Annotated in this window: 54 protein-coding genes and 2 pseudogenes (1 of these 56 only partly in view); 19 read left to right on the top strand and 37 right to left on the bottom strand. The window is 51.5% G+C overall.

The window, feature by feature from the left end:
• Positions 1-67: 67 nt before the first annotated feature.
• Positions 68-1,012 (top strand): ArdC family protein, encoded by a 945-nt coding sequence (locus H0S68_RS15930; protein ID WP_064793693.1) that lies wholly within the window; start codon positions 68-70, stop codon positions 1,010-1,012.
• A gap of 163 nt (positions 1,013-1,175) precedes the next feature.
• On the opposite strand, the gene H0S68_RS15925 is transcribed toward H0S68_RS15930, so the two are convergent.
• From H0S68_RS15925 to H0S68_RS15830, 20 genes are all read right to left on the bottom strand, one after another.
• Positions 1,176-1,463, bottom strand: a complete 288-nt coding sequence (locus H0S68_RS15925) for a hypothetical protein (RefSeq protein WP_064793694.1) — start codon at positions 1,461-1,463, stop codon at positions 1,176-1,178.
• 107 nt (positions 1,464-1,570) lie between these two features.
• On the bottom strand, positions 1,571-2,317 hold the full coding sequence (gene mobC / locus H0S68_RS15920) for a MobC family replication-relaxation protein (protein ID WP_064793695.1): 747 nt from the start codon (positions 2,315-2,317) through the stop codon (positions 1,571-1,573).
• An 11-nt stretch (positions 2,318-2,328) separates the two neighbouring features.
• Positions 2,329-4,200, bottom strand: coding sequence for a type IV secretory system conjugative DNA transfer family protein (locus tag H0S68_RS15915; protein ID WP_064793696.1), 1,872 nt, complete (start codon positions 4,198-4,200; stop codon positions 2,329-2,331).
• Positions 4,201-4,898: 698 nt separating this feature from the next.
• Complete coding sequence (locus H0S68_RS15910; RefSeq protein WP_072032071.1) at positions 4,899-5,201, bottom strand: TrbM/KikA/MpfK family conjugal transfer protein; 303 nt, start codon at positions 5,199-5,201, stop codon at positions 4,899-4,901.
• 60 nt (positions 5,202-5,261) lie between these two features.
• Positions 5,262-6,281, bottom strand: a complete 1,020-nt coding sequence (gene virB11 / locus H0S68_RS15905) for a P-type DNA transfer ATPase VirB11 (RefSeq protein ID WP_048762574.1) — start codon at positions 6,279-6,281, stop codon at positions 5,262-5,264.
• On the bottom strand, positions 6,271-7,578 hold the full coding sequence (virB10, locus tag H0S68_RS15900) for a VirB10/TraB/TrbI family type IV secretion system protein (protein WP_048762575.1): 1,308 nt from the start codon (positions 7,576-7,578) through the stop codon (positions 6,271-6,273). The genes virB11 and virB10 overlap by 11 nt, the downstream gene beginning before the upstream one ends.
• Positions 7,575-8,465, bottom strand: coding sequence for a P-type conjugative transfer protein VirB9 (gene virB9, locus H0S68_RS15895; protein ID WP_410528834.1), 891 nt, complete (start codon positions 8,463-8,465; stop codon positions 7,575-7,577). The genes virB10 and virB9 overlap by 4 nt, the downstream gene beginning before the upstream one ends.
• Positions 8,462-9,145 (bottom strand): virB8 family protein, encoded by a 684-nt coding sequence (locus H0S68_RS15890; RefSeq protein WP_040206884.1) that lies wholly within the window; start codon positions 9,143-9,145, stop codon positions 8,462-8,464. The genes virB9 and H0S68_RS15890 overlap by 4 nt, the downstream gene beginning before the upstream one ends.
• A complete protein-coding gene (locus H0S68_RS15885) occupies positions 9,138-9,278 on the bottom strand; it encodes a hypothetical protein (protein ID WP_040206882.1) in 141 nt (46 codons plus the stop codon). Before H0S68_RS15885 ends, H0S68_RS15890 begins: the two co-directional genes overlap by 8 nt.
• An 89-nt stretch (positions 9,279-9,367) precedes the next feature.
• On the bottom strand, positions 9,368-10,399 hold the full coding sequence (locus tag H0S68_RS15880) for a type IV secretion system protein (RefSeq protein WP_410528833.1): 1,032 nt from the start codon (positions 10,397-10,399) through the stop codon (positions 9,368-9,370).
• A 71-nt stretch (positions 10,400-10,470) separates the two neighbouring features.
• On the bottom strand, positions 10,471-10,746 hold the full coding sequence (locus H0S68_RS15875; protein WP_040206878.1) for an EexN family lipoprotein: 276 nt from the start codon (positions 10,744-10,746) through the stop codon (positions 10,471-10,473).
• 11 nt (positions 10,747-10,757) lie between these two features.
• Positions 10,758-11,486 (bottom strand): type IV secretion system protein, encoded by a 729-nt coding sequence (locus tag H0S68_RS15870; RefSeq protein WP_040206876.1) that lies wholly within the window; start codon positions 11,484-11,486, stop codon positions 10,758-10,760.
• Between the two features lie 22 nt (positions 11,487-11,508).
• Positions 11,509-14,256 (bottom strand): VirB3 family type IV secretion system protein, encoded by a 2,748-nt coding sequence (locus H0S68_RS15865; RefSeq protein WP_087051070.1) that lies wholly within the window; start codon positions 14,254-14,256, stop codon positions 11,509-11,511.
• Positions 14,257-14,267: 11 nt separating this feature from the next.
• On the bottom strand, positions 14,268-14,546 hold the full coding sequence (locus H0S68_RS15860) for a TrbC/VirB2 family protein (protein WP_032754832.1): 279 nt from the start codon (positions 14,544-14,546) through the stop codon (positions 14,268-14,270).
• Complete coding sequence (locus H0S68_RS15855) at positions 14,543-15,187, bottom strand: lytic transglycosylase domain-containing protein (protein WP_032754830.1); 645 nt, start codon at positions 15,185-15,187, stop codon at positions 14,543-14,545. Before H0S68_RS15855 ends, H0S68_RS15860 begins: the two co-directional genes overlap by 4 nt.
• A gap of 72 nt (positions 15,188-15,259) precedes the next feature.
• A complete protein-coding gene (locus H0S68_RS15850) occupies positions 15,260-15,481 on the bottom strand; it encodes a hypothetical protein (RefSeq protein WP_048762577.1) in 222 nt (73 codons plus the stop codon).
• A gap of 394 nt (positions 15,482-15,875) precedes the next feature.
• A complete protein-coding gene (locus H0S68_RS15845; protein WP_022065314.1) occupies positions 15,876-16,085 on the bottom strand; it encodes a TraR/DksA family transcriptional regulator in 210 nt (69 codons plus the stop codon).
• A complete protein-coding gene (locus tag H0S68_RS15840) occupies positions 16,075-16,662 on the bottom strand; it encodes a DUF2857 domain-containing protein (protein WP_032754824.1) in 588 nt (195 codons plus the stop codon). The genes H0S68_RS15845 and H0S68_RS15840 overlap by 11 nt, the downstream gene beginning before the upstream one ends.
• Positions 16,663-16,714: 52 nt before the next feature.
• A complete protein-coding gene (locus H0S68_RS15835) occupies positions 16,715-16,909 on the bottom strand; it encodes an AlpA family transcriptional regulator (RefSeq protein WP_032754823.1) in 195 nt (64 codons plus the stop codon).
• A 600-nt stretch (positions 16,910-17,509) separates the two neighbouring features.
• Positions 17,510-18,316, bottom strand: coding sequence for an AraC family transcriptional regulator (locus H0S68_RS15830; protein ID WP_032754820.1), 807 nt, complete (start codon positions 18,314-18,316; stop codon positions 17,510-17,512).
• A 76-nt stretch (positions 18,317-18,392) separates the two neighbouring features.
• On the opposite strand from H0S68_RS15830, the gene H0S68_RS15825 reads away from it, so the two are divergent.
• From H0S68_RS15825 to H0S68_RS15810, 4 genes are all read left to right on the top strand, one after another.
• A complete protein-coding gene (locus H0S68_RS15825; RefSeq protein WP_032754817.1) occupies positions 18,393-20,429 on the top strand; it encodes an FUSC family protein in 2,037 nt (678 codons plus the stop codon).
• Positions 20,419-20,634, top strand: coding sequence for a DUF1656 domain-containing protein (locus H0S68_RS15820; protein ID WP_032754814.1), 216 nt, complete (start codon positions 20,419-20,421; stop codon positions 20,632-20,634). The genes H0S68_RS15825 and H0S68_RS15820 overlap by 11 nt, the downstream gene beginning before the upstream one ends.
• Positions 20,631-21,494 (top strand): HlyD family secretion protein, encoded by an 864-nt coding sequence (locus H0S68_RS15815; protein WP_032754812.1) that lies wholly within the window; start codon positions 20,631-20,633, stop codon positions 21,492-21,494. Before H0S68_RS15820 ends, H0S68_RS15815 begins: the two co-directional genes overlap by 4 nt.
• Positions 21,495-21,606: 112 nt before the next feature.
• Entirely contained in the window at positions 21,607-21,963 is a 357-nt protein-coding gene (locus H0S68_RS15810; protein ID WP_197826471.1) for a helix-turn-helix domain-containing protein, read from the top strand.
• Between the two features lie 571 nt (positions 21,964-22,534).
• Here the strand turns inward: H0S68_RS15810 and H0S68_RS15805 are convergent.
• Positions 22,535-23,453: pseudogene (locus H0S68_RS15805) on the bottom strand (hypothetical protein).
• 235 nt (positions 23,454-23,688) lie between these two features.
• Positions 23,689-24,495, bottom strand: coding sequence for an SDR family NAD(P)-dependent oxidoreductase (locus H0S68_RS15800; protein ID WP_016530710.1), 807 nt, complete (start codon positions 24,493-24,495; stop codon positions 23,689-23,691).
• A gap of 172 nt (positions 24,496-24,667) precedes the next feature.
• Between H0S68_RS15800 and H0S68_RS15795 the strand changes: the two genes are divergently transcribed.
• Positions 24,668-25,363 (top strand): MFS transporter, encoded by a 696-nt coding sequence (locus H0S68_RS15795; RefSeq protein WP_244995237.1) that lies wholly within the window; start codon positions 24,668-24,670, stop codon positions 25,361-25,363.
• Between the two features lie 3 nt (positions 25,364-25,366).
• Complete coding sequence (locus H0S68_RS15790; RefSeq protein ID WP_332069942.1) at positions 25,367-25,855, top strand: MFS transporter; 489 nt, start codon at positions 25,367-25,369, stop codon at positions 25,853-25,855.
• Here H0S68_RS15790 and H0S68_RS15785 read toward each other — a convergent pair.
• From H0S68_RS15785 to H0S68_RS15775, 3 genes are all read right to left on the bottom strand, one after another.
• Positions 25,832-28,606: a winged helix-turn-helix domain-containing protein gene (locus H0S68_RS15785; protein WP_048762579.1), complete on the bottom strand. Its 2,775-nt coding sequence runs from the start codon at positions 28,604-28,606 to the stop codon at positions 25,832-25,834. The two genes, H0S68_RS15790 and H0S68_RS15785, sit on opposite strands and share 24 nt — an antisense overlap.
• A gap of 235 nt (positions 28,607-28,841) precedes the next feature.
• The gene (locus tag H0S68_RS15780; protein WP_032754802.1) at positions 28,842-29,699 is read right to left on the bottom strand and encodes a DMT family transporter; all 858 of its coding nucleotides are present in this window, start codon (positions 29,697-29,699) and stop codon (positions 28,842-28,844) included.
• The gene (locus H0S68_RS15775) at positions 29,699-30,583 is read right to left on the bottom strand and encodes a MurR/RpiR family transcriptional regulator (protein ID WP_004899254.1); all 885 of its coding nucleotides are present in this window, start codon (positions 30,581-30,583) and stop codon (positions 29,699-29,701) included. The genes H0S68_RS15780 and H0S68_RS15775 overlap by 1 nt, the downstream gene beginning before the upstream one ends.
• Before the next feature lie 76 nt (positions 30,584-30,659).
• Here H0S68_RS15775 and H0S68_RS15770 point away from each other — a divergent pair, with 76 nt between their 5' ends.
• Positions 30,660-31,556: an oxidoreductase gene (locus H0S68_RS15770; RefSeq protein ID WP_032936819.1), complete on the top strand. Its 897-nt coding sequence runs from the start codon at positions 30,660-30,662 to the stop codon at positions 31,554-31,556.
• An 11-nt stretch (positions 31,557-31,567) separates the two neighbouring features.
• A complete protein-coding gene (locus H0S68_RS15765) occupies positions 31,568-32,290 on the top strand; it encodes a sulfite exporter TauE/SafE family protein (protein ID WP_040206044.1) in 723 nt (240 codons plus the stop codon).
• Positions 32,291-32,439: 149 nt separating this feature from the next.
• Here H0S68_RS15765 and H0S68_RS15760 read toward each other — a convergent pair whose 3' ends face one another.
• Positions 32,440-33,708: a tyrosine-type recombinase/integrase gene (locus tag H0S68_RS15760; RefSeq protein WP_048762580.1), complete on the bottom strand. Its 1,269-nt coding sequence runs from the start codon at positions 33,706-33,708 to the stop codon at positions 32,440-32,442.
• 645 nt (positions 33,709-34,353) lie between these two features.
• Between H0S68_RS15760 and H0S68_RS15755 the strand changes: the two genes are divergently transcribed.
• A complete protein-coding gene (locus H0S68_RS15755; RefSeq protein ID WP_040206036.1) occupies positions 34,354-35,274 on the top strand; it encodes a LysR substrate-binding domain-containing protein in 921 nt (306 codons plus the stop codon).
• 44 nt (positions 35,275-35,318) lie between these two features.
• Here H0S68_RS15755 and H0S68_RS15750 read toward each other — a convergent pair whose 3' ends face one another.
• Genes H0S68_RS15750 through H0S68_RS15740 form a run of 3 tightly spaced genes read right to left on the bottom strand, consistent with a single transcriptional unit; the run spans position 35,319 to position 39,866 of the window.
• A complete protein-coding gene (locus H0S68_RS15750) occupies positions 35,319-36,809 on the bottom strand; it encodes an aldehyde dehydrogenase (RefSeq protein ID WP_048762581.1) in 1,491 nt (496 codons plus the stop codon).
• Positions 36,802-38,448, bottom strand: coding sequence for a GMC family oxidoreductase (locus tag H0S68_RS15745; protein ID WP_082144862.1), 1,647 nt, complete (start codon positions 38,446-38,448; stop codon positions 36,802-36,804). The genes H0S68_RS15750 and H0S68_RS15745 overlap by 8 nt, the downstream gene beginning before the upstream one ends.
• 14 nt (positions 38,449-38,462) lie before the next feature.
• Positions 38,463-39,866: a purine-cytosine permease family protein gene (locus H0S68_RS15740; RefSeq protein WP_410528832.1), complete on the bottom strand. Its 1,404-nt coding sequence runs from the start codon at positions 39,864-39,866 to the stop codon at positions 38,463-38,465.
• A 608-nt stretch (positions 39,867-40,474) separates the two neighbouring features.
• Between H0S68_RS15740 and H0S68_RS15735 the strand changes: the two genes are divergently transcribed.
• From H0S68_RS15735 to H0S68_RS15710, 6 genes and pseudogenes are all read left to right on the top strand, one after another.
• On the top strand, positions 40,475-41,743 hold the full coding sequence (locus H0S68_RS15735) for a flavin-containing monooxygenase (RefSeq protein WP_012541189.1): 1,269 nt from the start codon (positions 40,475-40,477) through the stop codon (positions 41,741-41,743).
• 9 nt (positions 41,744-41,752) lie between these two features.
• On the top strand, positions 41,753-42,178 hold the full coding sequence (locus tag H0S68_RS15730) for a RidA family protein (protein WP_012541190.1): 426 nt from the start codon (positions 41,753-41,755) through the stop codon (positions 42,176-42,178).
• Positions 42,175-42,849, top strand: coding sequence for a DUF1028 domain-containing protein (locus H0S68_RS15725; RefSeq protein WP_012541191.1), 675 nt, complete (start codon positions 42,175-42,177; stop codon positions 42,847-42,849). Before H0S68_RS15730 ends, H0S68_RS15725 begins: the two co-directional genes overlap by 4 nt.
• Complete coding sequence (argE, locus tag H0S68_RS15720; RefSeq protein ID WP_012541192.1) at positions 42,842-44,002, top strand: acetylornithine deacetylase; 1,161 nt, start codon at positions 42,842-42,844, stop codon at positions 44,000-44,002. The genes H0S68_RS15725 and argE overlap by 8 nt, the downstream gene beginning before the upstream one ends.
• A gap of 12 nt (positions 44,003-44,014) precedes the next feature.
• A pseudogene (locus H0S68_RS15715) lies at positions 44,015-44,668 on the top strand (IS256 family transposase); the annotation flags it as partial.
• A gap of 100 nt (positions 44,669-44,768) precedes the next feature.
• Positions 44,769-45,904 (top strand): IS3 family transposase gene (locus H0S68_RS15710; protein ID WP_201794086.1). Its coding sequence is split into 2 segments (ribosomal slippage): positions 44,769-45,015 and positions 45,015-45,904, totalling 1,137 coding nucleotides; the frame shifts between segments, so codons are not numbered across the junction.
• 517 nt (positions 45,905-46,421) lie between these two features.
• On the opposite strand, the gene H0S68_RS15705 is transcribed toward H0S68_RS15710, so the two are convergent.
• Genes H0S68_RS15705 through H0S68_RS15695 form a run of 3 tightly spaced genes read right to left on the bottom strand, consistent with a single transcriptional unit; the run spans position 46,422 to position 49,249 of the window.
• On the bottom strand, positions 46,422-47,402 hold the full coding sequence (locus H0S68_RS15705; RefSeq protein WP_048762588.1) for an NAD(P)H-quinone oxidoreductase: 981 nt from the start codon (positions 47,400-47,402) through the stop codon (positions 46,422-46,424).
• Between the two features lie 39 nt (positions 47,403-47,441).
• Entirely contained in the window at positions 47,442-47,768 is a 327-nt protein-coding gene (locus H0S68_RS15700) for a carboxymuconolactone decarboxylase family protein (protein WP_014229939.1), read from the bottom strand.
• Between the two features lie 41 nt (positions 47,769-47,809).
• Positions 47,810-49,249, bottom strand: coding sequence for an NAD-dependent succinate-semialdehyde dehydrogenase (locus H0S68_RS15695; RefSeq protein ID WP_014229938.1), 1,440 nt, complete (start codon positions 49,247-49,249; stop codon positions 47,810-47,812).
• Between the two features lie 121 nt (positions 49,250-49,370).
• On the opposite strand from H0S68_RS15695, the gene H0S68_RS15690 reads away from it, so the two are divergent.
• A complete protein-coding gene (locus H0S68_RS15690) occupies positions 49,371-50,303 on the top strand; it encodes a LysR family transcriptional regulator (RefSeq protein WP_048762590.1) in 933 nt (310 codons plus the stop codon).
• Between the two features lie 517 nt (positions 50,304-50,820).
• On the opposite strand, the gene H0S68_RS15685 is transcribed toward H0S68_RS15690, so the two are convergent.
• On the bottom strand, positions 50,821-51,777 hold the full coding sequence (locus H0S68_RS15685) for an alpha/beta hydrolase (protein ID WP_048762591.1): 957 nt from the start codon (positions 51,775-51,777) through the stop codon (positions 50,821-50,823).
• Positions 51,778-52,107: 330 nt separating this feature from the next.
• Positions 52,108-52,542: a winged helix-turn-helix transcriptional regulator gene (locus H0S68_RS15680; RefSeq protein WP_196781243.1), complete on the bottom strand. Its 435-nt coding sequence runs from the start codon at positions 52,540-52,542 to the stop codon at positions 52,108-52,110.
• A gap of 69 nt (positions 52,543-52,611) precedes the next feature.
• Between H0S68_RS15680 and H0S68_RS15675 the strand changes: the two genes are divergently transcribed.
• Complete coding sequence (locus H0S68_RS15675; RefSeq protein WP_014229934.1) at positions 52,612-53,565, top strand: aromatic alcohol reductase; 954 nt, start codon at positions 52,612-52,614, stop codon at positions 53,563-53,565.
• 105 nt (positions 53,566-53,670) lie between these two features.
• Here H0S68_RS15675 and H0S68_RS15670 read toward each other — a convergent pair whose 3' ends face one another.
• The 3 genes from H0S68_RS15670 to H0S68_RS15660 all read right to left on the bottom strand — a co-directional run bounded on the left by H0S68_RS15670 (position 53,671) and on the right by H0S68_RS15660 (position 56,517).
• Positions 53,671-54,531: an SMP-30/gluconolactonase/LRE family protein gene (locus tag H0S68_RS15670; RefSeq protein ID WP_410528831.1), complete on the bottom strand. Its 861-nt coding sequence runs from the start codon at positions 54,529-54,531 to the stop codon at positions 53,671-53,673.
• A gap of 100 nt (positions 54,532-54,631) precedes the next feature.
• The gene (locus H0S68_RS15665; protein WP_012539997.1) at positions 54,632-55,105 is read right to left on the bottom strand and encodes a DMT family transporter; all 474 of its coding nucleotides are present in this window, start codon (positions 55,103-55,105) and stop codon (positions 54,632-54,634) included.
• Between the two features lie 14 nt (positions 55,106-55,119).
• Positions 55,120-56,517: an amidohydrolase family protein gene (locus tag H0S68_RS15660; RefSeq protein ID WP_087051067.1), complete on the bottom strand. Its 1,398-nt coding sequence runs from the start codon at positions 56,515-56,517 to the stop codon at positions 55,120-55,122.
• Positions 56,518-56,659: 142 nt separating this feature from the next.
• On the opposite strand from H0S68_RS15660, the gene H0S68_RS15655 reads away from it, so the two are divergent.
• Positions 56,660-57,179, top strand: partial view of a LysR family transcriptional regulator gene (locus H0S68_RS15655; RefSeq protein ID WP_048762594.1) — the 5' portion only. The gene runs 368 nt beyond the window's last position; 520 of the gene's 888 nt are visible here — the first part of the coding sequence; the start codon lies at positions 56,660-56,662; its stop codon lies beyond the right edge, outside the window.

Here is a 57,179-nt window from a genome sequence, read left to right as displayed (position 1 = left end):
GATGTCGGGAAAGCGAACCGTCAGGCGATTCGAAGACGAAAATCACACCACTGACGGAGAAAAAATCATGACTATTTCCCTGCATACCCAGGCTAGCGCCCCTAACACCGCAGCAGCGACCAGCGTATCCCCGCTGGACCCGTCAGGCTCCTCAAAAACGAAATTTTCCAAAACCAAAACTGATATTTATCAGACCGTCACTGACAGCATCATTGCGGCACTGGAAACTGGTGTTAAACCCTGGGCGTGTCCGTGGCAGCGTACCCCTGGTATGTCGGGTTTACCGTCCAATTACGCAACTGGTATGGGTTACAGTGGAATGAATATCATGTTGTTGTGGTGCAGTGCGTCAGAACAGGGATTCAATGATTCGCGTTGGATGACCTACAAACAGGCAAAAACGGAAGGCGGGCAGGTACGTAAGGGAGAACACGGCACAACAGCTATTTTCTATACCATGTTGGAAAGGGAAAATAACGAAGGAGAAACTGACTATATCCCGATGCTGAAAACTTTTACCGTGTTTAATGTTGGGCAAATTGACGGTTTGCCTCTGAGTGACAAAGCAGTTTGCCCGGCAGAGACCTTTGAGTCGTTACCGCGTGCGGAAGCGCTTTTCCGTAACAGTGGTGCAACCATCATTGAGAAGGGACAAAACGCCTTTTTCGCACCGTCAACCGATGAAATCCATTTACCGGAACGTCGTCTTTTTAGCGATGCTGCCAATTTCTACGCTACGGGCCTGCATGAGCTGGTTCACTGGAGCGGGGCCAAAAGTCGGCTGAACCGAGAAATGAGAGGGAAGTTTGGCAGTGAGGATTATGCTTTTGAGGAGTTGATCGCCGAACTGGGAAGCGCGTTCCTGATGGCGGACCTGGGGATTGTCGGAGAGGTTCAGCATGAAAGTTATATTGCTTCCTGGCTGAAAGCACTGAAGAACGACAAACGCTATATTTTCAAGGCCGCCAGCGCGGCATCGAAAGCGCATCGTTATTTAATTGATAAAATCTGAGCAGGAAGTGGCCGCAAAGGAATGCGGCTTTGTGTGCAGGGATAGGCTTGACCAGTAACGCTGTAGAGACATGAGTGAGGCGGAGCGCAGCCAGGCGAGCACCGAACAGTCATGTCACTACAGTGGAATAAAGCAAGCCACACGGATAGGACTGAACGGGCAGCTATTCTCTGTTATCAGTAACTGCCTGGAGCGTCTGCAGCCGCTGCTCCAGGCAATCTAGTCTTTCTTCGAGGCCATGACTTTGCTGCTCAATATCTTCCAGCGTTTCTGACAGAAGATCACGTAGCAGCACAAAATTTGCGTGCAGGGCATATACAAAATCGTTGCCGCGTTCCAATAATGCTTCGCGCGGTATGTCCCGCAATGCGGAATGCGTCATCCATGTGACCAGCGCTTTTGCGCTCATTTCGGTTAGTACGTCCGAAAGTCGGTCAGTTTCTCTGTTCATTCTGGACTCCTGTCTATTCTGATGATGGGGGAGTATTTCGGTAGGGCATTACTTCTGGTCGTTGCACTGCTGGTGGGCTGGTTGGGGCAGTTGGTGAAACAGAACAACTATATGAAGTTGCCTAAATCCAGCCGTTGCAACTCGTCGAGCGTGTAGATGCGGAAGACATTTCGGTGGCGGGTTTCCAGCGGGATGTGCTGGTGGTTAACGATGACGTGCCGGATGCTGTCAAACAACCGTTCAAGACCGCGCTTTTTCTGCGGATCCGGCACGATATAGAAAACGTAAATCCAGTCTTTACGGGTCCGGGCCAGTAAATGGCTGGCGATGATCGACTGATAACGGGCTTTAGTTTTTAGGCGGCGCTCGGTCTCTATGGCGATCACGGTGCCGCCGGGAAAGGTGATCAGCCCATCCGGCCGGTGACTGACCTGGTAACGACTGAGGAAGGTTGTGCGATCGCCGTTGATCCACCCGGATGCGCCTTTTTGCTCAAGGGTGATCCGGGCGACCTGATTATCGAGGTGATGCTCCAGCGTCCAGCCGGTAACTTTTGACGGCTCAAACCGCGCCGGGAAAAGTGCATCGTCGGGTGTTAACACAACGGCTATCCCGTCACTGGTAATGCCCCACAATGAAATTTTCATCGTGCGTGATACCAGGACGTGCTTTTGTATTAACCCCATGCCCTCGACTTTTGAAAGCAGGGAATACAGCGATTTATGATCCCTGAAGCCGAAGAGAAGCATCAGTGTTTTAAAGTCACTGTACGTCTCTTCTTTCAGGAAATTCAGCAGTTTTTGTATTTTTTCGCGGTGTCGCGTCTGGCGTTCGCGGTATGCGGTGATCAGCATCATTCCCCCCTTTAAAAATCCAGCAATGACGGGTTATCCTCTTTATCGGCAATCGGTGTTGTTGTATCTTTTTCGTCCGTATCAAAAAAAAGATCAGGCCGAGTTTTGGTGATATCCGGCGTTGATGACGGTCGGGGGGAGGTTTCCTCCTCGTTAAAATCCAGGGTGATGTTTACCGTTGCGGCGCTGGCGGCAATCGCGGGCGACACTGCACTGATCTCCAGTTCGCGTTTTTTCACCCTGATGGGCGAAATCAGCGAAGCAGCCGGGAGTGCTTTTGTCGTAAAGATGAAGCTGACAAAATCGGGTAGGTTCAAGATCATATTGCTGTCGGTAAAGAAACGCTCGGCCTGCCTGATGGTGCGTTCATCGTCGATAGTCTCTGTCAGCACGGCATCGGTTTTCGCTTTGCGGACCTCATCATCGACTAATATGGTGCCTGACATCCTGGCTACCCATTCCGCGGTGTCCGGGTCCATGACACGGTAAACCAGTTTGAATTTGGCGTTCTCAACCACCGCACCGACAACGGCGTCACCTTTCAAATCTGCCGGACAATCTTTTAAATCGGCAATCGACTGATGGTCCATAATAATATGCACGCCTTTATCGCGTGCCGCGCCTAAACCTTCCAGCGCGGGCCTGGATAAATGGTATTTCAGTTCCGAAAGATAAATAGCAATGGGGCGGGGCACGTCTTTCACTCGCTCACGCCTTTCTGCCAGCTGGTACAGGCGAACCAGCAGCATGCGCTGCGCGGTAATGATTTTGCTGTTGCGCATTGAACCAATCACATAACAGCAACCACCTTCCTCAAATATCGTATTAAGCGAAAATCCGGTGGGGGCATTAATGGCATTGAGTAAGGCCAGCTCTTCAATTTTCCCGAAAAAGGCTTTTATCTTATCTGCAATGCCCTGAACGTAGTCTCCGTTATACACATCCCGAATGGTTGAGGCAGTATTACGGGTGACAAACTGCGCGGCTATCCGGGCCGCTTTCCGGTCATCAATGCGATAAAAGTCCGACTCCTGACCTTTCTCTGCCAGACTGAAACCAGCAACAAAAAGCTCTTCCAGTTCATCGGCGGTGATCTCTTCAATCAGGTTTAACTGGTATGCCTGTTTCCTCAGGTCAATTAAGGCAAAGGGCTTCCCTGCATCTTCACAGGCTTTTCGGTAAAGGTGTGGTGCCCATTCATCATCCTTGGGGTCCATAACAAATACGCCTTCACCGGCCAGAATACTTTGGTAAAGTAATATCCCGGTGGCAACGCCTTTACCGGCGCCGGTGGTGCCGATGATATCCGCGTGTTGTTTTTGCCAGTCTTTTAACGGCAGGTACATCGGCTGAATATCGCGGTCCATGCCAATAAATAACCCTTTGTTCAGGTCGATATAATCCAGCGGGTCATAATGCAATGTTTCCGGCAGCAGGGATTTCACAGTACGGACATCGGTGCGTAATTCCCGTTCAAGCGTGGTTTTCCTGACGAGGCGTTTCTTTATTTTATCTAATTCAGGGGTTAATACCCTGCGCAGCAGAATATGGAAAATAAAACCTGTTACGGTAAAGGTAATCAGCACCGGCCATGCCAGAACGGGAATGCTGGCGATAACACGGCCCCGATAAAGCCACTGGAAAATCCAGATAAGTACCGGCCCCATCGTACCGCAAAGAAAACAGACTATGGAGAAAGCAATAATCAGCTTTTGCCACAACGGGGCTTTTTGCCGTTCATCGCTTTTCATCGACGCGAAAAACGGCATCGTCAGCCCCGATAACAGCGCTAGCATCAGCTGATGCTGTTGCATAAAAGCAATGAAGCTCAGCGCGCCATTCACTATCGGCGACAGTGAAACGGCCAGCTTATTCAAAATCACGATGCCTCCTTCGTCAGCAGTTCGCCCCATGACATCGCCCCATCAGTTCGCCCCACGGTGTTGGGCGAAAAGGCGGGGCGAGCGTATGGGGTAAAGAAGGTGGCCGCGTTGCGGCCATGTGCAGGGAAGCATGCTTTCCTGCACGAAACGGCGTGCACCAGTACATGCGGGCTGGACGCCCTTATGGCCTGTCACATGGGGGTAATGTCGCGGCTGGACGCCGTGCCAAAACCCCCAACGTCAACGGCGGCACACCGTCGCCCGCTACGCGCGACCACCCCCTTTAAGACGGTCGCTTTCGCCTTTTTCTTCCCTTTACTCGTTCCTCGTAGCGGGAATAAAAGGGAAGCTGACCTTTAAAGAGGGTGGTCGCGCCACGCTACCGGCTTTTGGCCGGAGACTTATCTGCGACGGTGTGCGGGGCGATGCCCCCCAAATAAACCGCTGTCGTGGGCGACAGCTTTTCGCTCGCTGGGGCGGCGAAATTTATCCGGCTCCCCCGGCCTGCAAAATCCGCGTGGGCGCGGCTGTTTGCAGGTGAGGCGCGGTGCCTGAATTATTTTCGCTCCTTAACCCGCGAAAATATTTCTGTCCGCTGCCTCATTTTTACGGCCCCTGTTTCTTCGCTCCTTAATCCGCGAAAAACAGAAGCCATAAAAACCTGAAAACCGTCACGCTCTCCGCCCGTCTCGCCAGTATTAACCACGAACGCGGCCATATTTACTGATGACCTGACTGATAGCCGCCGGGTCTGCCGAAACACATTCAAGTAAAAACGATTTTCTGGCATCGGCCGTATGGTCAGGAAGAAAACCGTGTTTATTCTCTTTCACGATATTAAAGAATGCCCGTTCAGCGGAATGACATTCACTGCTGCCGCTGTTTCCCGTTGTTTTACCGTACATGCATAAAACCACTTCGCAGGCTTCAGCGGTCGTTGCGGATGTTGAACATGACGCCATAACGCCGAGAAATAATAAGGAGAGTATGACTTTCTTCATTTCAGTCACCGGTATGATTAATGAAAGGTTGCGTATTTAGGGTAATGTTATTTGCCAGAGTTATTGTCTGAATGCCTCTTTCATGCTTTTTAAATGAACTGGCTTAAAGTAAATATCACTCATCCGGCGCACATCGCCGTGTATGTCAATACTGACGATGACATCAATGCTTTTAAGTACCTTGCGTAACAGCACATCAAAAGGAATATTCCGGCAGTCGGGGTTTTCATAGCAGCGGTCAATGATCCCTTCAATACATTCTTCCGGGCTGCCTGCATGCAGGGAGGTGATTAATCCCTCATGCCCGGAACCAATAATTTTAAGCGCGTCCCATGCCTCCCGCCCACGAATTTCCGCCAGTAATATCCGGTCAGGGTTCATCCGATAATTAGCACGGATCAGCCTGCCGGGGGTGACAATGGCATTATCCCCGCCATCCGCCGGGTAAAAAAGATGCACATAATTGGCGTGGTGATAAAAATGGATTTCGGGATTATCTTCGATTGTGGTCAGCCGAAGATGCAGTGGAATATAATGCAGCAGCGTTTTCATATAGGTGGTTTTACCGGAGCCGGTTTCACCCACAATAAAAATCGTTTTGCCATATTCCACGGCCTTTTCCATAAAACGGGGGATATTCCCGCTGTGATATAACTGAACCAGTGCATCATCCTGGCTTTCCGTTCTCTCCTGACCAGCCACACGCTGATAAAATCCTGCATCAATCCATGACTGATGTGTTTTCTGCTCAAACGAAGGCTTGCGCAGCGTAATGGATACCGTATTACGCTCACAGGCCGGGGGAATAATCGCCTGAATACGTTCGCCGGATCTTAATGTTGCAGAAAGGATGGGTGATGTATCGTCAATATTGTCGTCTTGCCAGGATGCCAGCGCCCTGGCAAAGGCATGACACTGACGCAGCGTGATCGGGGATGCCTGTTTATGCCAATTCCCCCGGATTTTCGTATGCAGTTCGCCCGGTCGGTTAACGGCAATTTCTGTCAGGCCATCCTGCGCAAGAAAATCACCAAAGAGCCGGTTTTTCATAAAGTCCAGTGACAGGTTTTCAGCGTTCATACCATTTCTTTTTCAGCCGTAGTTGATAAACAGAGGAAAAATCAATATCCGTGCCGGTCATGATGCCGATCACATCGCCCTGGTTCAGGTACATCGTGGGCGGGATACTGATGCTGTTTTCCAGCGTCGTTTTCGCCATTTCCGCCGTGGCGGCGCGGGTATTTTCGGTATAGTCGGTATTGCGGTCTTTACCCGGCGCGGCATCTGATGCCGCTGCTGCCACGTCCTGTACGGTACTCAGCATCAGGGCGTTGCCGAAACGCTCCCAGAAATGGCTGTCGATCCAGCCCGTGATCCCCGCCTCGCCAAGCGGGCCGGTGGCCTGCGTATCGGTGAGCGGGATTTGCAGGCTGCCGGGCTCCGGCGTGCGCAACTCCGTCCACAGTACAAACATCCGGCTGCGCCCGTGTTGCAGTGCCCCGGTGCGGTAGATACCACGGGCAACTGTTCCCGCCGGGATCAGCATTACATGGTTACTGGAGCTCCAGACATTCTCACCGATCAGGCAGGAGATATGACCGCCAACATCGGACACGAAGCGCCGCATCATCGAACACGGAATATAGCGATCCACCGGGATATAGAGATCGGGATCAAGGCCCAGCCGCCTGACACCGGTGACGCGTGCGACGCCCGGATTGTCGTTGTTATTGCTGCCTGCCGGTGCTGTTGTATCCGGGCAGCGCAGGCGTCCATCTTCGCCACTGACCAGTACCGACTGACAGGATGTGTACGCCGTGGAGGCTGACGGGCTGCCCGACGTTCCCGCATTGCTGCGCGATCCGCTTCGGGACGTGCGTATATCGTCGCCTGACCCTGTACTGCCGCTGTTCAGCCCGTCTGCCAGCGCTGCCGCCTTGTTCAGGGCGGGTGGCCCGGGCGGCAGGGCTGGAGTGGCAGGGGGGCTCTGACTGGCAGGGGCTACGCTTTCCTGCCTCCCTGGCCCGAAGAGGCCAAACGGATTACTGTCCATGCCCAGATTTTTACGCTCCTGCTGCACCGCCCCGGAGGAGGGCGGCGACGCGGTGTCAGATTCTTTCTCATCACCCCTTTTCAGGGCGCTGAGAAGACGATCGCCACCGGATGCCAGCGCGATGACCAGGACCAGACTCAGCAGGCTGACGATCAGCGTGCGGTGACCGGAAGCTTTACGGAAACGGGTCACTTCCGGCTTACCGGGCGGCGTTTTCTGCTCCGGCTCCTGATATGCCATTGCCGCGCGGGCGCGTTCACGGGCTTCCGCTTCCCGTTCGGCGGTGGTTTTTTCCGGTTCGTCCGGGAAAGATTTGTCGGTCATTTTGCCTCCAGCGTAACGGACGGCGAAACGGTGTCACTGTTGGTCAGCGGGATACGCCCGAATCCGTCGTTTTCGATCCCCACCACTGAGCTCCCGTAGCGCAGAACCAGCTGCGGAGATGCCGGAACCACCATCACGGTGTAGTTGCCCCGTTTAACCGTTCCGGGCGTGACCGCCTGCTCCTGACCGTTAACCACCCGGAAAACGGAAGGCAGGGTTTTCGCGGGAGAAAAACCGATATAAGCAAAACGACCGTCATCCCAGGCAAAGTCCGGGGCAATGGAGGCTGAACCGGCGGCTACACGCCTGGTGTAGCGCCAGTTGCGCGGCGTGGCCGGATGCCGGAATGCCGACGCTATCCGCTGTCGGTCCAGCGCTTCCTGCTGTTGTTGCTGGCGGGTGGCACTGGCGGCGGCTGACTTTTTCCGCAGTTCGTCAGGATAGTGGTAGCGGATAATGAATGCCTGGGCGGGAGAGTCTTTATCCAGTACGTTCAGCTCCAGGCTGTAGTCGCGTTTCGATGTCACCACGAACAGGTTGGTTTTCCAGTCTTTTGCCGTCGGCAGAAAGACCTGGCTGATGTTGTTGCCGCTGGCATCCGTGACTGGCTGGGCGATGGGATTCGGGCTGACACCCACCCGGTTATCGCTTTTCGTCACGGTCCAGCCTCTGAGAAAACCCGCCTGCGCATCGATGACTGTTTCATCGTCATCAAATACCAGCATGGTGACGTAGCCGGGTCGGGTACTGACGACCGTGACGTTCTGGCTGTTGTACGTGACGTTCTGCATCCGGCTGTCATACGCGCTGCCGCGCGGTGTCGCCGAGCTCCATGCCACGCATGACGCCAGTAAACCCGTGAGGAGCAGAATGTGTTTCAGCATCATTCCCCCCTCAGCTCTTTGTCGCGCTGGTAGCTGGTGACGATAAAGCCCAGCGGGTTCACTTCGCGCTGGCTGTCGGTCAGTTGCCGGTGCGGGACGTAGCGGTATGTGAGGCGGATATTCCAGACATCCGTTTTCACGGAATTATCAGCAATACGGCGGATAGTGCGCTTGATACGCAGGGTTGCCAGATTATCCGGCCCGGTGGCAGGCGCATGCACATTGGAAATAATGTCGATATCAACAATATATTCCGCCTTGTTAAAAATCACGTCCGGTGCCTGGTCGCCGTTAAACCCGTCCAGATAGTCCCGGTTCACGCTGTCGCTGTTAAATAACTGCACGTCGTCATAATCACGCTGGAGGGAGAAATAATTATATCCTTCGCGGAGCCTGACATAGTGTGCTGCCAGTGAATGCGCCAGTGCCTTTTCAGACGAAATATCCCGCTCCTTTACGCGCGTCATATATTCATAGCGCCCGGTTTGTTTATCCACTGACCATAATTCAGTGTCGGTGGTTTTCAGCGGCAGCAGAATAATAATGGTCGCAATCGCCATTGCGGCCAGAATCAGTCCGGCAGCGGCCACCCGCCAGGCGGTTCTTCGGGAACGCTCTTCCTTTTCCAGCAGGATGGATTCAAAAGAGCGGGAAACATTAACAATGTTCTGAATATCAGACATGGTGAGTGAGCTCCTGAATGATGGCGGGGGAATTTACCGGCTCGGGTTCGCCGGATACCGGCGGAAGGTCGCCCTGATACTGTACGCAGCCCGTGAGCGCGCACAGCATCAGAAGGAAGATGCTGAATTTCATGGAAGTTCCTTATTACAGGGATGCAGAAATGCCGCACCGGTGGCGCAGGCCACGGCGTGACGGGGAAAGGAAATTAAGGGTCGGGAGGATTAACGGTGACGCTGCCGGTTCAGGCGTTTCATGCTTTCGATGGCGGCGGCGCGTTTCTGCCAGGCGCTCACGGTTTTACCCGCGCCTGCGCCAGTGAGTCTGCCGGTCGCCGCGGCGACGGCCATGTCGCCTTTCGCAGCCAGGCGGGCACCGCCCTTTATCCCCGGCCCGGCCAGGTCAGCGGATTTGTTCGCCAGTCCGGTCAGACCACTCATGGCCGCCCCCTGTAACACCGCCTGTACAGCGGCTCCGCTGAGGGCGCTGGCGAGCTTCGCCGAGAACCAGACCACCACACCCGCTGCAATCCCGGCCAGCAGGCACTGTGCCGCCAGCGTCACCATGTTGCTGACATTGGATGTCCGGGTCGCTGCATCAAGGATTTTATTCAGGTAATTGATGGCGATACGGATGGATAAGGCGGAAAACATGATCGTTAATATTGCCGCGAAAATCGTTTTCAGCCAGTTATCAAACATCGGCTTAAGAAAACCGTACAGCAGGCAGAAAATAAAGAGCGGCGCGGTGGTCGTCATTAACAGGATGATAATTTCAGCGAGCAGGTTGACAAAGGTGGCAGCCAGTAACAGAACGATCGCGCCGCCCCATACCAGCACTTCGGCAAAGCCACCATTCAGTTTGACGTAAGTCGAGGTGTCCATACTGAACAGTGTCTGCCCCAGTGTCTGTGCCTTTTCCCAGACGGTATCAAGCAGCGCCCAGACGTTATCATTGCCGCTGACACCGTCTTTGAGTCCCTGGATAGCCGCTACCGCCATATCCAGCCAGCCATCCCGGTTTAACGCAAAGGTGGTGATCAGCAACATTCGCCCCACATCCCAGACGACATCTTCAACCGGGGCCCGGAGTTTGCCAGCCAGCGTCTGATAACCGCGATACAGTATAAATAAGGTAAAAGAGCTGACGATGATAACGCTGATCATCGTACCGTAAGTGGAAGACTGACCTTCCAGTACGGCATTCAGTCCATCCATGATGTTTTTGTCCATACCCACAAAAATACCACCGGACATGGTGCCTCACCTGATAGATAAAGAAAGGAAATAAAAAACAGGGAGAATTCTCTGTTTTGCTGGAGGAGATATTATTGTGTGACGGATTTTCTCTTTTCGGCTTCTTGCTGAAAGAATGTCTCAAATTTTTCTTTTATTCCGGGTTTGCCAATTTGAGCGAACATAATGGCAGCCCGTTGAGCAAACTCGCAGTTATCGCTTGCCTCGCCATCCTTCAGGCATTGCGTGTAAACCGCATATGTTTCGTCAGGATGCTGCTTATACCAGGTTTCGGATTTGGTTTCCTTGCAGCCGGAAAGTAATATCACGCCTGAGAGTGTGCATAAGGTGAATAAGGATCTGACCACGGATAACCTCCTTATAAATTATTAAGGTCAGCAACAGGTGCCGATAGCTGCTGCTGTTCAAAGGCTTTCTGTCTTTGCTGTTCCAGCAATGTCGTTCGCTGTTCAGCCTGTCTGACAGACATCTCCCACTGATTTGTCAGCGCATTTAACTGTACGCTTTTCGCCGCGATGGCGTTAGCCAGATCCTGAGACTCTTTCGAATCCTGTGCATTCGATATACGGTCAGATAAGTCTGATATATCGCTGAGTGTGCTGTTGATCCTGTTTTCAACGTCAGTGGTATTCTCAATCGCCATTGCCTGATTGAGGATTATCTGTTTACAACTGTCGGCCAGGGCCTGAGACTTTATCCCTTCCTGTTCCTCGCTGCATACGCTGAATGATTTGTATTTACTGTAAAGGTTTTGCAGTTCAGAAGAATATGAACTGTTTTGCGTGGTCAGCAGATCATCCAGTGAAATACTGCTCTTACGGAGATTATCAATATCGGTTTTCAGGCTTCGGGCATCGCTGAGAAAACCCTGAATATCCCGCACGCCGGTTGCAGTAGCTAACTGTTTTTTATACGCATCAAGTTCACTTTTATAATGGGTAACCGTATCCTCCCATTGCTGTAATTTCTGCATCCACTGGTTAATGGATTCGGTATTCTGCACGGCGTCGAAAACCGGTATTCCGGCGCTGAACGTCTGCGTCGGGAAAAATAACGATAATGCCAGAAAGGTATATCTGGTACGCATATCAACGACCTCCGTATTAATATCAGATTGCCCGCTCAAGGAAGGTTTCTTTCCATTCATCAGGTCGCATACCGTCCTGATAGATGGCATCGAATATTTTCAGGTTGTCCTCACTGCCGCTGAGGAGCCGGGTGAGTTTACCCAGCCCGGACAGATCCATTTTTGCCAACGCCACAAACGGGCGGGTTTCCCCGGCCCGCAACGGTGTTTTCAGGATGACCATATAATGCTCGCCCGGATCAAGGTTCCTGACAGTCTCATAAACGCTGTCCGGCACTTTCATTTTCTCCACGTAATCCGCATGACTGGCCTTCGGGTTGGCGAGGAAAATCTGGGTGCCGCACTGTTCAATAATCGCCGGGGCGATGGGATGTCTGACGATTTCATCCGGTGACTGTGTTGCGGGGACGAATATGCCGTTCAGCTTGCGGATAACTTTCAGCATATTGAGCGAGAAACGGGAAAATTCGACATCGGACAGCCAGCGCCAGAACTCATCCATAAACATCACCAGGCGGCGACCGTCCAGCAGGCTGGTCACGCGATACAGCAGGTAAAAGGTCACGGGGCCGCGAATATCGTCATCATCCAGAAATTCGGTGCCGTCGATACCAACGTTATCGACATCGCTGATGGTGAAAGTATCAGCCTCGTTATCAAACACCCAGCCGAACTCGCCCCCCTGTGCCCACTGTTTCAGGCGGATACGCAGCCCGTTGGTGCGGGCGTCTGTGGTCGGCGGCTCCGGCAGCACTTCCAGCAGCCGGGTGATTCCGAACCGGCGGTACTCCGGCGGATAGTCCAGCATGATGGTGTCAACGGCGGCACTGATCCGCTCCTCATCGCGCGGATCGAGCGGCTTACCGTTGCGGCGGCACAGCATGCGCACCAGCCGTTTGATGAAACTGATGTTCCGGCGGGTTGGCTCCAGCGCAAACGGGTTGAAGCCGGTGGGCTCGCCGGTACGGATGCGGAAATAACGCCCGCCCGCCTGGCGGATCGCCATCTCCGCCGCCCGGTCCTTATCGAAATACACCGTGGTCAGCCGTTTGAGGGTGGCAGAAGGCGCAAACGACGCCGGGTTACGGTACTTCTGCATCAGTTGTTGCAGGATGGTCATCAGCAGGGTTTTGCCGGAGCCGGTTTTCCCGATAATCGCCGTATTTCCCGGCGTTTTCTCACCGGTGTCATCCCGTCCGGCCTGGCTGTCGTGAAGGTTCAGGTAATACCCGCCACCGCCGGGCGATGTGAGGATGGCGATGGCTTCCCCCCACGGATTGCCGCTGCGTTTGTGGGGATGGAAGTTATGCAGGCAGGCCATATCGGCAAAATTCTGGCTGCTGACGGCCACCAGTCGGGGACGCAGCGTATAGACGCCCGGCAGTTGCGCCAGATATGCGGCGGGCAGTGACAGGGTGGAGAGCGTCGTCATAATACCCAGATCGGCGAAGGGCTGGGCCAGAACGTTAGTGTCCTTCACCACCTGCCCGGCACTGTCTGAGGAGATCAGCAGGGAAAAGTGGAATTTACCGCACGACACATGCCCGGACTGGAGCAGGTCGCGCAGGACAATCAGCTCTTCGCGCTGGGAAATCGCGTCGTCGTCCGCTGAGTTCAGCCGTTTTTCCGCCAGCCGGATATGATCCTGCGCTTCATCCCGCGCCATGCAGGTAAAGGACTGCGTCAGAACATACTCGCTTTCGGCGTACAGCAGTGCGTCCAGCATACCGGTATGGGTTTCCGGGGAATAATCCTTAATCTCGAGGCTGCGGAAGAAGCGGGAACCGCTGACCGTCTGGCATTCACCGGTGTCGGTGGTGAAAAAGACGTCTGGCGTACTGAGCGTTTCATAAAATGGTGAGCGCGTTACGGCCACTTTCTGCCACTGGCCGGTAAGCAGACGATGAAAGAACGCCAGTTGTGAGGAATACACCCGCTCGTTTTCTTCATATATCCCCAGCGGCATTGCCATATAGCGGGATAACGCAGACTCCAGCGCGTCGCGGTATTCCAGCATGATTTTGAGCGCGTCCTCCAGTGCTGGCTGGCGTTTACCGGGCGGCTGCGCTTTCATGGTTTTTTTCTCAATCGCAGAGAACGGCGCGTAGCAGACGGTAAAAAACAGCCGGTGCCGCCAGAACGGTTTTTCTTTTACCGGCTGGTAATACCGCCGTGTTACCTCATCGGAAAAGGGAATACCCGAACGGGCTTCAAAAGTATCATGGTATTTTTCACGGAGCCGGTGAATATAGAATGTTACCGGCAGCCCCTCATACGAACGAATAACGTTATTCAGGTGCGTGGCCATCAGGGTCAGGTGATGTTCGTCTTCACATTCAAAGACTGTGCCGCCCAGCTCCCAGGTGGCAACAAAATCACGGTGACGATTTCTGATGACGTAGGGGTGAATATGGGAGGAATACGGAATATATTTATCCAGCGTAATACGCTCGTTTAATTTCATTTTCTGAATAAACTCCGAGACATCAACATTATCGTACTGGTTTGCCAGAAGGGCATTCGCGCCAAAATGGGTATTGGTGAAAAGCCGTCCACGGGTTTTAAACGCCAGCCAGAGCAGGCTGAAATAATGAATATCCTTTCGGGCTTTATTTTTCATTTCCGCCCAGGCAGGAATGAGCAGAACCGCCAGGTAATAGCTGACATAGACCGCCAGCAGGACGATGGCCCCGCTGACAAGAACGAACGGCACAAGAGGAATACCCATAATGGCGGCAGGCCGCGTAAGCGCTTTATTCAGCGTAGCCATCGTTGCCTCCCTTATGACGCCCAGTAGGCACCGAAGCCGGATGCACCGACAATCAGGATCGCGCCGATGATGACGTTACGCATGTCGTGCAGGCTCTTGCCGTCGAACAGCACCTTGTAGCCCACCCACATGGTCGCCAGCGTGATGGTGACGGCGGCCAGTCCCAGCAGGCCGGTCGAGGTATTGCTCAGTGTTTCATTGGCCTTGTTAAAACCACTGTCCGCCGCCAGCACCGGGGAAGACAGCAGCACGGAAACAACAGCGGAGTAACGGCGTTTACGCATGATCATTTCTCCTCATCAGGGATAACAGGGATAGCGCCGCGAATGACGGAACCGGGATAATGCAGGGAAGTCAGGATCGGCGCAGTGGCACCGGCAGGCTCGCCGCGCAGCACAACGGCGGGATAACGGACAGACGGCTGTGCGTTCCGGTCAGGGGCACGCTGCCGGTCTTTCCGCGTGGACGGGACGACATAGCCAATGCGCTGCACGTAGCTGGTCTGGTTAAAGGCGGATTCCGGCCGCTGGCCGGTTTCAAAGTTGCCGGAGTAGTAACAACTGAGCGCCCGTTTCAGTGTTCCGCCGCGCCGGTAACAGTCGGCGAGAATGCGCTCAAATACCGACAGATTGATGCAAGGGTTAAGCAGGTCGCTGGCCGTGACGCCGTAATGGCGGAAATTGATGCTGGTGATTTGCATCAGGCCGACCGAATAGCGTCGGCCCTGTGCAGCCAGCTGTCTGGTAAGGAGGATCGCCTCCGGCAGGCTCGAGGGGAAATGTGAAATCACGCCCCGGCTGTCTGGCAGGATTTCAGCAATGGCGTAGGGGTGGAAGCCGGATTCGACCCGTGCGACATCAAGTGACGTGGACGGGTGAATACTGGCGGCGCACTGCACCGCCAGTGCCAGAAAGGCAGTGGTGGAAAGCATGCTGGCCTCGCAACAGAGAGACCGGCGGCTTACAGAAAAGTACGCCGCCGGGTGAGAAGAAGAGAAAATGGATTAAGTGGCAGCGGCATCCTGTGAAATGTCGCTTTCTTCTCTCGGTTCGAGCAGTACCAGCCTGCCGGAAACCGCAATACCGGGTATCAGCACGATATTCAGACCGGGCTTGCCGTTATGCGCGAAGGCCACGCCAACTTTTGTCCAGTACGTGTTTGTTTCGCCCTGCACATCGGGCTGGCTTTCCTGGGTAACAAAGACGTGATAAGCGGGTTTTCTCATGGAATTTCCTTTGATCAAAAACAGTAAATGAAATAAACCAGTCACATCCCGGTTCTGCATTCCGGTTTTAACGGGTCAGCGAGAACATTCAGCGGCACCCTGAATTGTGGTTACGTGACAGCCCGATCCATTTTGTTAAAGAGCAATACCCTGTCAGGACGAATTAATGTCCATAGGGGCGACTAATGCTGTAATGGCGTTCTCAGATTCGAATATCTGGTGAGGGATATAAATGAGAAACTCAAAACAAAAAGAAGAGAGAAAAATAGTGGAGTATTTAAGATGCAGTGAGAATAATGAGGATTTAAAAAACACGAGAGAGTGGTATTAACATTCACCGTGAATAATAAAGACATGCAGAGATATAACATCTCTACACGTCCTTTTTATCCTGTCAGCGGCTACTACGTTCAAGTTTTTCCTGACATTCCGTACAGGTGGTTACACCCGGCAGTGCTTGCCGTCGCTTTTCTGGAATGGGTTTACCACATACACGACAGTGAAATAATGATGGTGTCGACCCCGGCTTAAAACGACTCTGTTCAATCATCTCCTCCAGGCGCTGCTCATTAAATTCCTGATCGCGATCGATCTCATCCGGCATGTGGTGCCCTCCTGTTAGCGGCAACTTCCTTTTCACAAAGCGTGATACGTCTCCATACCATGGTGAGTGATAGTCCCAGGGAACTTGGTAGCAGGAGTTCAGTAACCTGCATCATGGCCATCAGCGCGTCGGGGGATTCAAGGCTTTCCACCCGGCACTTCTGCCATTGCCGCCAGATCTCGGCATCTGTCTCTTCATCCGGCTCAGGTGTACGTCCATATGGCACGCTGACACCAAGCAGCCGTCGGCGAAGGCAGACATCATTAGACGTCAAGCCAAAGTAGTGGTTGAGCAACGCGATAGAACCGCCCAGCCGGATAGCCCGGTTAATCTGCTGCTGTTGTCGGTATTCCTGTCGGGCCTGCGCCAGTAAATGATGCAGGACATCATGGCGGACACTGACCGAAACAAAGGGAGCCGTCGCCCGGCTGACAGCAAACAGTTCATCGAGTGATAACTGATTAAGAGCATTCATTTCGTCGAAAGTGAATCCGAGGGACTCGCAGTGACGAATATCCCCAACTTTCAGAGCGTGCAACGCATCAGTTAAGATGGTGTAATTAATTAATGGAATCATTCTGTTATCTCCTCAATCTATATGGAAAAGTTGAGCAAATAAACGGACATTTTTAACTGTTTGAACGTCCGGCCAATTTAAGGCTGATCCATTCATCAATTTCCGATTCGAGCCAGGCCACACTGGCCGGGCCAATTTTTATTGAACGTGGAAAGGTTCCATTTTTCATATACAGGTAAATTTGAGAGCGTTTCAAACCGGTTTTTTCTTCGACCTGTTTTAAACGTAATAACTGATGTGATGTCATTGTATTCTCCTATTGTGGAATGACTGGTGCATGTCCAGAGAAAATAAAAGAACACAGCAGTAAGCTTAGGAAAAGCCGATAGCACCTTATTACTGATGGGAAGATCCTTAGTACGGTTTTGTAGTGAATAAATAATAAGTTATTAGTTGTATAAGGATGTGGAGAAGGATAGTTGTGCTGCTGTGTAGTTTTCAGCGTTTCGCTGGTGCAATGGTGTCATGACTTAGCGTGATAATGAGGACAATAAAAAGATGCGGTTAAATACATTCATTGTGAATTTCAGTCAGGGGGGGCGTTACCACTCTGGCGGTAATGCGCTATGAAGCATCGCCATAGAAGTGTTCTGTGTGGTCGAAACATATATGCTCAACTACTTCCTTAACACAATGCTGAATTGATTGTGCTTCCCGATCATGTATAGACCGATCCAACAGATATAATAAAGTCCTTTGATTCTTGTTATCGTTAAGGCGGCTGAGGCAATATAGTCTTGGCTGGAGGTTCCATGCCGTAAAGATTCTGTAGTGTGATCCCCCGCACAGGGAGACGGATATGGCAGCTCTATGACTCACCTATGGTTTTTTGGATAACCTGATGTCGCTAAATATCGGTTAAGTGTGCGCTTGTTTTCCGTTCGGCAAAATAGTGCGCGGGTGTACTTCCCATTGTTTTTTTGAACATGGTGATAAACGCATTAACCGATTCATACCCCAGATTAGCTGCAACATTCTGAACCGAAACGCCGCTAGCCAGTTCCCGGAGAGCAATTATCAGTTGCAGTTGCTGACGCCAGCGTCCGAACGTCAACCCGGTTTCGCGCAGCATTAAACGCGCGAGAGAACGCTCGCTAAGCGCCAGTCTTTTTGCCCATGTTTTGAATGTGCTTCGGTCATCAGGTTGACTGACCAGAGCATCGGCCATGGCGCGGATTTTAGGATGCGACGACACAGGGAGGCTCAGTTTCTGCTGAGGCATGGTGGCTAATTCATCAAGTGTTACTCTGGTCAGTCTGGCGAGATGGCTTTCTGGTGGGTATCCGACGCCCTCGCGGGTTAAACGGGCAACAAGTTCTTTAATCAGACTGGAAATTGCCAGAGTACAGCATCGCTCCGGCAACGCGGCGGCTCCGGGTTCGATAAACAGATAGTTGAGATGCGCATTCCAGGTAGCTTTGGCGCTGTGCGGCACTCCCCCAGGGATCCAGACGGCACAATCAGGCGGCACGATCCAGATATCATTTTCGGCGCGACAAATGACCGCCCCATAGAGGGCAATAATCAATTGCCCTTTGCGGTGCGTATGCACAGGCACTTCGGCCGCGTAATCGACAAAATCCAGATGACGCGCGACTGCGGGACAGGGGGTGGCATCCGGATCAAACAGCGTATTGGCGAGTGGGGGTAACATAGATTGGCAACATTTAGGTATTTTTTGACAGAATAGAGTATTTAAGTGGATATGCAAGCCGGTAATAATTTCCGGCATGAAAAAAATTAACGCGAGTTACTTTCATTTTTTACACACGATATGCCAACGTCTTCGCGGTATGGCTTCTCCTTCACTACTGAATGATGCGAACGCTCTGCTCTATTCCGCGAAGAGTTTTGCCGCAGCGATGCTCGCATACTACATTGCACTGTCAATTGGCCTGGAGCGGCCTTCCTGGGCAATTATCACCGTGTATATTGTTTCCCAAACCTCCGTCGGAGCATCGCTGAGCAGAAGTCTGTATCGTCTGGTGGGAACGGTAGTCGGCGCGGGCATAACGGTATTAATTGTACCCACGTTCGCGAATTCCTCCGTATTTTGCAGCGTGATATTGACAGGCTGGATTACCTTCTGCCTCTATTTATCCTTGCTGGAACGCACGCCCCGGGCCTATGGTTTTGTCCTGGCTGGTTACACTGCGAGTCTGATTGGCTTCCCTGCGGTATCCGATCCTGGCGCGATTTTTGACATCGCTATCACTCGGATACAGGAAATCATGATCGGTATCTTCTGCGCGGCACTTATTCATCGCTATGTATTGCCCGCGCGCATCTCAGGCCAGTTCAACAGTAAATTGTCGCAGACGCTACTCGCGGCGCGACAGCGTATCGCAGAGACTTTAGCAGGCAAACCCGACGCTGCTTCCGGGCCGCTGCATATGGCACTGGCATTACAGTTCCTGCAGGGTATCAGCCATCATGTCCCTTATGATTTTGCGTTCTCTGTACCGGTCCGGCAAGCGAGAAAAAGGCTTCATGACAGGCTTGCGCGATTAGTCATTGTTAACTGTGAGTTACGCGACCGTTTAGCGCTGATAGCGACGATACCTGTCGATGTGCAAATTCTGCTGGGTGATGTTGAGGTCTGGTTGGCCTGCAAAGATGAAGGAAAATTCAAAAGCGAGGGTGAAGCGCTCAAAAAAAGCAGTGAAAAATTACTGCAGCGCTATTCAGTGTATGAGCTGACGCTTGAAGAAGCGCTGCGTGTAAGTTTTATGCGCTACCTGTTAGAGGCCATTGTCCTTGTGCAGCAGTGCTATCGTCTTTCGGACGCCATTCATCACGCGAAGCAGACGCCTGCGCAATCGGAAAAGAATACCGTGAGAGGGTATGTATTCCACCGCGATTCTCTCACTGCTGCCCGCACCGCTCTGGGCGCTTTCACCATCATTCTGAGCGGCTGCATGGTGTGGATTTTCTCGGCATGGCCTGATGGCGGTACGGCGGTTTCTATCCTTGGCGTTTGTTGCACACTGTTTGGCGGCTTCGATACGCCTGCCCCGCATATTGTGAAATACATTATCGGCTCCTTCTGGGGCGTTGTGATAAGCCTGATCTACAGTTTCGTTCTACTACCACAAGTCAGTGATTTTATCGTGCTGGTAACGGTTTTAGCTCCGATCTATCTGCTGGCTGGATCGCTCCAGGCCAGACCGCCTACCACGTTTATGGCGATGGGGATCACACTGACGCTGCCTATTTTGTGCGAGCTGGGTGCCCACTACAGCGGGGATTTTGCCGTGGCGGTGAATACCGCAATCGCACTATTTTCTGCAACTGGCTTTGCGGTATTCAGCATGGGCTTTCTGCAAACTGTACAGGCAGATGCGGCAATAAATCGCCTGCTTCAATTATGTCAGCGCGATATTAACCGCAGCGTGAAAGGTGTGCTGAATACTGATGAAACTCTCTGGATCAACCTGATGATCGATCGGGCTGCGTTGATACTGCCGCGTTTGCAGCGCAGCGGACAGTCACCGGAACGGGCACATCATTTGTTGTACGCCCTGCGCATAGGGCTGTGTGTAATGCGATTACGCCGATGTGATGCGCATGCGAACAAAGAAATAAAAGAAGTACTCACCCTTCTTACACACTCGACAGATATTGACACCTTACTTCAACGGATCGCCATTCTGACTGAGCGCAGCTTGAGCGTAACAGATGAACTATCGCGACATTATGTCGATCAACTGGTTGATCTTTACTGCGCATTAAGCGTTCAGAAAATGGAGCCTGCTAATGATCAATGATTTCAATATTGAGGGCGTTTTTGTACCCGGTCTGTTGGTAATTGCCCTCATTGCACTGACATGTACGCTATTTATCGTACATATCTTGTCATTCAGCAAGGGTTACCGCCGCTTGCCCTTTAGACCGATGATCGATTTTTCCGTCTTCATTATTACTTTTTACCTGCTGCTGCAGGGGCTGACCGAACTGGGGTTTTTTAAATGAAATCGTTACTTTCTCTACTGGGCCGCTACGTGCTGACGCTCAGCGCTGTGGCGGTGGCTACGCTTTTGGCTTTTATTCTCTGGAAACATTATGCGCAAACCCCCTGGACCCGCGATGGTCGAGTTCGTGCGGATGTGGTACAGATTGCGCCGGATGTCTCCGGACCGGTGCTGAATGTGGCCGTCCGCGATAATCAGTGGGTTAATCGGGGCGATGTGCTCTATTCCATTGACCCGCACTGGTTGAGGTTGGCCGTGGTCAGCGCACAGGCTGATGTTGAGGCGAAACGTCATGAAATGCTGATGCGCCAGGATGCGGCGAGACGACGCTCTCAGATTAAAGGGGTAATTTCCAGCGAGGATTTACAACAAACAGCCAGCGCAGCCAGCGTCGCTGCGGCTAATTACCACGGTGCACTGGCTGCGCTGGACCTTGCAGAGCTTAACTTATCGCATGCTATTGTTCGGTCTCCGGTTACGGGCTATGTCACACATTTGCGGCTTCGCCCTGGTGACTATGCCACAGCGGGAGAAACTAAAGTTTCCATCATTGATGCCCATAGTTTTTGGGTGGTTGGCTATTTTGAAGAGACTAAGTTGCAACATATCCGCACGGGAAATACTGCACACATTACGCTGATGGGATTTAAGCCGGTGATCACGGGTCATGTTGAGAGCATCGGACGCGGAATAGATGATAACAATGACGAGACCGGGGGGCTTGGCCTGCCTAATGTCGAGCCAACCTTTAGCTGGGTGCGGCTCGCGCAGCGTATCCCGGTTCGGATTCATATTGACAGATTGCCGGAGGGAATTGAATTGGTGGCTGGACTGTCTGCGAGTATATCCATCACACCATAATAAAAAGTATGGTCTCTATTGAGGATTTATGCAGAACTTAGGGATTGTCAGCTCTTGATCTATATGCCTGATGAGAATGTGTTTCTGTTAGAGTAATTCTGAGGTTTCGGTTATGAAAAACAGGAAAGATATTGTAAATGACTTAATTGTTTGGATAAACAAAAATATAGAGATGCCACTAAAAATTGATGATGTGGCTATCAAGTCCGGATATTCAAAATGGCATTTGCAGAGATTGTTTTTTTCTGAAACAGGGCAGAGTCTAGGAGGTTTTATCAGAGAGAAAGAATTATATCTTATTTTAGAAGCTGTTATCACAACAAATGAATCTTTGATAAACATCGCGATGCGATTTGGCTTTGACTCTCAGCAATCATTAACCAGGGCATTTCGAAAAATATATAATGTCCCACCACACCGGTATAGAAAAAATGCCGTAAATATTAAAAGCAAGTCTTCTTTGGAGTAAGGTAATTACTCGTATCATAAGGTGAGCTTTTAAATCTTTAGTAACTATCTGGATTATGGACGGGGTTCATCTGGTAATCATGGTCTTAGTACCTCAGTTATAGATTTATTGAACGAAATGAAATCACTCATTTATTTCATTGAAAAGAATCTAAGTCTTCCTGTGCAATGTATGCTTTCGTGTTTTTGCATGTGTAATGTATTGGTAAGTAAATTCGTATTCATTAATTGGAATATAATTACGAGCCCATGTATGTATTTAATGATTGGATAAATTAAGGTTAATCTATTTCGTGCATTTTGGATTCGATCGAACCTATGCAATTCGACTAAACCCTCCTTTAATAAGGAGTGGCTTTAATGTATATGCGTGGTTGCGAGCATTTAAGTACTGTTTTGCTTTTACTTTTCTAATGCTTGATAATTGATGATATGTATTGATACCAGTAGTACAGAAATACAATGTCCCTTGAGGTGACAAGGAAAAAAGAGTCAAAAAAACTAATTATGTCCGTATTACTGATTTTAGAGTCCTTAATACGGACATTTGGGTTTGGTAAAATTCACTTGCGTCAATCCGACATTGATGTGGGGGAACCGCGTACGAGTGCAGTTTTTAACGTATCACCACTGAGCCTGTCGGTAATGCCTTCGTCAGATGCCCATTGTTCGAAAATAGATAGTAGTTTGTACGGTTTACTAATTAATGGACGGATGACTTCATTGTTTTTACAGGCCAGCCAGAAAAAACGAGATAGTGGTGTTGATATTCGCGTTGCAGATAATGAGGGCACTCTGCTATTGGTTATGATGTCAATGACTTTATCAAGTTCAGCATGTCGAATAACAAACCAGGCATCCCGAGGTAAAATATGAGCCGGGAAATACTCTTTCCCCAGGTAATTATTTATCCTCTTTGAGAATATCTCTTTATGTACATATGGTGAAATGTTTTTAGGGAGTTGCATAATTTTTTGTGTTATTCTTTCTTCCCATGTCATTTTATCGAATAGTTGAAATGGTTCTCCTTGTAAGCTAACTGTTATGCCATGATTAAAATCAATAGCTCCTGTTACAGGTAATGGTATTTTAAGAGATCGGGAAAGTAATTTTTGCACTAGAACATATTCATATCCAATCAATAGAGTGTCAATCACTCTCTCTGTGGGAATGATATATTTGCCAGTAGTGCTAACAATAAAATTATGTCCTTCAATAAACGCTTTTTTGTCAAGAAGGCATAAACGATTTATTGATGACATATCACATGGTCTGAGCCTTACTTTGTAGCTCGATCTCTGTATTTTTCGTAATGTAATTGGCGACTGAAAGTAAATAGAGAGATGAATGCTGCCATGTAATGCATGCCTGTAAATGTCACTTTTTTTTAATTTTCAGTCCTTTTTTATTTATCACTTCGACTGCTTCACGGATAGTCAGCCAGTCAGGCGAACTATAGTTTGTATTTGATAGTGTTTGTTTTTTTGACATAGTGGTTTTCCTCTATTTCTGTTTTTTAAAAAAAATACCATGAATTTTCCAGTGAAATTAATTTCATGGTGCGGGATCTATTACGTTATAATATTTGGATTATATTGATACGGGGGCTTCTTAGCGTTTCAGTCCCCCATATCCGGCCTCATATTTCGCAGTGATTGAAAAGAAGAACAAATATCAGGTTAAACTAATTCAATTCTCAAACATTATTTAAGTTGAATGGAAGACATTACATAAATCTGTCTGCTCCGCCTGATGCTTCAATTGTCTGTCCAGTAACAAACTGATTCCTCCCAGAAAGTAGGAACGTAGCAATTGCAGCAATATCTTCAGGAAGTCCAAAGCGGCCCACAGGCGTTTTCTCTTTACCCAGTAATGCCATTACCTCTTCGTCTGTTCTGTCAGCCAGTTCAGGACGACGATTGCGAACATTCGGTAGCATGTTCTGCGCCCAGTTATCCGTCGCGACAGCACCCACTCCGATCGCATTGACCAGAATGCCATCCGGAGCCACGCTAAGTGCTAAACTACGGGTCAGGTTGTTGATAGCGGCGCTCAGTGCGTGTGAGACGGTAAGTTGCGGATTAGGGTAGATACCGCCAATGGATGAGATATTGACAATACGCCCCCAGTTTCGTCTCTGCATCCCGGGGATGATTACCTTACAAAAACGTCGCATGGCGGAGAATTTGGTCTCAGTCATTATCTGCCAGTCTTCTTCCGAAGTGGTTAACAGCGTGCCCGCATGGGCTCTTCCGGCATTGTTCACCAGTAAATCAATACGCTGAAAAACTTTTTCCGCTTGTTCAACCACTAAAGAAGGTAGTTTGGGATCAGTCACATCCCCGGCAATAGGCAGCACCGAAACACCGTATTTCTCTGAAATTTTTTTCGCAGCAAGAATCAGCTCAGGTTCTCGTCTGGCCACCATGACTAAATGCACACCATTCACGGCCAATTCTTCACAAATGCTGAAACCAATTCCGGTATGGGCTCCAGTTACCAGAGCCACTTTTCCAGTCAGTTTTAAATCCATTTGTTGCTCCTCAAGTTAAGCACAGTCAATAACATGAGCAGTATTAGTAACAAATCTCTTTTTCAGGAGCTTGTGCATCAGAATTCAGATGTCTGAAAAAAGCGGTCAAAGAGTTGGGTGTCGCCTTTGCTTATACTCCAGACAATATTGAGTTTAGTGCCAGGAGTGGTCAATGCGTTCGGACAATCACGAGCTTTCTTCTACCAGGATTCTTATGCTGGGGATTATTTGTTGTATTGTTGTGGCTAATATTTATTTTAATCAATCTGTCCTGAATTTAATTGCCGGATCCTTTCCCAATGAATGGGGAGCTGTTTCTTTGATCCCCATGGTCACCCAGGTAGGCTATGCGGTGGGCTTATTCTTTCTGATCCCCCTTGGCGATTATATTGAACGTCAGTGGCTTATCCTGCGTCAAGCGCAGGTGCTTTTCCTGGCAATGATCGGCATGATGTTATCCCCAACGGCGACAGTGTTGGTGTTCTTCTCCTTCCTTACCGGGATGGCTGCAACAGTAGCTCAACAGATAGTGCCGCTTGCCGCCTCGCTCTCAAGAACTTCTGCACGAGGTAAAACCGTTGGTACGGTGATGAGCGGTGTCCTGGCAGGTATCCTTGCTGGCCGGGCTATCGGAGGCCTTATTGGTCAGTATTTCGGCTGGCGTGGCGTCTTTTTATCCGGCGCGATCATGACATTGCTGGCTATATTTTTCATCTTACGCATTTTGCCTACTCAGTCGTTGTCAACGCCAAAGTTTAACTATCTGGCGGTATTACGTTCATTAGGACTGCTGTGGAAAAACGAGCCGCAGGTGCGTGGTGCAACTCTTACACAAGCAATGCTGTTTGCCTCCTTCAGCGTGCTGTAGACCGTGCTCCCTTTCTGGTTAGCTCATCGCTACGATTACGGTGCAGGGATAACCGGCGCCCTAGCTGCTTTGGGGTTAATCGGTATTCTGTGTGCGCCTCTGGCGGGAAGTTTCAGCGATCGTCAGGGACCATTCCGAATGGTTGTTTTTGGTGTGATACTCATGCTGCTAGCCTGGACTGTTTTTTGGAGATGGAACAGTATTGTGGGTATGGTGGTGGGCATTCTACTACTGGATGCGGGTGAGCAATGTGTACTGATAGCTAATCAGCACACGATTTATTCTTTGCGTCCGGATGCCAGAAACCGTCTTAATACATTATTTATGTGCGTTATGTTTATTGGCGGAGCATGTGGCTCACTGACTGCCACCTGGTTATGGGAGACAACTCATAGCTGGGCGCTGATTTCTTCAGCAGGGGGCGGACTCGTGATCATGGGGATGTTGATAGCCGTAAAACGTAAATATTCAGGCCCCTATTCGGGCACATAGCGCAATAGCACTTCTTACATCCGTCGCATTGTCTGAGTCATCAACATCATGTAAAGCGTCCTGTATCAATTGTTTAGCAGCCCATTTTTCCCCGGCTTCAGCCTGCAATGTCGCCAATGAATAAGCAATACGGAGGGCCCAGCCATGAGCCTGTTGCTGACGCGCTTTGTCCAGGGCCTTCTCCAACAGCAGGCGTTGCTTCTGAGGAGGTAATTGAGTGGCAGAAAGACGCATCAGCTCAGGCGTGCACCAGTTTTCATGATCCTGGCGGGTGGCTCTCAGCGATAACCCGGTATCAATTTCTGACAACAAGGGGGAATATTGCCAATCTAATCCCATCGCCCGCAACGAGCTAAACAGTGTGGTTTGACTAACATCGGTATGACTGAACTGTTTGGCCCAAACAAGAAACAGCTCGCCGTATGTCTTCCAGAAATATAAATCATGCCTTTTTGCCAGATGAATAAGCCAGTTTGCGGCCTTTATAACCCAACGCGGATTACGATCCAGTGCTGCTGTCATACAAGCGCCTTCAGCCAGTGCACAGCAAAGAGAACAGACATGCTGCAAACGAGCGGCTTTTTTAACACCGCGCCATGCCATCTGTTTCGCGGCCTTATACTCACCCTGTAACCAGAGTAAACGAGACAGAAAGGCCTGACCGGCGCTCTCTTGATCAAGACCAAAACGGAAAGAGTGACTTAATTCGCCATGTTCATACCAGTCAAGAGATTGCTGGAGATAATCACGCCCGACATAATGACGCCCCAAAAAATGCAGGGATACACCGAGAATACGCAGCCCGGTTGCCATCGCCTCCTCGTCACTAATGGACCGTGCCAGCTCGCACATAGATTGCGCATGCTCAAGCGCTTTATCCAACTCGCCAGTACGCAGATAATACAACCATAATCCGTAATGAGCCTGTAAACGTATTTCTTTGTCGTCGAGCTTTTCTGCAAGTGCAAGCGCGGTTTTCCAGGCTGAATGTGTTTCAGGCGTAGGGCCTTTTGCCCAGGTTGACGCCTTACCTGCTACAGCGCTGAGATTCATTCTCTGGCGTAGCGTTAATACTACCCGAGAAGTATTTTCATAAAGCAAAGGATAGATATGGCGCTGACATTCATCGTAGAGTGAATATTCAATCCAAAAAGGGGTCATCGCTTGTAAGATCTCAAGCCCCTTAGAGGGAGCGGCCCCTTCAGCCAACGTTTGCTGTAATATGCTCCGCAAATCATTAAGCATATGGCTATAACGTTCACGCCACTGTCCCGTTGGCAGCATAAACCAATCACCTTGGGCCTCTTCTACCAGAACTTTATAATAACCGGTAAAACGGGCTTCAAGAACAGTATATTCACCCTGTTGCCTGAGTTTATCGCATGCGAACTGGCGCATGGTTTCCAGCAGGCGGAAACGGGTCTCTGGTACCTGAGTACTGACCTGAATCAGGGATAAAGACAGCAATCTTTGCAGATCGTCAACAACCTGCCAGCGATGCTTGTCTTTAATCAGCAGAAGGTCACTTACTGATTTCACACTGAACATATCGGTATAGATCCCCAGAGAGCAAAATAATCTTTGTTCACGAGTGTTGAGTAACTGATAAGTCCACTCCAGCGTGGTCAGTATTTTCTGATGTCTGGGCACCAGAGAGCTGTGCGTATTGCTCAATAGCTGGAAACGGTCTTCCAGTCGGCTATAGATCTCTTTGACACTCATGACTGGCAGACGGGAGGCCGCAAGTTCAATCGCCAACGGCAGACCGTCAAGATGACGGCATAACTCGCCAATCAACGACAGTTCGCTGGCTGATGGATGGAAATTATGTCGGTTGGCCTGCCCACGTTCGATAAAGAGGCGGACACTGTCAAAAGTCAGTAACTCGTGGGTATCAGCCTCTTCGCTCTCAGGAACTTGTAATGGCGGTAGTAGATATTGTTGCTCGCCGGCAACCTGTAACGCTACCTGGCTGGTCAACAACAGTTTTATATGGGGAGCCAGGCGCAGGAGCAACGTAATCACTGGTTCCAGTTCACTAATTACATGTTCACAGTTATCAATCAGCAGTAAACATCGACGCCGTGCAAGCTGTTGCCGTAAATCGGCATCATTATGAATGGCAGCTAATGGAAGATGGAGCGCTTGTGAAATAACAGATAGCAAGCTGGATGCTTCGGTGATATGCGCCAGTTCAGCCACACATATTCCATCAGGAAAATGCGAGTGTGTAAGGCTGACGACTTCCCATGCCAAACGAGTCTTACCCACGCCCCCTGAGCCTGTAACCGTCACCAGACGGTATTGATCCAATAAGGTGCATAATTCCTGCACAGCTTTATCACGCCCCAGAATCGATGCGAGAAAAGGGGTAACAGCGGGCTCAGGTATTTCTGATTTAGAGAGCGGTTTAGTTGGCAATTTGTTGATATTAAAGCGATAACCACAACCAAATTCAGTAATCAGTAGATGGCGGTCATGTCCCAGTATGCGGCGTATAGCAGAAATTTGTGCCTGAAGATTATTTTCTTCGACGATTTCATTTCCCCACACTTGAGTAAGTAAAGATTCTTTACTTACCGCTTTACCTCCAGCACTCACCAGAACAACCAGAACATCAAAAGCTCTGGCAGAAATTCTTACTGGCTTACCCCGATGTAACAGAATCCTTAGCTGTGGCCAGATTTGCCAGTCAGCAAAGTGAATCTCATCAATTGATATCATGGTGTTGAGATCTTCTGTTTTGAGCATCACGAACTCTCGGTATGGAGTAAGCCATTTCTAACGAAAGTGGTCATCAGAATCAGGCTACATGTTGAATGTGCTGCATCGGCGTATAACTATTCAATACCACTTTTACCGTTAATGATTATAAAGCCAATAGTGCTATGTGGCATAGCTTTGCGATCAAGCTGGTGATGAAAACTGAATTTCGACGAACGATCCACGCTGACAATAAGACGACGATTGGCATCCAACGAAGCGATCAAAGGCTAATTATTGCGATGCCGGTCAGCACCACCACTGCACCGGCAATCCGGCGTGCCAGATGATTTTCACGAAAAAGCCAGTACGAAAGAAGGGAGCCGACAATAATGGATGTTTCCCTGAGAGGAGCGACGAGTGCCAGTGGCATGCTCTGCATGGCTGTCAGTACAAGGATATAGGCAAGGGGAGAGCATACAGCAATGATAAGGATTGGGATGATATCCACACGTACAGCAGTTGGAATGCGATTTCGTCGCCGCATCGCACCAGGGGTAAGAATCAGACTCTGTAGCAGGAGTGTGCTGGCGTAGTAGCGCACTGGATCCAGGTGCAGAGAGATTACCGAATAACCGTCCCAGAGTGTATAGCCAGCGATGGCGGTGCCTGTCGCTGCCCCCCAAAGCATTCCCTGTAGTGGTCGGCTTCCGCTCCTGAACGGATTGCCGGTGACAACGAAAATACCAGCGATAACGATAAAAGCGCCGAGTAAAGCGCCTGGTGAAATCCGTTCTCCCATGAGAAGGGTTGCAAACAGTATCGTCAGAACTGGTCCACTTCCTCGGGCAATCGGATAAACAACACCCAGTTCGGCGCGCTCGTAGCCAGCCTGCAAGATTAGAGAATAAGCGATATGAAGTGCAGACGAGATAACTGCGCCGACAGCGAGTCTCCAGTCGAGTTCCTGTTGTCCCTCAACTATCAGAATGAGGCTGAACGGGACCCACAGCAATGATGAGGCACAGCTGTACGCCCAGACGAACACAAGAGTGTCTTCCCTCTTGTATTTTGAGGCTATATTCCATACTGCATGAGCTACCGCAGCAGTAAGAATCATTGCTACCGTGCTGAACTGCATCAGGACATATCGGGCAAATCAATACCCGCCCGTTCAGCCCGGCGACTTTGTTCTTTATCCCGCAGAGTGAGAGCAGCGACCAGCGTATCAATAACGACGAGCTGGGCCAGTCGACTCCCGGCAGCGGCCATCTGTGCCGGGAGTGGCATTCCGCCAACAACGAGCGAAACGTTGGCGAGTGTCGCCAGTGGGGTATCGTACTGGTTAGTTATTGCAATAAGCGATGCTCCTGCCGAGGATGCTGCATCAGCGATGGAGAGTGTGGATGATGTGCGCCCTGTTGAACTGACGACGATGATGACATCGCCTGGACCGAGTAGACGAGCAGCAATCATCGCTGATAAATAATCCTGGATACTGACGGTTATCACACCCGCCGTCCGCAAACGAAAGACCGCATCAGCGGCAACCGTCGCAGAGGGACCAGCACCAAATGCAAATACCTGGCGTGCGCTCTGGATTAAATCGACCGCCTCATCAAGTGCGGAGATTTCGATAGCACCGCTGAGCGCAGTCAGTGCGTCTACACCAGCACGAATTGATGTTTCCAGCACTGATGCCAGCGTCGCATCCGCTGTAAGAACTTCAGGCGGGGCAAAGAATTGGGCAGTGCCACGAGCCCGGGCAATCTCTATCTTAAGTTCAGTGAACCCGGTGAACCCGATCGCTCGTGCAGCGCGTATTACTGTCGGCGGTGATACACCAGCACGGGTGGCAACCTGTGCTGCCGTGCTTGTACCGACAAATAAAGGATCGACAAGCAGGAGATCGACAACTTTAGCCTCACTTGCAGCGAGGTCGCCGCTTCGGGCGTGAATGCTGCCAAGCCATTGCTGTAACCGCTGCTCACCTTCTGAAATTCTATTACCATTTTCTTTATTCATATGTAATATATTACATGTCCTTTGGGAAGGGCACAACCACCACGTAATTAGATTCTGTTGCAAGGAGTCCACATTCATGAACACTGAAATCAATACAGTTGTTGCTGTTTTAGGTCCAGGTGCCATCGGCACAACAGTCGCGGCGGCGTTACACGAAGTCGGCCGCACACCATTGCTGTGTGGACGTACTCCCCGCGATCGCCTGACCTTGCAAGATGGCAACCGCTTTATCACCGTACCCGGTCCGGTACAGACGAATCCGGCACAAATCACTCGCACGGTTGATCTTATCTTTCTGGCAGTCAAGTCCACACAAATCGACGCGGCAGCAGAATGGCTCAGGGCGTTGACTGGCCCGGAGACGGTTATATGCGTGCTCCAGAATGGGGTCGAACAGTTGGACAGGCTCGCTACGTACTCTCTGCCCGGACAGATCGTTCCCGCTGTCGTGTGGTTCCCTGCTCAAGCGCAGTCCGATGGCTCGGTACGCTTGCGTGGTGAGGCGCGCCTCAGCGTGCCAGACGCACCAGCTTCCCGTGTAGTGGCCGCAGCGCTGCAAGGCACGTGGTGCTCCGTAGATCTGGCCGCGAATTTCAGCTCCCTGGCCTGGCGCAAGCTGATGCAGAATGCGGTGGCTGGACTCATGGCACTCACGCACCGCCGCTCAGGCATGTTTGGCCGTGCTGATATCGCCAGGCTTACGCTGGCTTATCTGCAGGAATGCCTGGCCGTGGCACGTGCAGAGGGCGCTGAACTCGGAGACGAAGTGCCGCAGGAGATCCTCGATAAGTTCCGGGCGGCTCCTGCAGACATGAGCACCTCCATCCTCACGGATCGAGAAGCTGGCCGACCGCTTGAATGGGATATCCGCAACGGCGTCATTGCGCGTCGCGGCCGGGTTCACAGCATTCCAACGCCGATCAGCGACATCCTGGTACCGCTTCTTGCGGCTGCGAGCGATGGCCCTGGTTGATCTTAAAGCCGATGATTGCACTCTTACTTCTCTTCTTCGTCGCTCTCGGTGCCGGAGTACTCAGCGGTGTCGTCGGCACTGGCTCGTCGTTAATCATGCTGCCCGTCCTCGTCGCCACGTACGGGCCACGGATTGCTGTGCCTGTTATGGCGATCGCCTCCCTTTTCGGCAACATCGGACGGGTGATTGTCTGGTGGCATGAGATTCGTTGGCGACCGGTGTTTGCCTATTCGTTGGCGGGAGTTCCTGCGGCTGTTCTCGGGGCGCACACGTTACTTACGATTTCTCCTGGCACAGTGGAGGTATTCCTGGCAGCTTTCTTCCTTGCGATGATCCCGCTGCGCCGTCTCATCAGACGATCGAACCTCCACTTGAATCTCTGGCACATGAGTTTTGCCGGGGCGATTGTCGGGTTTCTGACCGGATTCGTGCTGTCCACCGGGCCGCTCAGCGTGCCGGTATTTACCGGGTACGGAATGAGTGGAGGCGTATTTTTGGGATCAGAGGCGGCAAGCGCAATCCTGCTCTACGCTGGCAAGCTAGCTACGTTCGGTATATCGGGCGCACTCGCGCAGCCTGTCCTCACACATGGACTTGCCATCGGCATCGCATTGTTCGTCGGTTCGATGATTGCGAAACGTCTCGTCCAGAAACTCCAGACGCATACGTTCGAGCTTCTCATTGATGCCGTTCTCGTCGCTGGGGCAGTAGGGATGATCCTTGCTCTCAAATGAAATGGCACGCCAGGGCTGACGGCGCAAGCGTGTTGTTGTTGTGTAACAGCTTTCTACAGGCAGCGACGGGTCGGGGTGGAGGGGTTGGCAAGCCATCAGAAATGAATAAAGCCGTACCAGGGTATGCTGATACAGCTTTTTGTTATTGGTCATGCAGCTTCGTTGTTTTTATCCCGCCCTGTGTTAAAAGGTGGTACGTATGCGACCCGGCATGTATCGATATAATCTGACCACCACTGCATCATCGCCTTGCGGGCTTCCAGATGCTCAGCCTTATGAATGTAAGCCAGACGCACGGTGTTGCGCTCCTGGTGACTCATCTGGCGTTCCACTGCATCCTGCGACCATAAGCCAGACTCCATCAGGGCACTGCATGCCATTGCCCGAAAGCCATGTCCGCAGATGTCCTGTTTCGTGTCGAATCCCATAAGGCGCAGTGCTTTATTAACCGCGTTTTCGCACATCGGCCTGTACGGGTTATGGTCGCCGGGGAAGACCAGTTCGTAAGCCCCGGATATTTCCTTAATCCGTTTCAGAATAGCTATAGCCTGCTGTGAGAGGGGCACGATATGAGCAGTGCGCATTTTTGCACCGCGCCCTGAATAACGCACACCCACAATGGCTTCGCGTGTGGCGGGTATCGTCCAAATTCTGTTTATGAAATCAATTTCTGACCAGCGTGCAAAGCGCAGCTCACTGGAGCGAATGAACAGATGCAGCGTCAGCAGGACAGCAAGCCGGGTCAGTTCACGGCCCTGATGATATGCTTCAATGTGTTCAATCAATTCAGGCAGCCGCTCCAGCGGCAGGGCGGGATAGTGGTGTCTCATGGGGGGAGCCGTCACGCCATCAAGATTTGCTGCCGGGTTGGTGTCGATAAATCCCTGATGGACCGCATGGCGCATGATGTTACTGAGGTGCTGCCGCGTGCGGGACGCGACTTCCAGCAGGCCCTTTTCCTCAATACCTTTCAGCAGGTCAATGAAATGATGGGGTTTAAGCTCCGTGACGGACAGATGACCAATTACAGGAAAGATATGGTTGTTCATGCTGGCAAGCAGACGGTCAGCGGTGTTCTGCGACCACTTTTTATTGTTTTTATGCCATGCCAGCGCCACTGTTTTAAACACCTTCTCTGGTGTGCAGGCTCTGCGTTCAGCAGCCCTCTGCTGTGCCGGGTTGATGTTCAGCGCCAGCATCTTACGGATACCTTCGCGCTGCTGGCGGGCATCAGACAGGGAGACGGCAGGATAGGCACCCAGTGCAATGCGGGATTCTTTGCCGTTTATACGATATTTAAGATACCAGTGACGTGAGCCGCCTGGTTTGATAAGAAGGTACAGACCGTTAGAATCAGAAACTTTGAAGGGTTTTGCGGATGGTTTTAAAGTGCGGATTTTTGAGTCGTTAAGGGACATTTGGGGGTCACTCCGTCATCGAACTAACCTGACCCCAGATTTGACCACCAATTTTTCCCGATGCGGAGGGTAAAATCAAAATGCACCGGGAAGAGTTTTCACGCTAACCTCTTGAATCAATATCAGATAAGGATTCGCAAAGATGCATGCAAACAGGAAATTGGCTCCTCTGACTGGGTCGCATTTGCGAGCATGGGGCTATTACAAAAACCAATATGACTAACTAGCAGTAATCCTTAGTTCTCGGGCGGAAGACGAAATGTCATGCTGTTTCGGCAGCAATCCATATAGATTCATAAATTGACATTTTAGCCTCCACGTCGGCAGCGGTGTTGGGAGCAGAGGTTCTACATCTTAAACTGAAGCATTTAAGAAACATTGGCTTCTGGCTGAGTCATTGCCACCGATAAATACCACAATGAGTAGCTACGCTACTTGTGACGTTTTCTACCCCCCCAGGCTTCAACGCATAACGGTAGTCGCGTTACACCCATGGTTATGTCTATCTACAGAAGGGCGAACTGAAGCTTAAATTTTAGAATAACAATGTAGCTCTTAACTATGGCGCAAATATTGCATATTAAAATTAGATAGAATGAGACTATTTAGAATGTTAACGCGAAGATATTTTATAAAGGTTTTTTCATGACACATTTCACACTCAAGCAACTTAAATATTTCGTCACTGTGGTTGAGACCGAAAGCATCGCCGAAGCGTCACGCCAGCTGCATATCGCCCAGCCTTCGATTTCGGTCGCCATCAAAAACCTTGAGGACGCTTTTGAACAGCAGCTGTTCATTCGCCATCATGCACAGGGCGTATCGCTCACCTCCAGTGGGAGACGGTTCTACGAAAAAGCAAAGGAGTTGCTGCGGTTGTCCTATGAGTTTGAGCAAAGTTCACGCGCAGAAAATGAGCTGGTTTGCGGCACCATCGCCGTGGGTTGTTTTGAATCGGCGGCTCCGCTGTATATGCCCAAGCTGATTGCAGGTTTCAAAAAACTCTATCCGGAAATCAATATTCAGCTGTACGACGGTGAACAGCATGAGCTGATGCACGGTTTACATCGTGGCCGTTTTGACATGGCATTTCTCTACGATCTTGACCTGGACAACGCGATTCAGAAAGAACCGCTGAATGCGCCGCATAAACCCTATGCGCTGCTACCGGCGGCGCATCCGCTGGCGAAAAAAAGTGCGGTGACATTACAGGAACTGGCAAGCGAACCGATGATCCTGTTGGATGCGGTACCCAGCAAAAATTACTTTATCAGCATTTTCAAAGAGAATGGTTATTACCCTGAAGTGGCCTATAGCTCTCCGTCAATTGAAATGGTGCGGTGCATGGTCGGGCAGGGGCTGGGCTTTTCGGTGCTGGTGACCCGGCCCTGTTCGGATATGACATACGATGGGCAGCGCTTGGTGCAACTGGATATTATCGATGAAATGGCGGCATCGACGCTGATTATGGCTTATCTGCAAAATAATGAACCCACGCGGCCCACGCGGTTATTTATGGATTATTGCCGCAGTGTTGAATTAACTCCGGCCGTCAGCAGCCATTAAATTGTTACTCTACCCGTTGCGGGTAGAGCAAACGTCAGTTGTATTTAACGTAATTCAAGCCAGGTGGTTTTTAATTTGGTGAATTTATCAAAGGCATGTAAAGACAGGTCGCGGCCAAAACCCGATTGCTGATTGCCACCAAAAGGAACGGTCACATCCAGCGCATCAACGGTGTTGACCGACACCGTTCCGGCGTTCAGTTTGCGCGCCACACGATGTGCCTGATTCAGGTCGTCCGACCATACAGACGCAGCAAGGGCGTAAATATGATTATTCGCCAGTTCGATGGCTTCCGACTCATCATCAAAGACTTTTACCGCGAGCACCGGACCGAATACTTCATCACGCCATAAGTTAACGTTTTCGCTTTCAATCTCAATCACCGTCGGCAGGATGTAGTTAGCGACTGTCTCGATTTCGCGTTGCTCGCCACCCGCGCGCACAATACCGCCCTGAGTCACTGCGGTCTGAATAAAATCCATCACCTTATCTTTATGCGCAGTCGAAACCATCGCGCCCATCCTCGCATTGGGGTTAAGCGGGTGGTCAGGTTGCCAGCCGTGCAACTTCGTGATCAACTTCGCCATAAAGTCGGGATAGATCTTACGCTCAACTAATAATCTGGAGTTAGCTGAACAAACTTCACCCTGGTTGAAACAGATACCGAAGGCGGATTTTTCGGCGGCTAAATCGAGATCCTGGCAATTGGCAAAAATAATGTTGGCGCTTTTGCCACCACATTCCAGCCACACCTGCTTCAAATTGGATTGGCCGGAATAGGCCATAAAGGCTTTGCCCACCGCGGTTGAACCGGTAAAGGTCAGCACATCAACATCGTTATGCTGGCCCAGCGCAGCACCGGCTTCGATCCCCAGCCCGGTAACAACGTTTAACACCCCGGCGGGCAACCCGGCCTCCAGCGCTAGTTCTGCCAGTTTCAGTGCGGTGAAAGGCGAATTCTCCGAGGGTTTCAGGATCACACTATTTCCGGCTGCCAGCGCTGGGCCAATTTTCCAGGCGGCAATATCGAGGGGAAAATTCCACGGCACAATGGCGGCAACCACGCCGACAGGTTCACGGGTGATGGTTGCCAGGGTACCCGGACGGGTGGGGGCAACCTCGTCATAAATCTTATCGATACTTTCTGCGTACCAGGCCATCACATGAGCAGCACCAGGCACATCAACGTTATAGGCATCGAGCACCGGTTTCCCCATGCTTGCGCTTTCCAGCAGCGCCAGTTCTTCCCGGTGCTCCAGCATCAGCTCCGCCAGCCTGCGCAGCACGGCTTTGCGTTGCGCTAAAGGACATTCAGACCAGATACCAGAGGTAAATGCCTGGCGTGCTGAACGCACCGCAGCGTCAATATCCTCAGCCTGGCAAGCGGTGACGTCCGCTAACACTGCATTGGTGGCGGGATTCACCACCGCCCAGGTTTTCTCCGCTTTGGCGAAGTAAGGTTTACCCCCGATAAGGGCATGCGTGCTAAAGCGTTGTTGGTTCAGCAGACCTTGCCAGTAATCACGATTATGCATAAGCGTTCTCCTTATTCGTCTCGGTCTCAGCTACCGGCGTTCCTTGCAGGATCATGCTTGCCGCACGTTCGCCAATCATAATTGAAGGCGCATTGGTGTTGCCGCTGATAAGCGTCGGCATAATTGATGCATCTGCCACGCGCAAATTTTCCACGCCATATACCTTGAGAGTGTCCGGTGCGACAACACTCATTTCATCCCGCCCCATCTTGCAGGTGCCAACCGGATGGAAAACCGTGGCGCAATATTCTTTGACGTATTGATGCAGCTGTTCGTCAGTCTGGATATGTTTGCCCGGCAGCATCTCTTCGCCATGCAATGCATTGAATTCCGGCTGAGCCAGAATATTCCTTGCCACTTTTATCCCTTCCACCAGCACGCTGGCGTCATAAGGATCGGCGAGGAAATTAAAATCAATAGCGATCTGCCCATCACGCTTTAACTGCAACGCGCCGATCGACCGCGGACGTAAAACGCAGGTGTGAATCGCATAGCCGTGGCCCCATTCAAATAAACGGCCACGATGGCTGCGATAACCCGGCACAAAATGGAACTGAATATCGGGTTCATCGCTACTGAGTTTTGTCGCGGCAAAGCCACCGGCTTCAACATAATTGGTGGTTAGCCAACCTTTGCGACGAAAGAGATACTGGAAGGGGGATGTCAGGATCGGTTTCCAGGCGGCGAGGGAAAAACCAAGCGTCAGAGGGTTTCTGGAACGCACGGTGACCAGACCATCCAGATGGTCCTGAAGATTTTTGCCCACCCCGGGAAGAGGGTGCACCAGCGGAATACCTGCGGCCTCAAGTTCGGCAGCAGGCCCGATACCTGATTTCAGCAGAATATGCGGTGAGCCGATCGAGCCGGCCGAAAGGATGACTTCATGGCGGCAGAGAATTGACGTGGGTTGATCGCGGCCATGCTCAGTTATTCGCACGCCTTTGACCGCTTTGTCTTCAATGATCAACGTTTGCACGGTGCAGTCAGTCATCACGGTCAAATTGCTGCGCCCAATATGGGGATGCAAAAATGCACGATAGCATGATAACCGTTTGCCATCCTTTTGCGTGACGTTGTAAATGCCGACCCCCGCCAGCGATTTACCGTTAAAGTCGGTGTTCTCCGCTAATCCGACCCGCTTGCCCGCCGCGACAAACAGCGCTGATACCGGATTGGGATCGCGCGGTTTATCGACCAGTAATTCGCCGTTAAAACCATGATATGCCGGGTCCTGAGACAGCAGATTCTTTTCCGATCGTTTGAACCAGGGCAGGACATTATTCCAGCCCCAGCCCTCACAACCTTGCTGTTCCCAGCGGTCATAATCAGAAGGTAATCCGCGAATATAAATCATGCTGTTCATGGATGAGGAACCACCCAGCGCCTTGCCGCGCGGGACGTGGATTTGCCGTCCCCCCAGGCTTTTTTGTGGCGTTGAATAAAAGTTCCAGCTGAACTTTTTGCTTTTATACAGGGTGATGGTGCCCGCAGGCGTCTGGATACGCGGGGTTTCATCACGGCTACCGGCCTCGATAAGGCAGATCTTGAGATCTGCCTGCTCTGCAAGCCGGGCGGCCAGTACTGAACCTGCGGAACCACCACCAATAATGATGTAGTCATAGGTCTTGCTATTGTTCATAGTCATTCCGGTGATTATTTAGCAACAGAGGTTTGCGCCACTGCCTGAGTACTGCAGAGGAAATAATAAACAGGTGAGACGATGGCTAAACCAATAATCCAGGAGATGTCGGCACCACCTAACATATTTGCTGCCGGGCCGGTATAGATGGCGGTAGACATAAAGGGAATCTCGACGATGATGCCCAGCAGATAACAGAAAATGGCTTTTGAATTGAAGTAACCGTATATGCCACCGTCGCGACGGAAGAATGAAGCGACATCATAATTACCGTGGGCCACCAGATAGTAATCAACCAGGTTAATTGCCGTCCACGGCACCAGCACATACAGCAGCATCAGAATAAAGTTGGTGTAATTGACCAGAAAGTTTTCCTGACCATAAATCGCAATCAGCACTTCGATAAGGATGGTGACAATCGAAACCACAATGCGGGCGCCAGAAAGTGGCGACCATTTAGGCAGGAATGTCTGGCCGAGCGTCAGGGTGCAGAGCACGCCGCAATAGAGGTTCATTGCATTGGTCGCGGCAATGCCTAAGGCAAACACAATAATTACGGTGGAGGATAATCCGCCGGTCATATTCACAATGCCGGTGATTAAATCACCATCCACGATGCAAATAGAAACCAGAATGCCAAGAATCATCGGGAACAATGAACCCAGTACGCATCCCAGGTAGCTACACCAGAAGACACTTTTTTCGCTGATATCTTTTGGCATGTAGCGGGAATAATCGGATACATAAGGCGCATAGGCCAGCTGCCATAACGCGGCGATGGAAATGGCACCGAGGAATCCGCTGAGATTAAAGCCATTACGTGCGAGAAAATCAGTCGGCAGACCATGCACGAAAACAATCCACGCAAAGGCCGCGAGCAAAATAATACCGGATACCCACGACATCACCTTGGTGTAGGCATGAATCAGGTTATAACCGAAGGCACAGGCGACCAGGCTGAGTACCGCAGAAACCAGGATGCCGGTATCGGTAGAAACCGGTGCGTAGATGGCGTGCAGTGACTGACCGCCCAGCACCAGGTTCGATGCCAGAAAGCCGATATACATGATGACGACTAACGCCACCACCAGCACGGAACCATAAGAACCAAACTGGCCGCGGGTTTGCACCATCTGCGGCACACCTAATTGTGGCCCCTGCGCGGAATGCAATGCCATAAACAGCCCACCGGCAAGGTTACCAATCAATACGGCGAGGGTGGCCCACATAAAAGATAAGTGGAAAATACTCACCGCCAGCGCACCGGTAATCACGGTAAGCAACATGATGTTTGAACCAAACCAGATGGTAAAAAGATCCCGTGGCTTGCCATGACGTTCATGCGCGGGAATGGGCTGGATGGTGCTCAACTCTATTGTGGTTGCAACAGCATTATCTTTTGGGTTGTTTGTCATCATAGTTATCTCAACAAAGTCATTTGCAGGCTTGCCGCATGGCTGCGGTTATAACCACCCAAAAAATTGGGAGGGGTGAAAATAACGTTGATGGGATGTTGCAACAGTTGGCTATAGAGAGAAATGAAGAAAAATATAGCCAACTAATATAAAAAAAAGATGCAATCTCGCTTATGGATTGGCTGCCCCAAATTGGAACGTTAAAGAATGACAGGTGAGATATTTTTGAATCTAATTAACTATTTGATTATTAACATCTAAAATGCCACGTTCTGGCTGAATGCCTTATTTTGGTGCGCGTCTGCTCGTCACTGAAGCATCGTTGGCAATATTAAATATCGTCAATTTTGCAAAATTAATAAGTAAAAATGTTGTCTGTGAATCGCGTTAATTTGATTTATCTCAGCACCTTTTTATCTTGCCTGTGCAGAGCGGATGCGGCTTTAACAGGGCTTTGTATTTTATTTCGGCGGACAAGGTTGCCAGCAGGTTAAATATTTTCTATCCAGACGCTCACTTTATAATATTTTACCGCCTGCACGTGCTCCAATAGTCTTGGGTCCTTCTTAAGTGGTTAATCCCCTGCGTGATGCGGGATGAAGGACGTTGAAATGACATCATTAAAAACTGAAACAGATACGCTGATTATTGGCGCGGGTCAGGCGGGGGTTGCCATGAGCGAACACCTGACGCGTCTGGGCATTCCGCATCTGGTAGTGGAGAAAAATCGGATTGCCGAATCCTGGCGTAGTCGTCGCTGGGATTCGCTGGTTGCCAACGGTCCGGCCTGGCATGACCGCTTTCCGGGGATGGAGTTTCCCGGCTGCTCACCTGACAGCTTCGTGGCGAAAGAACAGGTTGCCGATTATTTTGTCAGCTACGCCGCCATGAACCAGTCACCGATTCATACTGGCGTCGAAGTGTTAAGCGCTGAACGCAATCAGGGGCGCAGTGGTTTCACCGTCACCACCTCCGCAGGCGTGATCAATGTGCAGCGTATCGTGGCCGCTACCGGTCCTTTCCAGCGTCCGGTCATCCCGGCGATTGCTCCTCAGCATAGCCAGGTACAACAGCTGCACTCGGCAGACTATAAAAATCCGCAGCAGCTGCCGCAGGGGGGCGTGCTGGTGGTTGGTGCCGGTTCTTCCGGCGTGCAGATTGCTGATGAGCTGCAACGTGCCGGTAAGCCCGTATGGCTGTCGGTGGGACCGCACGATCGTCCACCACGTTCCTACCGTGGCCGGGACTTCTGCTGGTGGCTTGGGGTACTCGGTCTGTGGGATGCCGCAGCCAGCCAGCCGGGCAAAGAGCATGTCACCATCGCCGTCAGTGGCGCACGCGGTGGGCATACCGTCGATTTCCGTCGTCTGGCGGCGCAGGGCGTTAACCTCGTTGGCCTGACTGAAAGTTTCACCGCTAACACCGTACGTTTTCAGGATGACCTGGCGGTGAATATTGCGCGCGGCGATGCTAATTATCTCGCATTGCTGGATGCTGCTGACGCGTATATCGACCGTAACGGTCTTGATTTACCGCCTGAACCGCAAGCACGTGAGTTCCTGCCAGACCCCGCCTGCGTAACCCATCCGCAGCTGTCACTTAATCTGGCCGAAGCTGGCATCACCAGCATTATCTGGGCGACGGGCTACGTGGCCGATTACAGCTGGCTGAAGGTTAATGCCTTTAATGACCAGGGCAGACCGCAGCATCATCGTGGTGTTTCCAGCGAGCCTGGCGTCTATTTTCTCGGCTTGCCGTGGTTGTCACGTCGTGGTTCCACCTTTATCTGGGGCGTCTGGCACGATGCCAAATTTATTGCTGACCAGATCGCTATCCAGCGCCAGTACCAGCATTACCGCGCTCCCTCTGACTCGCTTTAAGGAACTGTTATGCCTACTCATCAACGTATTCGTATGTTCAACACCAAAGAAACCTATCCGAATCAGACGCTGGACAACGATCTCTGCCAGGCGGTACGCGCTGGTAATACCGTCTACGTGCGCGGCCAGGTCGGTACCGATTTTGCAGGCAATCTGGTCGGGCTGGGCGATCCCCGCGCTCAAACCGAACAGGCGATGAAAAACCTCAAACAGCTGCTGGAAGAAGCCGGTAGCGACCTGAGCCATATCGTGAAAACCACCACCTATCTTACCGATCCACGCTATCGCGAGCCGGTTTACCAGGAAGTGGGCAAATGGCTGAAAGGGGTGTTTCCGATTTCAACTGGTCTGGTGGTTTCGGCGCTGGCACAGCCGCAGTGGCTGATGGAAATTGATGTGATTGCGGTGATCCCGGATGACTGGGAGGCGAAATGACGCTTTCGATTGCCGCACGCTGTGCGGAGTCCGGCCAACTCGGTATCGCCATTAGCTCGTCGAGCATTGCCGTCGGCGCGCGTTGCCCGTGGCTGGTGGCCGGAGTGGGGGCGGTATCCAGCCAGAACATTACATTACCGGCACTGGGGCAGCAGATTCTGGCGCGGCTGGAGGCGGGGTTAGCGCCGGAACAGGCACTGAAAAGCGCGCTGGCAGAAGATCGCTTTAGCGAGTATCGCCAGGTGACTGTCATTGACGCCAGCGGTCGCAGCGCCGCCTTTAGCGGTGACAAGACGCTGGGTATTTATCATGTGGTGCAGGGCAAAGAATGCGTGGCCGCAGGCAATATGCTGGCGGAGCAAGCGGTGATCGCCGCAATGGTGACGGCTTTTGAAGCCACCACCGGTGAACTCACCAGTCGTCTGATTACGGCGTTGCAGGCGGGGATCGACGCTGGTGGTGAGGCGGGGCCGGTGCATTCTGCTGCCGTGAAAGTAGTCGATGATTACACCTGGCCGCTGGTGGACCTGCGCGTCGATTGGGCAGAAGAAAACCCATTGGCAGAGCTGCACAAGTTGTGGCTGGCGTATGAACCGCAGATGCAGGCTTACGTCACCCGGGCACTGGATCCACGCGATGCCCCGAGCTATGGCGTACCCGGCGATGAGTAACGCGGTACGCGACATCCTCGCGGCACTGCTGGCGTTTGATACCACCAGCCGCGAATCCAATCTGGCGTTGATTGCCTGGATTGAAGATTTTCTGGCGCAACGGGGTATCGCGTCGCAACGCATCATGGATGACAGCGGGCGCAAAGCCAATCTGTATGCCCGGCTGGGACCGGGCGGTGACGGCGGGGTGATGTTGTCCGGTCATACCGATGTGGTGCCGGTCGATGGTCAGCAATGGACGCTGCCGCCGTTTGCCCTGACACAACAGGAAGGGCGCTACTATGGCCGTGGCAGTGCCGACATGAAGGGCTTTCTGGCCTGCGTGCTGGCATCGCTGGATAACTTTCTGACCCAGCCGTTGCGCCTGCCGCTGCATCTGGCTTTTTCCTATGATGAGGAAGTGGGCTGCCTCGGGGTGCGCAGCATGGTGGACTATCTGCGCGCGTCTGCGGAAAAACCCGCCATGTGTATCATCGGCGAGCCGACAGAAATGCGCCCGGTGTATGGACACAAAGGCAAGGTGGCGATGCGTTGTCAGGTGCATGGCCGCGCCTGTCACTCGGCCTATGCACCCTCTGGCGTCAATGCCATCGAATACGCGGCCAGGCTTATCAACCAGCTGGGCGCAGCGGCGCAGCAACTGAAGCAGATCGAGGATGCGCGTTTTGATCCCCCCTATAGCACGCTCCAGACCGGTATGATTCAGGGCGGCAGCGCGCTGAACATCGTGCCGCAGGATTGTCAGTTTGATTTTGAAATCCGCTATCTGCCGGGCGCTAATGTTCAGGGTGTGATGACCGAGGTCGAGCTGTTCTCGCAACAGCAATTGTTACCGCAAATGCAGGCGGTGGCAGCCGAGAGCGCGATCCGTTTTCAGCCGCTGAGCTACTATCCTAGCCTGCTCACCGATCCGCAATCGCAATTCGCGCAGTGGCTGGCGCAATGGAGTGGCAGCAATGATTTCTCAACCGTGGCGTTTGGCACCGAAGGGGGATTGTTTGATGAAGCGGGGATTGCCACCCTGATTTGCGGGCCAGGCAGCATGGCGCAGGGGCATAAGCCGGATGAGTTTATTGCTATTGAACAAGTAGAACACTGCATGAGTATGCTGGTAAATTTATGTAAATGGATGCGTACAGTTCCTTTAAAATGAAACAGTCAATAGTTAGTTAAACCTAATGAAGCTAACCGTAAAAACGGCTCTGGTAAAAAAGACCTCAAAACACCGACCGGTAGTTTTGAACTGGCACCACCGCGTGATCGCAACGGCACGTTTGAACCGCAACTGGTAAAAAAGCACCGGACCAAACTCTCCAACGGGATAGAACGTAAGATCATCCGCCTGTTCGCTCTGGGGATGAGCTATCAGGATATCGGCCGGGAAATTGAGGATTTATAAGCGTTAAGCGTGTCCAGCGCCACCATCAGTGCGGTCACCGATAAAGATATCCCCGAATTTAAACAGTGGCAGCAGCGACCCCTTGTGAAGGTCTATCCTTTTGTCTGGTTGGATGCCAGTCACTACAAAATCCGCGAAGAAAGCCATTACCAGAGCTAGGCTGTATATACCGTTCTGGCACTGAATCTGGAAGGCAAAAAAGAAGTATTGGACCTGTATCTGTCGGAAAGTGAAGGCGCTAACTTCTGGTTATCCATACTGAGTGGCATGCAAAACCGTGGCGTTGAAGATATCCTGATCGATTGCGTGGACGGACTGACCGGCTTCCCTGAGGCGATTAACAGCATTTATCCACAGACTGAAGTGCAACTGTGCGTTATTCATCAGATACGCAACTCGATCAAAGACGTGGCATCGAAGTATGAATAGACCCGGGTTTCGTAGACACTTTTTTGCCTCATTGGAGTGACCCCGAGCCCATAGACAAAACTGACCTATATTTTGAGCATAGGAGGAGTCTATGGGCACACCACGTTTTACCCCTGAATTTAAAGAAGAAGCGGTCCGCCAGATCACTGAGCGGGGCTATTCTGTTGCTGACGTTTCAGAACGCCTCGGCGTGTCGGCGCACAGTCTTTACAAATGGGTCCGTTCAGTAAAACCTGATAATAACGGGCATCAGGCTCAGGACTTACTGGATGCCAGAACGGAAATTCTCAGGCTGAAAGCGCAGCTTAAGCGTACTGAGGAAGAACGGGATATTCTTAAAAAGGCAGCGCGGTACTTTGCCAGAGAGCCCGACTAAAGTACCGCTTCATCAACGATCACCGTGATATATGGTCGATCGCCGCGATGTGTCGGGTTTTGAAAGTTGCCCGTGCCGGATTTTACGTCTGGCTTCATTGTCCTGTCTCTGCAGGAGAAAAGGATAACCAGCGATTGTTGAAATTAATCCGCGACTCTTATGCACTGAGCGGCGGTGTTTACGGCTATCGCAGGGTTCACTGCGACTTACGTGAAGTCGGTGAAGCATGCAGCAGAAACCGGGTAGCCAAGATCATGAAGCAAAACAGGATACGGGCCGTACATGGCTACAAGATACCCCGTGGGACCAGAGGGCGTCCGTCACTGATAGCACCTAACCGCCTGCTGCGGGAGTTCACGGTTGTGAAACCCAATCAGGTCTGGGTAACGGATATTACCTATATACGGACCTGGCAGGGCTGGCTCTATCTGGCCGTGGTCATCGACCTGTTTGCCCGTAATGTGGTGGGCTGGTCAATGAAACCGACGCTGTCGCGTGAACTTGCACTGGATGCGCTGCTGATGGCCGTCTGGCGGCGTAAACCTGCCGAAAGCGTGATAGTGCACAGCGATCAGGGCAGCCAGTACGGCAGCGATGACTGGCGACGGTTCTGCCAGGCTAATAACCTGTCACCCAGCATGAGCCGGCGCGGCAACTGCTGGGATAATGCCGTGGCAGAATCCTTCTTCAGTTCGCTAAAAAAAGAGCGCATCAGAAAGCGGATATATAAAACCCGGGACATGGCCCGGGCTGATATATTTGATTATATCGAAGTGTTCTACAACCGGACCCGACGCCACAGTCACCTGGGAGGCGTCAGTCCAGAGGCCTTCGAAAAGGCCTCGTCGTGAGGACAGCGAATGTCTACGGGAATGGGGTCACTCCACCAGAAGCTTTTTCATATTTTACCTCCTGAGAATTGTTCACAGAATAATACTCGACATGCTGATAAAACGAGCTTTGCATCTTATTTGCATGACAAATCTCCAGCAGAGTTGATGTAACCCAGGAAAGACGAACCTGCCGTATTGTTGGACTGACGGGATGCATCTGGATCTTTTGTGCAGCCGCTTGTCTACGACGTTTCGTCATTTGGCCTTTTGTCAGCTGTTCGCTCGAAGCAGCCTGATGGGCTTCGCCTACAGCAGTTTGGTGCCATGAGCGGACATCTGAACTTAGCTTTGACAAACAATGTAACAGCAATACTCTGGTATCACTTTTAACCCATTAGTGATGCTTTTTTGACGGTACTTCATACATCCTCTGACATTGAACAGCCCAGAGAATATTGCGCGGGCTGTTCATGCCAGATAGCGAAGGGGGTTAGTGACGAAAAGGCAGGAAAAGTCGCCTTATTGTTTGCGTCCTCTACATCGTCAACACAATTTTTCCGACATTGAGGCCGTCTTCCATACGCTGGTGAGCTTTGCTGGCTTCAGCCAGCGGAAATACGCTGTCAATCACCGGGCTCAGCCCATCTTTACCGAAGCGAGTTAACCAGCACTCTTTAAAGCGACGGGACATCTCATGTTTCACTTCTTGCGAACGCGATTTCATTACCGTACCGATAATCTGCAGATGGCGGTACAACACCCGATCCAGCGGGATCTTCGCGTTTTCAATCCCCCCCATGATGCCAATCTGCACCAGACGTCCACCAAAGTTGAGTGCATTCACGTTTCGTTCAAAATAAGGCGCGCCAATAAAATCGAGAATAAGATCAACCCCCTTGTTATCCGTACTGCTGGCGACAACCTCGGAGAAGTCTTCTGTCACGTAATCAATGGCGTGATCGGCACCCAGACGGCGAACGAGATCGTGTGCTGCAGCATTCGCGGTGGTGATTACCGTCGCGCCTGTCGCATGCGCCAGTTGCACGGCGGCACCTCCCACACCGCCGGCCCCGGCGTGGATCAGTACCGTTTCCGTGGGCTTCAGTTTCCCCAGATGGATAAGCGCTTCATGCGCGGTTACAAAGACCTCGGCAATGGCCGCCGCATGGATATAGTCCATACCTTCCGGCACTGGCATAGCCATCCGGTAATCAATGCGGGCCATTTCAGCGTAAGCCCCGCCCCCGACGATACCCATAATACGGTCACCCAAGTTGTAGCCTTTTACATTCTCCCCGACGGCAATAACGTCACCGGCGATTTCCAGCCCCATAATCGTCGAGTCGCCAAAATCAGGGCGGCCATACCCGCCGCGTCGGTGAGTTAGATCGGCCCGGTTGACCCCCGCTGCCCGCGTGCGAACCAGCAGATCATTGGGGCGCAGCTGTGGGTCTGCGACTTCACTGATATTAAGTACATCGGCCGGACCGAATTGTTCAAAAGTGATTGCTTTCATGATTCTCTTTCCCGAAATAAGAAGATGGATAGCCGTCGTTCAGGCCTGTTCTTCAAACGTGGCATTGGCATAACCAGAAGCGGTAATCGCTGCCGGGAAGCCTGCATAAAACGCCATGTGCGTAATCAGGGCGGAAATTTCTGTTTTGGTCAGCCCGTTTTCAATGCCGCGACGCAGGTGGGCCGGTAGCTCATTGGAATGATTCAGCGCGATAAGACAGGCGATGGTAATCAGACTACGGTCGCGTGGTGCCAGGTCCGGATCTGTCCAGACATCGGAATACAGTGGTTGCTCAACGAAGCCGGACAGTTTAGGAGTAAATGCGCGTGCAGCTTCACGCGGGCGAGTAAAATCAACAGCTTTCATGGTCAGTTCCTCTTATATTCTGTCATTAGTGCCAGTGTGTTTTAGATTTGGCTGATGAATTTATTCACCAGATAATGGCTGAGACCTTCCCGACCGCCCTCCGAACCATGTCCGCTTTCTTTCATGCCGCCGAAAGGCAGTTCCGTCGCCACCATGCGGTACTGATTAATGCCGATCATTCCGGCCTCAAGGCCATCGCCAACATCCAGCACGGTACGGGCGTCACGCGTAAAAGCGTAAGCTGACAGGGCATACGGCAGACGGTTTGCTTCTGCCAGCCCGTCCTCAAGCGCGTCGAACGGACGCATCACGGCGATCGGGCCAAAGGGTTCTTCGTGCATGATCCGTGCTTCCATCGGCACATCGGTAAGCACCGTAGGTTCAAAGAAAAAGCCAGGACGGTTGAGCCGTTTCCCTCCAGTGAGCACTTTCGCGCCCAGGGCAACAGCATCGGCAATCAGCGATTCCATTTTTTCCAGTTGGCGGATATTCGCCAGCGGCCCCACCTGAGTGCCTTCCGCTATGCCATCGCCGATAATCAGTTGCTCCGTCGCACTCACGAAGCGTTCGACAAACTGTGTGTAAACACCTCGCTGAATAAGAAAACGGGTTGAAGAGATACAGATTTGGCCGGTGCCCCGAAAACGGTTAGCCGCTCCGCCAGTTGCCGCCGCATCAATGTCGGCATCGGCAAAAACCAGCACCGGTCCGTGGCCGCCCAGTTCCAGGGTAATCGGTTTAACACCGGCGGCAGCACGCTCAGACAGCAGTCGACCTACCGGTACAGAACCGGTGAATGCCACTTTGCGAATAACCGGTGAGGCGATCAGCGTGGCGGAAACCTGATCCGGTACGCCAAACACAATTTGCAGTACGCCTTCAGGCAGACCGGCATCATCCAGGCAGCGTGCCAGAGCCAGCGCCGTCGCCGGGCTCTCTTCACCGGGTTTCAGGATCACGCTACAACCTGCGGCCAGCGCCGCTGATAATTTGCGTGCCGGGGTAATGGCCGGGAAATTCCACGGAGTGAAGGCGGCAACCGGGCCGATGGGCTCTTTTTTGACCAGTTGCAGTACACCGGGGCGATTTGACGGTACAACGCGCCCATCAATGCGGCGGGCTTCCTCCGCAAACCATTCAAAATAGTCGGCTGCACGCAATACTTCGTCGCGGCTTTCAGCCAGGGGCTTCCCTTCTTCCAGCGTCATCAACGAGGCAATATGTTCAGCGCGTTCGCGCATCAGGGCAGCGGCATTCTTCATGATGCGGGCGCGTTCGGCAGGCACGGTACGGCGCCAGATGTCAAAGCCAGAACGGGTGGCTGACAGGGCACGTTCAAGGTCGGCGGCGGTCGCGAGCGGCAAGCGGCCGATAGTGGCTTCGGTTGCGGGGTTAATCACAGCGACAGTGTCGCGATTGCCCGCTTCAATCCAGTCACCGTCGATGAATAGATAAAGGGGATCGTATTGATGATTTTGCATGGTCGTTATCCTCAGTGTGTGCGTGTTTGTGTAATGTCATTCGGCTGAGGGGATCTTAAGTTCAGCGCACATCACTGATAAGATGGCTTCTCCCCACAACAGCTATGCAAGAAATGCACAGATGCAATCAGAGAAATTTGCCGAGTTCCTTGGAGTCTTTGTCGATGTCGCCCGTGAAAGCAGTTTTTCGGGTGCTGGTCGCCGTCGCGGACGCACGCCCTCCTCGATAGGACGGCAGATTGATGCGCTGGAAGCATACCTCGATACCCCGCTTTTTTTGCGATCTACACGGCATTTAACCCTGACGGATGCCGGGGAAATGTTGCTGATTCGCGCCAGACGGATCCTCGATTCACTGGAGGATACGCAGCAGGAACTGGCGTCAATGAAGGGCGAAGTAACCGGTGTGCTGAGAGTGGCGTGTTATCCCACATTTGGTAAACGCTATGTGCTGCCGGTTATGGCAAAACTCTCCCGACAGTATCCGGCGCTGAGCTTCGATTTGGATCTGACCGAACGGTTGGCAGACCCCGTCGCTGAACGCCTTGATGTTGTCATCCGTATTGGTAATATGGCCGACAGCACGTTGATTGCCAGCAAAATAGCAACGCAAATACGTGTGCTGTGCGCAAGCCCTGCCTATCTGGAAAGCGCGGGGATTCCCGCCTCGCTGGACGACATCGCCTCACATCGGTTAATCGATAAGCTGTACGGTGCGGATCTGCTTTGCTGGTCGAGCGTGATTGGCCATCCGGCCAGAGAAAACTCGGGCCTGCCTATGTTTGGCTGTGATGATTTCGAAGCAATGCGTCAGGCAGCGGTCGAAGGGATGGGGATCGCGTTCCTGCCGGACTGGGTGGCGGGAGATGAGATTAACAGTGGCGCGCTGGTACAACTCTTTCCGGAAATGTCATCGCAACCACATGTATCTACAGGAATATATGCGCTACGCGCGTTACGTCACCCACCTGCCAGAGTCACGGTATTTCTCGACGCATTGCGTGAATTCATCGGACATCCTGCAAAATGGTCAACATTTCACTGCCAGCTCTGACGATGTAAGCAACATTGCCATTTTTATTCTATGCGAACTTCCGCTGTTCGCTTATAGCGGACATCATACTCCTGAGCCTGTCCGCTCCGAGCCCAGACTGTGTGAAAACTGTTTTGGTAGATTAAACTGCGACTAAAACAGGGCTGAAAACTGCGCTCATACGTAAACTAACCAGTCGAGCAATTCCAGATTTTGCGTAGATGCGCGCACTTCAGTTCTAGGGCAGAGTTTTCACACAGCCTGTGCCAGATATAGTCATTCGAACCCAGAGAGTTACACTTTTAAGTGATTCAGGGTATGCGCTTACTGGTTACGAATATTGTGCCAGAATCATGCGGTTTGATGATTGCCGCTTTGCTTTCGAGCCAGTAAGTGCTCCACGTTCGCTAACTATTTTGCTGGCATTGGAAGAGCGAAAATCGCTCTTACTGATGCCGTAAAAAGCTTGTCAAATGTCTCAGGGCGTGAAGCGGACGTTGCTGACAACAGTTTGAGTGATTCAACAGAGCGTCAGTCATCATGTATTATCAGGACAAAGATGCCCGCTGAACCAGTCAACAACCCTATTTATGACAACGGGTTGATACCAGTGATCATCACCGTGTTCTGCACCTTCGATAAGTACGTAGTCCGTTTTGTTCCCCGATTCCAAAAGGGCTTTGTAAAGCGTTGCGCTCTGCTTAGGCGATACTAATGTATCCTTACTTCCATGCATTATTAGGAACGGAGGTTTACATCCTTTGAGACGTCCTATGGGGCTTGCATTTATCGCTTTTTCAGGTACAGAACTGATGGAGGCACCTGCAAAATTCTTGAAAGCCACACCATTAATTAGCAGTGACTCCGCGACTGCAGGAGACTGATGCACTTTTTGTCGGTGATCCGGAAAACCGTCACCTATGTTACGCAGATCTGATATTCCGTAAAGCGTAGCCACAGCCTGCACATCAGCGGACTGGCTGAGAAAATCGCCGTGATCGAATGATTTATCGCCATTAGTGGTACCAAGCATCTGCGCCAGCCATCCTCCTGCAGAATCGCCAAATACACCAATTCGTGAGGGGTCAATTCCATAATCGTGGGCATGTTGACGAAGGTATCTTACTGCTGCTTTAGCATCTATCACTGGCGCAGGGAAAGTATCCGGAATTGTCCTGTATTCTGCCGCTGCAACAACAAAGCCAGCCTCCGCTAAAGCCATGCGCATTTCCACAAATTTATTGTGCTCAGCTGTCATAAATCCTCCCCCAGGAAAATAGATGATGGCTGGTTTCAAAATTTTGGTACGAGGAACCAGAAAAGACATATGCAATTGCCTGACAGAACGAGTGTTTTTCACTGTCTCATAAACCACATCACTGATATTGTCTATAGGGTGTTTAGTCAAAGCGACTTGGATAATTTTCGCCCCATGAATATAACCAGGCAGATCATGATAATCAGAAGAGACTTCACTATTTATTTTAGGAATCATAAAAAATCACCAGTTTTTAAAATATTGTTTCGCCAGTCAACCTATTATTCTGAAAGGATAGGTCATCCTGTCAGATAATTTTTAAGGCCGAATTAATGGTGGCGAAAATCAAATTCGCTATAACACCCATTTGAAATATGCACCGACTGATATTGATGATAGAGATACGTAAAATCTAATCCTCTTTAATTACACCATCCCGGCCGAGCCCGGTGAAATCGGTTCTGTCTCCGGATGACTACTGTATACATACATATCCGAAGGCTTATCTATTCAGATACTTGTATTCGTTACAAACCATGAAAAGTGATGTTTTATATTCATGGCCAGTTACGTCCCCGGGTTACTGTTATTTTTTTCATATCTCAACCGGTCTTCACGAAAGCGATCAGCATTATCGACAATCCAGGTCCACAGCGGGATCATCCGTACAAGTAACTCCATACCTGTATCGGACAGTTCGTATTCGACTCGTGGCGGGATTTCACTGAAATCATGGCGGATAACCAGTCCGTCACGCTCAAGCTGTCGTAATGTACGCGTCAGCATGCGCTGAGTCACTCCGTGCATACGCCTGCCAATTTCGGCATGACGCAGTCTGCCATAAACGCCAAGCGTGTTGACGATACCCAGCGACCAGCGACTTCCGGCATGAGCCAGCACCTCCCGCCGCAAGCCATCATCATCGTCTCTCAGCCCCTTACAAACAGCCTGCGAATACTGAAGAATATCTTCCCGATCCATTTCATTGACTCCCGGTATCATACATGTACCTTCTTTTTTAGCCTGTTATGAATTGCTAGAGTGGTGCAACAATTCATGTAAGGCCAGATTATGAACAAAACAGATCTTAACACTACGTCTGAAAATATCCTCGTGCTCGGTGCCGGTGAGCTGGGCCTCCCCGTTCTGCGAAATCTTGCCCTTCGGGCAAAAGATGTGGAGGGAACGAAAATCAGCGTGCTGCTGCGCGAAAGTACCGTAACGTCAGATGAACCTGGAAAACAATTCGTTATCACGGAAATCAGAAACCTCGGTATTAATATAGTCACGGGCGATCTCGTCATGAGTTCTGTCGACGATTTGGCCAGCCTCTTTGCGCAATTTGACACAGTCGTTGGCTGCGCGGGGTACGCGGCCGGCATAAATACACCGATGAAACTGGCGCAGGCGGCCCTGCAGGCGCGGATTCCACGCTATTTTCCATGGCAGTTTGGTGCCGATTTTGATGCCATCGGACGCGGCAGTCCACAAGACATCTTCGACGCGCAGATTGACGTGCGTGATTTACTACGCAGCCAGCATGAAACTGAGTGGGTCATCATTTCGACCGGCATCTTCATGAGCTATTTGTTCGAACCAGACTTCGGTGTGGTCGATCTGCAGAACGATACTGTTCACGCACTCGGCAGTATTGACAACACCATGACGCTGACAACTCCCGATGATATCGGGATGCTGACGGCAGCGATCGTATTTAAAACTCCTCGCATCCGGAACGAAATTGTGTATATCGCCGGTGATACACTGACCTACGCAGAGGTAGCAGATAAGCTGCAATCAGCGCTTGGCCGTCCTTTCAGCTGCACGGAATGGAGCGAACAATATCTGATGGATAAACTCGCGCTCAACCCGCAAGACATGATGTCTAAGTATCGTGCCGTTTTTGCACAGGGGCGGGGTGTTGCATGGGATAAAAAGCAGACATTCAATGAACGCCATAACATTCCGGTTACCGACGTGGCAGCCTGGATAAATGCAAATCTGACCCCGGGCAGCTCATTATAATCGTATTTAAGCTGCTGTAATAAATACCAGAGTCTTTCTCCTGCCTAACCGAATATGGTGAAGAGAAAGACTCTGTTCCCCCTGTTGGCACTGATAGCAAAGCGGTTACGCTGTGTGCGCTGAAAACCGGCTCTCCGGTAAACCGGGGAATACGGCTGATTTCGCTCTTAGCAATGCTCCATCATGCCTTGACGGCACAGAAAGACCCACGCTGGCAATGGTACAATACAGCGTTGTGAATGCTTCTCCCGCGAGTGTCGGGCAAGTGCTCTGAATTCCTGGAGAGGGCAGGATACTCTCCGTCGTTCCGTCCGGACGATAACGTACAACACGGCTTCCTCCCCATTCGGCATTCCAGACATAGCCCATTGCGTCCACGCAGGAGCCGTCAGGCGCTCCCTTTCCTTCTGTTGCAGTGAACACGCGCTGGTTATTCATGGAGGGGTAATCACAGCACATTATACGGCCCTGCATCGAGTCACAGTAATACATCGTGCTGCCGTCCGGACTGAAACAGATGCTGTTCGGGATGGCCACCTCAGGCAGGGGTAGCGTCTCAATGCTGAGTGTCGCTGCATTTAGCCTGTGAAATCTTCCTATGATTTTCGCGGGGTATCCGTCATCCATGGTCCCGAAGACGAAATTACCCTCGCGGTCGCACCGACCATCCCCTGTCCGTGTTCCCGGTCCTCCCGGTGACGCCACAACCGGCGTAAAGATACCCGTATTCAGATCGCAGAAGGCGAATCGGGACGCCAGTCCCATCAATAAAACGTCAGAATGTTCAGTAAGAGCAAACGATCCGAGGCGTTCAGGCAGGGACCAGCGCATCACAACACTGGTGTCTTCTTCAAGGGCAAGCAGCTCGCTGCCTTCAATGTCAGTCCAGTAAATCCTGCGTGTCCTCTCGCACCAGATTGGGCACTCTCCCAGCAAATTTCTGGCATCAGCAGACACTGAAAACATGTTATTTCTCCCGCATATAAAAGTTTCGCATCGCGCCTGACCAAAAGCGTAAGGCCATCTGCATTATGGCAGACGGCAGTAACAAGCTATTCCCACCCTGTCAGGGCAAAAAACGCGCTGAAAGTTTGTCACCAAAAAGCATGATGGCGAGTCCTGCCAGCATGACCAGCATGCCCCCCAGTTTGAGTAGCGAAACCGGTCGCCGTACAGCACCCAGCAGACCGAAATGGTCAATCATCTGCGACGAGAGTAACTGCCCAACGATTGCCAGCCCGAGCAGGGCTGAAAAACCGATTTTCGGTGCCAGCACCACGTAGCTGAACAACGCACAGGCACCGATCAGGCCGCCCGCCAGACTCCATGCTGGCTGCGAAGGAATAGCAGCGAGAGAGCTAAATAACCCGCCACGTAGCAGCGAGTAAATCCCGAGGCTCAACGCCCCGGCCGTAAAGGAAAAGAACGCGGCGGTGACCGGATCGCCCCCGAGTCCTTTTGCGAGCTGACTGTTCAGGGTTGTCTGCAAGGTAATACCAAGACCCGCTGCAAAAGCTATTACGTAATAAATCGCGCTCATGCTGTTATTCCCTGTCAGTTTGCCTGTACCAGCGGCAGGAATTTCTCCGCAAAGATGTCCGGCTCATACCCGGCGGCGGCGAAAAGGTGTTCGCGTGATTCATCGATGGCAGCACGAAGACGCTCGCTGTCCACGCCCAGAACTTTGCCGTTCTGCTTGACGATGCGCCCGCCAATCATGACAGTATCGATGTTGCTGCGTTCAGTTGCATGCACCACCGTCCCGAAGGCATTCCCGTTCGGATAGAGATTGAGATCAGCAGCGTTAATCAGGATCAGGTCGGCCTGTTTGCCTGGCGTCAGGCTACCCACTTTATCCTGTAGTCCGGCACAGGTCGCACCATCGACGGTTGCCGACTTCAGCAGCTGCGCTGCCGGGAGCGTTGTCAGAGAATGCCCTGAATCACAGCAGTGCTGCTTATGCATACCCATTACTCGCTGCAGATAGAACGCCACGCGCATTTCCATAAACATATCTGTGCTGTAAGACGTTTCGTTATCCACGCTCAGGCCAGGATTGATGCCATGGCGCTGCGCGGCCTCAATGGCAAACATCCCGCTTTCAATGCCATAGTGCGAATCTGAGCGCGGACAGACGTTCACTCGTACGCCGGCTTCACGCAGGATTTCCCAGCCCTCATCAGGCAGTGCTGTGCAGTGATTGAAGATATTGTCCGGGCCCAGCAGGCCCTGCTGATGCAGTGATTTAAGCTCTGAAGCCATTTCAGCGCCAAAGAATTCGGTCACGATTGGCAGCCCGAGCCGGCGGGCCTCGGCCCACAATTCCGGCTCCAGCTGGGCCATGACGCCCAGAGAAACCAGTCCCTCAGGATTGTCTTTGAAATATTTTTCCTGCAGACGCTGCCAGTTACCCGGCCAGTGCGCTCTGTCCCATTCGCCTGCTACCGGCGCGCCGGAAGCATGAATAGCGCGAATTCCGGCATCAAGCAGGGCTTCAACGGCGGCGTCTGCATGTGCTGCGGTACGGCTGTTGTGCGAGTTATCAATCATGGTAGTGATACCCGCATCAATCGCGCCCAGCGCCGTCAGGAGATTACCGACATAGATATCTGCGGGCCGATAGTATTTCGCAAACGAGAAGTGCGTGGCATTGCTATAGTCGTCCAGACAGGTGGCGTTTGGGTTGATGCGGCGCAGCTGGCCTTCCCAGGCGTGACGATGAGAATCGACCATCCCCGGCATGGCAATCATATTTGTGGCATCAATGACGTGAGCACCCTCGGCGTTCAGGTCCTTACCGATGGCGGTGATGGTTGACCCTGTGACAAGAATATCGCCACGTTCATGGTTACCAACATTCTCATCCATACTCAGTATGGTTGCACCGCTGATCAGCGTTACCGGAGCATTTGCCGTCTGATTGTTAACAATATTTCTGCAGTAATCGGTCATTTGAATTGTCTCTTTCAGGTTCAGAAGGAAAACAATACGCCTCCTGTTTAAGCTGAAAAAGATGACTAACGTGTTTTCATCATTCAGAATTTGCGAATAATGATGGTTATCACCGTCACATGCTATTCAGGAGCGCAATCAGGTGGATCGTATTCAGGCTATGCAGGTTTTTATAAGGGTGGCTGAGGCCGGAAGCTTTGTCCGGGCAGCGGAAACACTGTCCCTGCCTTCTTCTACTGTTACCAGCACCATCAAAAACCTGGAGAAATATCTGCAGGTGCGTCTGCTGAACCGGACCACAAGACGTGTCAGCCTGACTCCGGAAGGTATGCAGTATCTGGCGCAGTGCCGGGAAATTCTGGCCTTAATTGAACATACGGAAGCCAGTCTGGCCGATTCGAACAGGCGCCCCCGTGGTCGTTTACGCGTTGATATGCCCGGCGGTATAGCGCACTTCCTCGTGATGCCAAACCTGAAAGAGTTCTACAGCCGTTATCCTGATATTTACCTGATGATCGGCGTCAGCGACCGGCAGGTTGACCTGGTTCAGGAGGGCGTGGACTGCGTGATCAGAACCGGAGAGTTACTTAACTCCACGCTTGTAGCCCGTCCGCTCGGAGAATTTCGCTGGATCACCTGCGCCTCTCCCGATTATCTCAGGG

It is taken from the genome of Serratia sp. AXJ-M, from assembly GCF_046531865.1.
Lineage (GTDB): Bacteria > Pseudomonadota > Gammaproteobacteria > Enterobacterales > Enterobacteriaceae > Serratia > Serratia liquefaciens.
This window is presented reverse-complemented; position numbering and strand designations above follow the sequence as displayed.

Bases quoted from the DNA above. Each gene is read 5' to 3' on its own strand.
- H0S68_RS15860 (WP_032754832.1), bottom strand. From the start codon at position 14,546: ATGATCATGCGTAAACGCCGTTACTCCGCTGTTGTTTCCGTGCTGCTG.
- H0S68_RS15760 (WP_048762580.1), bottom strand. From the start codon at position 33,708: ATGTCCCTTAACGACTCAAAAATCCGCACTTTAAAACCATCCGCAAAA.
- H0S68_RS15925 (WP_064793694.1), bottom strand. From the start codon at position 1,463: ATGAACAGAGAAACTGACCGACTTTCGGACGTACTAACCGAAATGAGC.
- H0S68_RS15745 (WP_082144862.1), bottom strand. From the start codon at position 38,448: ATGAACAATAGCAAGACCTATGACTACATCATTATTGGTGGTGGTTCC.
- H0S68_RS15885 (WP_040206882.1), bottom strand. From the start codon at position 9,278: ATGAAATTCAGCATCTTCCTTCTGATGCTGTGCGCGCTCACGGGCTGC.
- H0S68_RS15665 (WP_012539997.1), bottom strand. From the start codon at position 55,105: ATGAGCGCGATTTATTACGTAATAGCTTTTGCAGCGGGTCTTGGTATT.
- H0S68_RS15880 (WP_410528833.1), bottom strand. From the start codon at position 10,399: ATGTCCGGTGGTATTTTTGTGGGTATGGACAAAAACATCATGGATGGA.
- H0S68_RS15795 (WP_244995237.1), top strand. From the start codon at position 24,668: ATGCGTTCGGACAATCACGAGCTTTCTTCTACCAGGATTCTTATGCTG.
- H0S68_RS15675 (WP_014229934.1), top strand. From the start codon at position 52,612: ATGAACAAAACAGATCTTAACACTACGTCTGAAAATATCCTCGTGCTC.
- H0S68_RS15870 (WP_040206876.1), bottom strand. From the start codon at position 11,486: ATGCGTACCAGATATACCTTTCTGGCATTATCGTTATTTTTCCCGACG.
- H0S68_RS15865 (WP_087051070.1), bottom strand. From the start codon at position 14,256: ATGGCTACGCTGAATAAAGCGCTTACGCGGCCTGCCGCCATTATGGGT.
- H0S68_RS15820 (WP_032754814.1), top strand. From the start codon at position 20,419: ATGATCAATGATTTCAATATTGAGGGCGTTTTTGTACCCGGTCTGTTG.
- H0S68_RS15780 (WP_032754802.1), bottom strand. From the start codon at position 29,699: ATGCAGTTCAGCACGGTAGCAATGATTCTTACTGCTGCGGTAGCTCAT.
- H0S68_RS15910 (WP_072032071.1), bottom strand. From the start codon at position 5,201: ATGAAGAAAGTCATACTCTCCTTATTATTTCTCGGCGTTATGGCGTCA.
- H0S68_RS15690 (WP_048762590.1), top strand. From the start codon at position 49,371: ATGCAATCAGAGAAATTTGCCGAGTTCCTTGGAGTCTTTGTCGATGTC.
- H0S68_RS15775 (WP_004899254.1), bottom strand. From the start codon at position 30,583: ATGAATAAAGAAAATGGTAATAGAATTTCAGAAGGTGAGCAGCGGTTA.
- virB11 (WP_048762574.1), bottom strand. From the start codon at position 6,281: ATGAACGCTGAAAACCTGTCACTGGACTTTATGAAAAACCGGCTCTTT.
- H0S68_RS15770 (WP_032936819.1), top strand. From the start codon at position 30,660: ATGAACACTGAAATCAATACAGTTGTTGCTGTTTTAGGTCCAGGTGCC.
- H0S68_RS15755 (WP_040206036.1), top strand. From the start codon at position 34,354: ATGACACATTTCACACTCAAGCAACTTAAATATTTCGTCACTGTGGTT.
- H0S68_RS15810 (WP_197826471.1), top strand. From the start codon at position 21,607: ATGAAAAACAGGAAAGATATTGTAAATGACTTAATTGTTTGGATAAAC.
- H0S68_RS15750 (WP_048762581.1), bottom strand. From the start codon at position 36,809: ATGCATAATCGTGATTACTGGCAAGGTCTGCTGAACCAACAACGCTTT.
- H0S68_RS15845 (WP_022065314.1), bottom strand. From the start codon at position 16,085: ATGCCGGATGAGATCGATCGCGATCAGGAATTTAATGAGCAGCGCCTG.
- H0S68_RS15890 (WP_040206884.1), bottom strand. From the start codon at position 9,145: ATGTCTGATATTCAGAACATTGTTAATGTTTCCCGCTCTTTTGAATCC.
- H0S68_RS15835 (WP_032754823.1), bottom strand. From the start codon at position 16,909: ATGACATCACATCAGTTATTACGTTTAAAACAGGTCGAAGAAAAAACC.
- H0S68_RS15765 (WP_040206044.1), top strand. From the start codon at position 31,568: ATGATTGCACTCTTACTTCTCTTCTTCGTCGCTCTCGGTGCCGGAGTA.
- argE (WP_012541192.1), top strand. From the start codon at position 42,842: ATGAGTAACGCGGTACGCGACATCCTCGCGGCACTGCTGGCGTTTGAT.
- H0S68_RS15815 (WP_032754812.1), top strand. From the start codon at position 20,631: ATGAAATCGTTACTTTCTCTACTGGGCCGCTACGTGCTGACGCTCAGC.
- H0S68_RS15680 (WP_196781243.1), bottom strand. From the start codon at position 52,542: ATGATACCGGGAGTCAATGAAATGGATCGGGAAGATATTCTTCAGTAT.
- H0S68_RS15740 (WP_410528832.1), bottom strand. From the start codon at position 39,866: ATGATGACAAACAACCCAAAAGATAATGCTGTTGCAACCACAATAGAG.
- H0S68_RS15705 (WP_048762588.1), bottom strand. From the start codon at position 47,402: ATGAAAGCAATCACTTTTGAACAATTCGGTCCGGCCGATGTACTTAAT.
- H0S68_RS15730 (WP_012541190.1), top strand. From the start codon at position 41,753: ATGCCTACTCATCAACGTATTCGTATGTTCAACACCAAAGAAACCTAT.
- H0S68_RS15930 (WP_064793693.1), top strand. From the start codon at position 68: ATGACTATTTCCCTGCATACCCAGGCTAGCGCCCCTAACACCGCAGCA.
- H0S68_RS15660 (WP_087051067.1), bottom strand. From the start codon at position 56,517: ATGACCGATTACTGCAGAAATATTGTTAACAATCAGACGGCAAATGCT.
- H0S68_RS15700 (WP_014229939.1), bottom strand. From the start codon at position 47,768: ATGAAAGCTGTTGATTTTACTCGCCCGCGTGAAGCTGCACGCGCATTT.
- H0S68_RS15685 (WP_048762591.1), bottom strand. From the start codon at position 51,777: ATGATTCCTAAAATAAATAGTGAAGTCTCTTCTGATTATCATGATCTG.
- H0S68_RS15735 (WP_012541189.1), top strand. From the start codon at position 40,475: ATGACATCATTAAAAACTGAAACAGATACGCTGATTATTGGCGCGGGT.
- H0S68_RS15855 (WP_032754830.1), bottom strand. From the start codon at position 15,187: ATGCTTTCCACCACTGCCTTTCTGGCACTGGCGGTGCAGTGCGCCGCC.
- H0S68_RS15695 (WP_014229938.1), bottom strand. From the start codon at position 49,249: ATGCAAAATCATCAATACGATCCCCTTTATCTATTCATCGACGGTGAC.
- mobC (WP_064793695.1), bottom strand. From the start codon at position 2,317: ATGCTGATCACCGCATACCGCGAACGCCAGACGCGACACCGCGAAAAA.
- H0S68_RS15725 (WP_012541191.1), top strand. From the start codon at position 42,175: ATGACGCTTTCGATTGCCGCACGCTGTGCGGAGTCCGGCCAACTCGGT.
- H0S68_RS15670 (WP_410528831.1), bottom strand. From the start codon at position 54,531: ATGTTTTCAGTGTCTGCTGATGCCAGAAATTTGCTGGGAGAGTGCCCA.
- virB10 (WP_048762575.1), bottom strand. From the start codon at position 7,578: ATGACCGACAAATCTTTCCCGGACGAACCGGAAAAAACCACCGCCGAA.
- H0S68_RS15800 (WP_016530710.1), bottom strand. From the start codon at position 24,495: ATGGATTTAAAACTGACTGGAAAAGTGGCTCTGGTAACTGGAGCCCAT.
- H0S68_RS15825 (WP_032754817.1), top strand. From the start codon at position 18,393: ATGAAAAAAATTAACGCGAGTTACTTTCATTTTTTACACACGATATGC.
- H0S68_RS15850 (WP_048762577.1), bottom strand. From the start codon at position 15,481: ATGAGAAAACCCGCTTATCACGTCTTTGTTACCCAGGAAAGCCAGCCC.
- H0S68_RS15830 (WP_032754820.1), bottom strand. From the start codon at position 18,316: ATGTTACCCCCACTCGCCAATACGCTGTTTGATCCGGATGCCACCCCC.
- virB9 (WP_410528834.1), bottom strand. From the start codon at position 8,465: ATGATGCTGAAACACATTCTGCTCCTCACGGGTTTACTGGCGTCATGC.
- H0S68_RS15840 (WP_032754824.1), bottom strand. From the start codon at position 16,662: ATGATTCCATTAATTAATTACACCATCTTAACTGATGCGTTGCACGCT.
- H0S68_RS15785 (WP_048762579.1), bottom strand. From the start codon at position 28,606: ATGCTCAAAACAGAAGATCTCAACACCATGATATCAATTGATGAGATT.